The organism is Paraburkholderia sp. A1BS-2L (assembly GCF_051125205.1).
GTDB lineage: Bacteria > Pseudomonadota > Gammaproteobacteria > Burkholderiales > Burkholderiaceae > Paraburkholderia.
In genome coordinates, this window is record NZ_CP120428.1 from 2512156 (window position 1) to 2567962 (window position 55807).

At 65.3% G+C, this 55807-nt stretch carries 54 protein-coding genes, 1 tRNA gene, 1 pseudogene and 1 riboswitch (1 of these 57 cut by a window edge); of the genes and pseudogenes, 30 read left to right on the forward strand and 26 right to left on the reverse strand.

The features are described 5' to 3' along the window. Positions 1-265 precede the first annotated feature (265 nt). Positions 266-538, forward strand: coding sequence for a 30S ribosomal protein S20 (gene rpsT / locus P5W98_RS11410; protein ID WP_035522092.1), 273 nt, complete (start codon positions 266-268; stop codon positions 536-538). Positions 539-700: 162 nt separating this feature from the next. Here the strand turns inward: rpsT and P5W98_RS11415 are convergent, their stop codons facing one another. Further along, complete coding sequence (locus tag P5W98_RS11415; protein ID WP_421024623.1) at positions 701-1048, reverse strand: DUF3579 domain-containing protein; 348 nt, start codon at positions 1046-1048, stop codon at positions 701-703. Between the two features lie 535 nt (positions 1049-1583). Here P5W98_RS11415 and argF point away from each other — a divergent pair. Continuing rightward, entirely contained in the window at positions 1584-2513 is a 930-nt protein-coding gene (gene argF / locus P5W98_RS11420) for an ornithine carbamoyltransferase (protein ID WP_421024624.1), read from the forward strand. A gap of 68 nt (positions 2514-2581) precedes the next feature. On the opposite strand, the gene P5W98_RS11425 is transcribed toward argF, so the two are convergent. After that, on the reverse strand, positions 2582-3397 hold the full coding sequence (locus P5W98_RS11425) for an IclR family transcriptional regulator (RefSeq protein ID WP_421024625.1): 816 nt from the start codon (positions 3395-3397) through the stop codon (positions 2582-2584). A gap of 104 nt (positions 3398-3501) precedes the next feature. On the opposite strand from P5W98_RS11425, the gene P5W98_RS11430 reads away from it, so the two are divergent. Further along, positions 3502-4692 carry an acyl-CoA dehydrogenase gene (locus tag P5W98_RS11430; protein WP_421024626.1) on the forward strand — a complete coding sequence of 397 codons (1191 nt, stop codon included), beginning with the start codon at positions 3502-3504 and terminating at the stop codon, positions 4690-4692. A gap of 116 nt (positions 4693-4808) precedes the next feature. Here the strand turns inward: P5W98_RS11430 and P5W98_RS11435 are convergent, their stop codons facing one another. Continuing rightward, positions 4809-5447 (reverse strand): peroxiredoxin, encoded by a 639-nt coding sequence (locus tag P5W98_RS11435; RefSeq protein WP_421024627.1) that lies wholly within the window; start codon positions 5445-5447, stop codon positions 4809-4811. Positions 5448-5795: 348 nt separating this feature from the next. On the opposite strand from P5W98_RS11435, the gene P5W98_RS11440 reads away from it, so the two are divergent. The 3 genes from P5W98_RS11440 to P5W98_RS11450 all read left to right on the forward strand — a co-directional run bounded on the left by P5W98_RS11440 (position 5796) and on the right by P5W98_RS11450 (position 7150). Beyond that, positions 5796-6098 carry a DUF883 family protein gene (locus P5W98_RS11440; RefSeq protein ID WP_028220165.1) on the forward strand — a complete coding sequence of 101 codons (303 nt, stop codon included), beginning with the start codon at positions 5796-5798 and terminating at the stop codon, positions 6096-6098. A gap of 158 nt (positions 6099-6256) precedes the next feature. Beyond that, positions 6257-6643, forward strand: coding sequence for a phage holin family protein (locus P5W98_RS11445; protein ID WP_421024628.1), 387 nt, complete (start codon positions 6257-6259; stop codon positions 6641-6643). Between the two features lie 36 nt (positions 6644-6679). Then, positions 6680-7150 (forward strand): DUF3318 domain-containing protein, encoded by a 471-nt coding sequence (locus P5W98_RS11450; protein ID WP_421024629.1) that lies wholly within the window; start codon positions 6680-6682, stop codon positions 7148-7150. A gap of 8 nt (positions 7151-7158) precedes the next feature. Here the strand turns inward: P5W98_RS11450 and P5W98_RS11455 are convergent, their stop codons facing one another. From P5W98_RS11455 to glyA, 7 genes are all read right to left on the reverse strand, one after another. Beyond that, on the reverse strand, positions 7159-7599 hold the full coding sequence (locus P5W98_RS11455; RefSeq protein WP_421024630.1) for a type IV pilin protein: 441 nt from the start codon (positions 7597-7599) through the stop codon (positions 7159-7161). Between the two features lie 20 nt (positions 7600-7619). After that, a complete protein-coding gene (locus tag P5W98_RS11460) occupies positions 7620-8087 on the reverse strand; it encodes a pilus assembly PilX family protein (RefSeq protein ID WP_421024631.1) in 468 nt (155 codons plus the stop codon). 53 nt (positions 8088-8140) lie between these two features. After that, the gene (locus tag P5W98_RS11465; RefSeq protein ID WP_421024632.1) at positions 8141-8938 is read right to left on the reverse strand and encodes a PilW family protein; all 798 of its coding nucleotides are present in this window, start codon (positions 8936-8938) and stop codon (positions 8141-8143) included. After that, on the reverse strand, positions 8935-9333 hold the full coding sequence (locus tag P5W98_RS11470; protein WP_421024633.1) for a hypothetical protein: 399 nt from the start codon (positions 9331-9333) through the stop codon (positions 8935-8937). The genes P5W98_RS11465 and P5W98_RS11470 overlap by 4 nt, the downstream gene beginning before the upstream one ends. Before the next feature lie 47 nt (positions 9334-9380). Then, entirely contained in the window at positions 9381-9917 is a 537-nt protein-coding gene (locus tag P5W98_RS11475; RefSeq protein ID WP_421024634.1) for a GspH/FimT family pseudopilin, read from the reverse strand. Positions 9918-10127: 210 nt separating this feature from the next. After that, the gene (nrdR, locus tag P5W98_RS11480) at positions 10128-10610 is read right to left on the reverse strand and encodes a transcriptional regulator NrdR (RefSeq protein WP_035522065.1); all 483 of its coding nucleotides are present in this window, start codon (positions 10608-10610) and stop codon (positions 10128-10130) included. Between the two features lie 18 nt (positions 10611-10628). After that, positions 10629-11876 carry a serine hydroxymethyltransferase gene (gene glyA / locus P5W98_RS11485; protein WP_421024635.1) on the reverse strand — a complete coding sequence of 416 codons (1248 nt, stop codon included), beginning with the start codon at positions 11874-11876 and terminating at the stop codon, positions 10629-10631. A gap of 175 nt (positions 11877-12051) precedes the next feature. Continuing rightward, positions 12052-12228, reverse strand: a riboswitch (ZMP/ZTP riboswitch). A gap of 209 nt (positions 12229-12437) precedes the next feature. Here glyA and ydfG point away from each other — a divergent pair. From ydfG to P5W98_RS11535, 10 genes are all read left to right on the forward strand, one after another. Next, positions 12438-13184 carry a bifunctional NADP-dependent 3-hydroxy acid dehydrogenase/3-hydroxypropionate dehydrogenase YdfG gene (gene ydfG / locus P5W98_RS11490; protein ID WP_421024636.1) on the forward strand — a complete coding sequence of 249 codons (747 nt, stop codon included), beginning with the start codon at positions 12438-12440 and terminating at the stop codon, positions 13182-13184. 63 nt (positions 13185-13247) lie between these two features. Then, complete coding sequence (gene ybgC / locus P5W98_RS11495) at positions 13248-13742, forward strand: tol-pal system-associated acyl-CoA thioesterase (RefSeq protein WP_421024637.1); 495 nt, start codon at positions 13248-13250, stop codon at positions 13740-13742. Between the two features lie 154 nt (positions 13743-13896). Next, on the forward strand, positions 13897-14574 hold the full coding sequence (gene tolQ, locus P5W98_RS11500; protein ID WP_213299831.1) for a protein TolQ: 678 nt from the start codon (positions 13897-13899) through the stop codon (positions 14572-14574). 28 nt (positions 14575-14602) lie between these two features. Then, positions 14603-15049: a protein TolR gene (gene tolR, locus P5W98_RS11505; protein WP_421024638.1), complete on the forward strand. Its 447-nt coding sequence runs from the start codon at positions 14603-14605 to the stop codon at positions 15047-15049. Continuing rightward, positions 15046-16032 (forward strand): cell envelope integrity protein TolA, encoded by a 987-nt coding sequence (gene tolA / locus P5W98_RS11510; RefSeq protein WP_421024639.1) that lies wholly within the window; start codon positions 15046-15048, stop codon positions 16030-16032. The genes tolR and tolA overlap by 4 nt, the downstream gene beginning before the upstream one ends. A 125-nt stretch (positions 16033-16157) precedes the next feature. Beyond that, a complete protein-coding gene (gene tolB / locus P5W98_RS11515; protein WP_421024640.1) occupies positions 16158-17450 on the forward strand; it encodes a Tol-Pal system beta propeller repeat protein TolB in 1293 nt (430 codons plus the stop codon). An 18-nt stretch (positions 17451-17468) separates the two neighbouring features. Further along, on the forward strand, positions 17469-17975 hold the full coding sequence (gene pal, locus P5W98_RS11520; RefSeq protein ID WP_421024641.1) for a peptidoglycan-associated lipoprotein Pal: 507 nt from the start codon (positions 17469-17471) through the stop codon (positions 17973-17975). Between the two features lie 23 nt (positions 17976-17998). Then, a complete protein-coding gene (gene ybgF / locus P5W98_RS11525; RefSeq protein WP_421024642.1) occupies positions 17999-18748 on the forward strand; it encodes a tol-pal system protein YbgF in 750 nt (249 codons plus the stop codon). A 64-nt stretch (positions 18749-18812) separates the two neighbouring features. Next, a tRNA-Lys gene (locus P5W98_RS11530) sits at positions 18813-18888 on the forward strand. 93 nt (positions 18889-18981) lie between these two features. Beyond that, the gene (locus tag P5W98_RS11535) at positions 18982-19425 is read left to right on the forward strand and encodes a BspC domain-containing protein (RefSeq protein WP_421024643.1); all 444 of its coding nucleotides are present in this window, start codon (positions 18982-18984) and stop codon (positions 19423-19425) included. 92 nt (positions 19426-19517) lie between these two features. Here P5W98_RS11535 and P5W98_RS11540 read toward each other — a convergent pair whose 3' ends face one another. From P5W98_RS11540 to P5W98_RS11550, 3 genes are all read right to left on the reverse strand, one after another. Next, a complete protein-coding gene (locus tag P5W98_RS11540) occupies positions 19518-20099 on the reverse strand; it encodes a YceI family protein (protein WP_421024644.1) in 582 nt (193 codons plus the stop codon). An 87-nt stretch (positions 20100-20186) separates the two neighbouring features. Further along, entirely contained in the window at positions 20187-20774 is a 588-nt protein-coding gene (locus P5W98_RS11545; protein ID WP_421024645.1) for a YceI family protein, read from the reverse strand. Positions 20775-20840: 66 nt separating this feature from the next. Beyond that, positions 20841-21425 carry a cytochrome b gene (locus P5W98_RS11550; RefSeq protein WP_421025260.1) on the reverse strand — a complete coding sequence of 195 codons (585 nt, stop codon included), beginning with the start codon at positions 21423-21425 and terminating at the stop codon, positions 20841-20843. 117 nt (positions 21426-21542) lie between these two features. Between P5W98_RS11550 and P5W98_RS11555 the strand changes: the two genes are divergently transcribed. From P5W98_RS11555 to P5W98_RS11565, 3 genes are all read left to right on the forward strand, one after another. Then, positions 21543-22460, forward strand: a complete 918-nt coding sequence (locus P5W98_RS11555) for a LysR family transcriptional regulator (protein ID WP_421024646.1) — start codon at positions 21543-21545, stop codon at positions 22458-22460. A 178-nt stretch (positions 22461-22638) separates the two neighbouring features. Beyond that, positions 22639-23013, forward strand: coding sequence for a hypothetical protein (locus P5W98_RS11560; protein WP_421024647.1), 375 nt, complete (start codon positions 22639-22641; stop codon positions 23011-23013). Positions 23014-23278: 265 nt separating this feature from the next. Further along, positions 23279-24091: a mechanosensitive ion channel family protein gene (locus P5W98_RS11565; protein WP_421024648.1), complete on the forward strand. Its 813-nt coding sequence runs from the start codon at positions 23279-23281 to the stop codon at positions 24089-24091. Between the two features lie 126 nt (positions 24092-24217). Here P5W98_RS11565 and P5W98_RS11570 read toward each other — a convergent pair whose 3' ends face one another. Further along, the gene (locus P5W98_RS11570) at positions 24218-24910 is read right to left on the reverse strand and encodes a DedA family protein (protein ID WP_421024649.1); all 693 of its coding nucleotides are present in this window, start codon (positions 24908-24910) and stop codon (positions 24218-24220) included. Positions 24911-25154: 244 nt separating this feature from the next. On the opposite strand from P5W98_RS11570, the gene mutL reads away from it, so the two are divergent. The 6 genes from mutL to P5W98_RS11600 all read left to right on the forward strand — a co-directional run bounded on the left by mutL (position 25155) and on the right by P5W98_RS11600 (position 33225). Next, positions 25155-27425, forward strand: coding sequence for a DNA mismatch repair endonuclease MutL (mutL, locus tag P5W98_RS11575; protein WP_421024650.1), 2271 nt, complete (start codon positions 25155-25157; stop codon positions 27423-27425). 10 nt (positions 27426-27435) lie between these two features. Next, positions 27436-28437 carry a tRNA (adenosine(37)-N6)-dimethylallyltransferase MiaA gene (gene miaA, locus P5W98_RS11580; RefSeq protein ID WP_421024651.1) on the forward strand — a complete coding sequence of 334 codons (1002 nt, stop codon included), beginning with the start codon at positions 27436-27438 and terminating at the stop codon, positions 28435-28437. Between the two features lie 281 nt (positions 28438-28718). Next, complete coding sequence (gene dalD / locus P5W98_RS11585; RefSeq protein WP_421042808.1) at positions 28719-30137, forward strand: D-arabinitol 4-dehydrogenase; 1419 nt, start codon at positions 28719-28721, stop codon at positions 30135-30137. 93 nt (positions 30138-30230) lie between these two features. Further along, positions 30231-31712 (forward strand): xylulokinase, encoded by a 1482-nt coding sequence (gene xylB / locus P5W98_RS11590; RefSeq protein ID WP_421024653.1) that lies wholly within the window; start codon positions 30231-30233, stop codon positions 31710-31712. Between the two features lie 85 nt (positions 31713-31797). After that, a complete protein-coding gene (locus P5W98_RS11595) occupies positions 31798-32751 on the forward strand; it encodes a sugar-binding transcriptional regulator (protein WP_421024654.1) in 954 nt (317 codons plus the stop codon). 18 nt (positions 32752-32769) lie between these two features. Further along, a complete protein-coding gene (locus tag P5W98_RS11600; protein WP_421024655.1) occupies positions 32770-33225 on the forward strand; it encodes a DUF6402 family protein in 456 nt (151 codons plus the stop codon). Between the two features lie 338 nt (positions 33226-33563). Here P5W98_RS11600 and P5W98_RS11605 read toward each other — a convergent pair whose 3' ends face one another. From P5W98_RS11605 to P5W98_RS11630, 6 genes and pseudogenes are all read right to left on the reverse strand, one after another. After that, the gene (locus P5W98_RS11605) at positions 33564-34682 is read right to left on the reverse strand and encodes an ABC transporter ATP-binding protein (RefSeq protein WP_421024656.1); all 1119 of its coding nucleotides are present in this window, start codon (positions 34680-34682) and stop codon (positions 33564-33566) included. Between the two features lie 60 nt (positions 34683-34742). Beyond that, positions 34743-35429: an HAD family hydrolase gene (locus P5W98_RS11610; RefSeq protein ID WP_421024657.1), complete on the reverse strand. Its 687-nt coding sequence runs from the start codon at positions 35427-35429 to the stop codon at positions 34743-34745. A gap of 58 nt (positions 35430-35487) precedes the next feature. Beyond that, positions 35488-36366: a carbohydrate ABC transporter permease gene (locus P5W98_RS11615; RefSeq protein ID WP_421024658.1), complete on the reverse strand. Its 879-nt coding sequence runs from the start codon at positions 36364-36366 to the stop codon at positions 35488-35490. Then, positions 36363-37220, reverse strand: a pseudogene (locus P5W98_RS11620) (carbohydrate ABC transporter permease); the annotation flags it as partial. The pseudogene P5W98_RS11620 and the gene P5W98_RS11615, both read right to left, overlap by 4 nt. A 233-nt stretch (positions 37221-37453) precedes the next feature. Beyond that, positions 37454-38788, reverse strand: a complete 1335-nt coding sequence (locus P5W98_RS11625) for an ABC transporter substrate-binding protein (protein WP_421024659.1) — start codon at positions 38786-38788, stop codon at positions 37454-37456. A gap of 90 nt (positions 38789-38878) precedes the next feature. Then, a complete protein-coding gene (locus tag P5W98_RS11630; RefSeq protein WP_421024660.1) occupies positions 38879-39682 on the reverse strand; it encodes an L-iditol 2-dehydrogenase in 804 nt (267 codons plus the stop codon). Between the two features lie 463 nt (positions 39683-40145). Here P5W98_RS11630 and P5W98_RS11635 point away from each other — a divergent pair, with 463 nt between their 5' ends. From P5W98_RS11635 to P5W98_RS11645, 3 genes are all read left to right on the forward strand, one after another. Continuing rightward, on the forward strand, positions 40146-41036 hold the full coding sequence (locus P5W98_RS11635) for a metal ABC transporter solute-binding protein (protein WP_421025261.1): 891 nt from the start codon (positions 40146-40148) through the stop codon (positions 41034-41036). Positions 41037-41143: 107 nt separating this feature from the next. After that, positions 41144-42133, forward strand: a complete 990-nt coding sequence (locus P5W98_RS11640) for an ABC transporter ATP-binding protein (protein WP_421024661.1) — start codon at positions 41144-41146, stop codon at positions 42131-42133. Continuing rightward, positions 42126-42908, forward strand: a complete 783-nt coding sequence (locus P5W98_RS11645) for a metal ABC transporter permease (RefSeq protein ID WP_421025262.1) — start codon at positions 42126-42128, stop codon at positions 42906-42908. The genes P5W98_RS11640 and P5W98_RS11645 overlap by 8 nt, the downstream gene beginning before the upstream one ends. 148 nt (positions 42909-43056) lie before the next feature. Here P5W98_RS11645 and fghA read toward each other — a convergent pair whose 3' ends face one another. After that, a complete protein-coding gene (gene fghA / locus P5W98_RS11650) occupies positions 43057-43902 on the reverse strand; it encodes an S-formylglutathione hydrolase (RefSeq protein WP_421024662.1) in 846 nt (281 codons plus the stop codon). A 118-nt stretch (positions 43903-44020) separates the two neighbouring features. After that, the gene (locus P5W98_RS11655) at positions 44021-45550 is read right to left on the reverse strand and encodes an FGGY family carbohydrate kinase (protein WP_421024663.1); all 1530 of its coding nucleotides are present in this window, start codon (positions 45548-45550) and stop codon (positions 44021-44023) included. A 661-nt stretch (positions 45551-46211) separates the two neighbouring features. On the opposite strand from P5W98_RS11655, the gene P5W98_RS11660 reads away from it, so the two are divergent. Further along, positions 46212-47660 (forward strand): nucleobase:cation symporter-2 family protein, encoded by a 1449-nt coding sequence (locus tag P5W98_RS11660; RefSeq protein WP_421024664.1) that lies wholly within the window; start codon positions 46212-46214, stop codon positions 47658-47660. A 307-nt stretch (positions 47661-47967) separates the two neighbouring features. Here P5W98_RS11660 and P5W98_RS11665 read toward each other — a convergent pair whose 3' ends face one another. The 3 genes from P5W98_RS11665 to P5W98_RS11675 are packed head-to-tail and all read right to left on the reverse strand — an operon-like array spanning position 47968 to position 54076. Next, positions 47968-49509 (reverse strand): efflux transporter outer membrane subunit, encoded by a 1542-nt coding sequence (locus P5W98_RS11665; protein ID WP_421024665.1) that lies wholly within the window; start codon positions 49507-49509, stop codon positions 47968-47970. A gap of 1 nt (position 49510) precedes the next feature. Beyond that, positions 49511-52780 (reverse strand): efflux RND transporter permease subunit, encoded by a 3270-nt coding sequence (locus P5W98_RS11670; protein WP_421024666.1) that lies wholly within the window; start codon positions 52778-52780, stop codon positions 49511-49513. 15 nt (positions 52781-52795) lie between these two features. Continuing rightward, positions 52796-54076 (reverse strand): efflux RND transporter periplasmic adaptor subunit, encoded by a 1281-nt coding sequence (locus P5W98_RS11675; RefSeq protein WP_421024667.1) that lies wholly within the window; start codon positions 54074-54076, stop codon positions 52796-52798. Positions 54077-54514: 438 nt separating this feature from the next. Between P5W98_RS11675 and P5W98_RS11680 the strand changes: the two genes are divergently transcribed. Then, entirely contained in the window at positions 54515-55165 is a 651-nt protein-coding gene (locus P5W98_RS11680; RefSeq protein ID WP_421024668.1) for a TetR family transcriptional regulator, read from the forward strand. An 87-nt stretch (positions 55166-55252) separates the two neighbouring features. Here P5W98_RS11680 and P5W98_RS11685 read toward each other — a convergent pair whose 3' ends face one another. Then, positions 55253-55807: the 3' portion of a cysteine hydrolase family protein gene (locus tag P5W98_RS11685; protein ID WP_421024669.1), read on the reverse strand. The gene runs 81 nt beyond the window's last position; 555 of the gene's 636 nt are visible here — the last part of the coding sequence; the start codon falls outside the window, past its right edge; the stop codon is at positions 55253-55255.

Here is a 55807-nt window from a genome sequence, read left to right on the forward strand (position 1 = left end):
CCATGATTTCATTGCTATAATTCGCGGTTTCGAGTTTCACTGGCACTCGAGAATCGCGTCTTGGAAAGGGAGCGTTGAGCGGTCTGCGTTTCAGGCCCTCTTTGCGCTTTGGCACAAAAGACGCGGCTGGCAAGCTGGATCAATGCCGGCAAATACCGTTTTGTGCTTTCGGGCAATCACCCGGAAGTTCAAATCCAGGCAAGGAGCGTCGCTCTGCCCGACCCGGAGTCGGCGAGCTGAAGCTCTCGAAACATAAGGAACCAACATGGCAAATTCCGCACAAGCACGCAAGCGCGCCCGTCAGGCCGCTAAGGCAAACTCGCACAACTCGGCGCTGCGCTCGAAGTTCCGCACCGCTATCAAGGCTGTCCGCAAGGCGATCGACGCTGGCGACAAGGCAAAGGCTGCAGAAGTCCTGAAGGCCTCGGCAAAGACGCTCGACATCATCTCGGACAAGAAGATCGTTCACAAGAACAAGGCTGCTCGCCATAAGAGCCGCCTCGCAGCTGCCGTCAAGGCAATGCAAGCTGCGCAATAAAGCGCAGACAAGAGTCGGACCGTCCGCCACGGCGGGCGCTTTCTGATTCCGCTGCACAAAAAAACCCGCTTCGGCGGGTTTTTTATTGCTGCAATTCCGGCGACGCCTGCGCCACTGCGCGGCGCAGGCGCAAAAAAACCCGCCGCAGCGGGTGGGTGCGATTCAGCGGCTGCCGCCCTGCTGTGTCGCGTGATCCTGCGGCAACTCGCAGGCCTCGGTCACCACCAGATCGTTGTCCTTGGCGAAATTCATCACGAAGTTGAAAGCCATCGGCTCGACGTCCTTCAAGCGCGAATCCAGCACCACGACCTTGAGGTCGCCGATCATGGTCGGCCGCACGTACAGCGAATAGCGCAGATAAGCGTTCGGCCCGCGCGCATTGGCGGGCGCCTTCGGGCCAAAACTCGACATCACCCCCGCCAGGCGCTCGGACCAGTCGCTCGGGCGAAACTTTTTCCCCGTACTGGTGATGCCTTGAATAAAGTATTCGGTTGGAGCGTCGTCGGCCATGTAGGGTACCTGTATGACTGCGCGGAGCCGCGGTAACGCGGTGCGCTTATGCGGCTGAAACGAGAGCACGAGCACGCCGCTCCGCGCTTGTCCCGCAGAGCGCCAGCCGCGGGCGGTTCGCCCGATAGCCGCGTGCAAATACAGTCCGATGGAGAGGGGAGAAGCCGGTCGCGCACCCCGACCGGCGCGGCGCCGCATCGCATGTGCAGCGCGCTTTCCGGCCAGCGCACAGGCCGCTCCCGCGAGCCCCGCGTCTTGCGCGTCGAGCCCGCTGTCGTGCCTGAAAAATCTTTGAGATTATAGCGCAGCAGCACTTTTGACGCACTGCACATAGGACAGCGGGCCGGGGGCCGCGTTGCGCATTGCCCTGGCTTTCTTCCATGGCGCCGAAGTCCACCTGGCCCCGCCCCCGCCTTCCGGCCGACTCGTCAAAGTCCGCAAAATCCTTTATGCTGCATTGACTTACCACCAACCGCAGCGGCGTCGCCGGCTCCAACCTGCAGTTCGAGGCCGGATCAGGCGCCGTTTTCGTTTCATGACCTCCCGGACCATTCGCCATTACCTGCAGTTCAAGGATTTCTCCCTTGACGATTATGAATATGTGCTGGAGCGCGCGCGCATCCTGAAGCGCAAGTTCAAGAACTACGAGACCTATCATCCGCTGCACGACCGCACGCTCGCGATGATCTTCGAGAAGAGCTCCACGCGCACGCGTCTGTCTTTCGAAGCCGGCATCTTCCAGCTTGGCGGTCACGCCGTGTTCATGAACACGCGCGACACGCAGCTCGGCCGCGGCGAGCCCATCGAGGATTCGGCGCAGGTGATCTCGCGCATGGTGGACATCATCATGATCCGCACGTTCGGCCAGGACATCATCCGTCGCTTTGCCGAAAGTTCGCGCGTGCCGGTCATCAACGGTCTCACGAACGAGTACCACCCCTGCCAGGTGCTGGCCGACATCTTTACGTACTACGAGCATCGTGGCCCGATCCGCGGTAAGACCGTGGCGTGGGTGGGCGACGCCAACAACATGCTCTACACGTGGATCGAAGCCGCGCAGATCCTCGACTTCAAGCTGCGCATCTCCACGCCGCCGGGCTACCCGCTCGATCCTGCTCTGGTCGCGCCGGAAAGCGCGCCGTACTACGCGGTCTTCGACGACCCGAACGAGGCCTGCGCGGGCGCCGACCTCGTCACCACGGACGTCTGGACCAGCATGGGCTTCGAAGCGGAAAACGAGGCGCGCATGAAGGCCTTCGCCGACTGGTGCGTGGATGCAGAAATGATGGCGCGCGCCAACCCCGACGCCCTGTTCATGCACTGCCTGCCCGCACACCGCGGCGAGGAAGTGAGCGCCGAGGTGATCGACGGCCCGCAAAGCGTGGTCTGGGACGAGGCGGAAAACCGCCTGCACGTCCAGAAGGCGCTGATGGAGTTCTTGCTGCTCGGCCGCCTGAATCACTAAGCCGGCCCTCCGCATCATGTAAAAAGCCGACCCTCGGGTCGGCTTTTTTTCGTCCATGGCGGCGCGCGTCAGACCGTCTCGCCGAGCCTGCGCGCCAGCAACTTCAGCAGCGGCGCCACGCGCTCGCGAAACACTTCCGGCCCCATCGACGAAGCGGGCCCGCTGCAACTGAGCACCAGCCAGCGCCGCTCGCGCGGCTCGCGAAACGGCACTGCTACGGCGTTGACATCGTCGTGCCAGTCGCGAAACGAATAGCAGACGCCCTCCTTCGCGAAAACCTCGATCTCCCGCTTCGCCGCCGCAACCTGCGCGGGGCCGTCAGCACCCGCGGCCTTTTCCAGTTCGGCGAACAGCGCCTTACGCACCTCGGGCGGCTGCACCGCCAGATATGCGCGCCCCATGGAGCTCGTCAGCATCGACAGGCGCGAGCCCGATGCAAGACCCAGCGTAAGCGCCGTCTCGCTGCGGATCGTGTCCAGATAGATCACGTCGAGGCCGTCGCGACATCCTAGCGACACCGCCGCCCCCACCTCGCGCGCGAACACGCGCATATGCGGGCGCGCGAGTTCGAGCGTGTCCGTGCCGGAAAGCAACGCAAACCCCAGCGACAGCACGCCGGCGTCGAGCGCATATTTGCCGAGTAATTCGTCGAAGCGCAAATAGCCGAGCACCGTAAGCGTATAGGCGAGCCGGTTGACGGTTGCCTTCGGCAAGCCAGTGCGCTCGACGAAATCGCGGTTGCCGAGCAGCGTTTCACCGGGCCGGAAAGCACGCAGCAGTTCGAGCCCGCGCGCGAGCGCCACGACGAATTTGCGCTCGTCGATCGGGCCCTCCGCCAGCGCGGAAGAAAGCGATGAAGACGTGTTCATTTCAGATGCAGACATGAGCGAGCTGGTGATACACTAAGGTGAATTTGCAAAACATTGTTCCGCATAGCGGAACTTCAGTCAAGCGCAAATTGTCCATTTCGAGATTTTGGAGAGACACCATGGCCGCACATGCCCAGTTTCATTGGGAAGATCCTCTGCTGCTCGACCAGCAGCTCACCGAAGACGAGCGCATGGTGCGCGACGCCGCCGCCGCCTACGCGCAGGACAAGCTCGCGCCGCGCGTGCTGGAAGCGTTCCGCCACGAAAAGACCGACGCTTCGATCTTCCGCGAAATGGGCGAAGTCGGCCTGCTCGGTCCGACCATCCCCGAGCAATATGGCGGCCCGGGCTTGAACTATGTGGCTTACGGCCTGATCGCACGCGAAGTGGAGCGTGTCGACTCGGGCTATCGCTCGATGATGTCAGTGCAGTCGTCGCTCGTGATGGTGCCGATCCACGAATTCGGCTCGGAAGCGCAAAAGCAGAAGTACCTGCCGAAGCTCGCGAGCGGCGAGTGGATCGGCTGCTTCGGCTTGACCGAACCGAATCACGGCTCCGATCCGGGCAGCATGGTCACGCGCGCGAAGAAGGTGAACGGCGGCTACTCGCTCTCGGGCGCCAAGATGTGGATCACGAATTCGCCCATCGCCGATGTGTTTGTCGTCTGGGCAAAGCTCGAAGAAGACGGCAAGGACGAGATCCGCGGCTTCATCCTCGAGAAAGGCTGGAAGGGCCTCTCGGCGCCGGCGATCCACGGCAAGGTGGGCCTGCGCGCGTCGATCACCGGTGAAATCGTGCTCGACGAGGTGTTCGTGCCGGAAGAGAACATCATGCCCGGCGTGAAGGGCCTGCGTGGACCGTTCACGTGCCTGAATTCGGCCCGTTACGGCATCGCCTGGGGCGCGCTCGGCGCGGCTGAGGCCTGCTGGCACACGGCGCGCCAGTACGTGCTCGACCGCAAGCAGTTCGGCCGCCCGCTCGCGGCCAACCAGCTGATCCAGAAAAAGCTCGCCGACATGCAGACCGAAATCACGCTCGGCCTGCAAGGCTGCCTGCGCCTCGGCCGCATGAAGGACGAGGGCACGGCGGCGGTCGAGATCACCTCGATCATGAAGCGCAACTCGTGCGGCAAGTCGCTCGACATCGCGCGCCTCGCGCGCGACATGCTGGGCGGCAACGGCATCTCCGACGAGTTCGGAGTGGCGCGCCATCTCGTGAACCTCGAGGTGGTGAACACCTACGAAGGCACGCACGACATCCACGCCCTGATCCTGGGCCGCGCGCAAACGGGCATTCAGGCGTTCTTCTAAAACGCCCCTCCCCGCAGCCGTTGGCGTATGAAAAAAGCGCCGCGCGAATCGACTCGCGCGGCGCTCTTTCATTTTGGTGCCGCGCGTTCGGTGATCGGCACGGCCAGGCCTGTACGTTACTTGTTCGGTTGCGGCGTCAGGCGCAGATAAGGACGCAGCGCCTTGTAGCCCTTCGGAAACTTCTGCTTGAGCACCTCTTCGTCCTTCAGCGACGGGACGATCACGACATCGTCGCCGTGCTTCCAGTTGCCGGGCGTCGCGACCTGATAGTTGTCGGTGAGCTGAAGCGAATCGATCACGCGCAGCACTTCGTCGAAATTGCGGCCCGTGCTCGCCGGATACGTGATGATGAGGCGCACTTTCTTGTTCGGATCGATCACGAAGAGCGAGCGCACCGTGAGCGTCTCGTTCGCGTTCGGATGGATCATGTCGTACAGCGTGGACACCTTGCGGTCGCCGTCCGCGAGAATCGGAAAACCGACGCTCACCGCCTGCGTCTCGTTGATGTCCTTGATCCACTCGTTGTGCGATTCCGCGCTATCGACCGAAAGCGCGATCGTCTTGACGTTGCGCTTCTCGAACTCGTCCTTGAGCTTCGCGGTCAGGCCCAGCTCGGTTGTGCAGACCGGCGTGAAATCGGCCGGATGCGAGAACAGCACGCCCCAGCTGTTGCCGAGCCAGTCATGAAACTTGATGCGGCCAACGCTCGAATCCTGCTCGAAGTCGGGTGCAATATCGCCAAGACGCAGACTCATGGTGCGGTTTCCTTTGAACGAGGTGGGCGGTCCGTTACCTGCATCGGCGCATCGCCCGTTGATCCAGTGAACATTTACAAGATAGAAGCATACAGGGCACGCTCATGCCCGGCGAACGAACATCGGGTCAGACCGATATGAGTTTTGGTAATTTTGGCCATGATCGTGGCAACTCGCGGAAACTTTACGTTCCAGATCAACTCCATATTTGTCTTATCGTGGCGGCTGTTACGCTCCTCCCTCAGGAATAAATCGTGCGGGAGCTAGCGGGCGGCGGCCGGCCACGCTTGCCAGCGCGCGTATCTTTGTTACGATTCACGCGTGGTATGACACGATGGGAGTTAGTCAATGTCAGAGGTCAATAAGGAGAGGCTGATGTCGGATATCAAAACCGTCCTCGCGGATGCGGAGGACTTGCTCAAGCAAGCGGCGAGCGCCACCGGCGAACGCGCTTCCGAGCTTCGCGAAACGGCCCTCACGCGCCTGAAGCAAGCCAAGGAAAAGGCGGCCGACGTTCAGGTCGTTGTGGTGGAGAAAGGCAAGAAAGCGGCGCGCGCCACTGACGATTACGTGCACGAACACCCGTGGACGTCGATCGGCATCGCCGCCGGCGTGGGCGTGCTCGTGGGCCTGCTGATCAACCGCAAGTAAGACGCGGCGCATAGCCGCAGCGGGCGGCCCACGCAAGGCCGCACCCCACGCCAAACCACAAGCTGGCAGGCCGGTGCGCTGCACCGGCCTGTCTTTTCTGGGCGCTTTTTTTCGCGCATTCGCCTCGCGCACGCGCGTGGGCGCCAACCGCATTCGCCATGACGACAGACACCCAATCGCAGCGACACGAACATGGAGCGGCGCGCCGCCTTCTCAGCTCCGCGTTCGCGATGCTTCATACGCGGCTCGAGCTGATCGGCATCGAACTGGCAGAGGAGAAGGAACGCCTGCTCGGCATGCTCCTCCTCGGACTCGCGGCGATGCTGCTGGGGACCATGGCGCTGATCGCGCTGACCGCGCTCGTCGCGATCGCTTTCTGGGACACCTGGCGCTGGCAGGCGCTCGCCGGGATCACGGCCTTCTATGCGCTCGGTGCGCTCTTCTGCGGGCTGAAGGCGCGCAATGTCCTGCGCAACGCGCCGCCGGTATTCCAGGCGACGCTCGAAGAATTCGAAAAGGATCGTGAAATCCTTCGCAAGCCCTAGCCCCCGCCCGCCACCCGCCTGCCGCGAATCGAAACCATGAGCCAACCCCGATCGGACAATGCCTTTCGCCCTTCTCGCACGCGTAGCCGCGAGCTTTCGACACCGCAGCTGCGAGCCTTGCGCAAGGAGCTGCTGATCGTGCGCGCGAGCGTCGAGCGCGCCGAAATGGCTGCTTCGGTTGTCGAATTGCGCGAAACCATCACGCACTTTAGCTGGCTGCGCTTTCTCGTGCCGGGTTTCGGCAACGTTGGCGCGAGTCGCGCGGGCGCCGGATTCGGCAATCTGCTCAAGCAGTATCCGCTCTTGAGCTCTCTCGCCTCGCTCGTGCTGGCCAAGCCGCTGCGCGATAGCGTCGCCTCGGCCGCCAGGCCGGTCGTTAAATGGGGCGGCCTGGCGCTCACGGCGTGGGAGGCCTGGCGTATTTGGCAACAGGTGCGTCGCCAGCGCGGCGCGCCCGCCGGCAGCGCACGACGCTACGCGTCCGAAGAAGACGACATCACCGGCTGAGGCGCCGCTCAACGCCCGCTCCAGCAATCGCGCGCTCCGGGAGCCGCCGCAAGCGCGGCCGCATCCGCACCCGGCATCTGATTGCCGCGCGAGCCATTTGCATCGAGCACGAACGCCCCACACGGGTCATCGCGCATCGGGCCGCCCGGCACAGGCGCGGCCACAATGGTGTAACCGCCGTTCATTTCGTCCGCCGCCGAAAGTTTCAGCCGATAAACCGCCGCTCCCGCTGGCGGCGCCTGATCCATGCCCGCGGGCAATGAAGCCGGCAATGGGCTTAGCGCTTCGATGTATTGCGCGGCGCGATAGAGCGCCGCGACGGCGTCAATCCGATGCCCGCGCGCGAGCTGACTGCGCCAGCCTGGCAACGCGAAAGCCGCCACGATGGCCACTGCGGCCAGCGCAATGACCAGTTCCAGCAAGGTAAAAGCACGCTCACGGCGCGACATCTTTCTCCCCTTTATCGCCCTCAAAACGGCTGGGCAACGACACGCCGCCAATGGCGCTCGATGCGCATGCCCTCCACGACAAGCTGCATTTGCAACCAGCTTTGCGCATCGTCTGTAGCGCCGAACCCGCGCGCCGTGACAAGAAACGCTCGCACCGCCGGCCGCGCCTCGATACGCCACGCTTCAACGAGGCACTGCGGTGGCCTCGCGGAACCGGGCCACGACCCCACGGGTGTCGTGGCCCGCGCTTCGAACGCCTGCTGGCGTCGCCAGTCCTGCGGCTCGCCCGACTGCGCCGGAGTGGGGAGCGCTATCGTCGCGCCGTCGACCAGTGCGCGTGAACACAGAACAAGCGCTGCGTCGGCGGCGCGGAACGACTGCATCTGGTCGATGACGGCGCTGGTGTTGCGAACCGCGAATAGCACTCCCTCGAACCACGCTGCGGACGTGGCGAGCATCATCGAAACGATCAGCAAAACGACCGGCAACGCGGTGCCCCGCTGCCCCTGACGCCCACCCTGCGAACGCCGCGCCGCGCAGATCATGAGCCGGCCGCGAGCACATTGCGCAGCACAACGTGACGCCAGAACGCCTGCCGCGCGCGACCGTCGACGGCGCCGGCCGATACGCCTTCGCAATCGACGTAGCGCACGCGCTGCGCGAACGGCGCCCCGCGCACGAGCACGCATAGATCGACGGCGACGACCGAGGCCCACTGATCGTGCGAAATGGCAGCAGCATCCACGGCTTGCGCGGCGCCGGCCAGCCAGTAGCGCACACGCATGCGCTCGACGCCTTCCACGAGCGGCTGCGCCGTGCCGGCTTTACCTGAGCCCTCGCAGTAGAGCTCAGGCTCGCCGGTCGAGCCACTCGTTTTTGCATGAAAGCGGTTGAGCACCTCGGTCGGGGGCGGTCCGACCGCCTGCCCCAGGCAGTCGGTGACCTGACCATTCGCGGCAGGCCAGGTGGACTCGCCGTCGCCTCGATAGCGCACTTCGAAGCCATCCGAGCGATTCGGGAGCGCCTCGCACGTCAAACTCGCATGTGTGCCGGCAGGACGCCCAGCAGTGCAGCCAAAGATCGGTGGGCCAGCGAGCCCCTCTCGACCGTCGGCGCCCACGAACCCGGCCATCTGGATCTGCTCGCCCATGAGGATCAGCGCGTTCACGCCTGCGTCATGGATGCGGGCAGCGTCGATTGCGGCCGCGAACGCCTGGCGCTGCGAACGATATGCGGCCAGCGCGCCCGCGATCACAACGAGGCCGAGCGCCACGGCGATCGTGAATTCGAGCAGGGTGTGCCCGGCACCGGCGCGCAAGCGCAAGGAAACGCGCCTCATTGGACGAACGCGAGCGCGATGCAGGCTCGCCCCTGTGCCAGCCCGGCGCCGCCGGATTGGGCGTTTTCGCACCCATCAGCGGATGGCTGCGCGCGTGGCGCGGCCTCATCGCGCAAGGCGGCCCATGTCAGCACCACGAGCGAGGCCGTGTCCGCCGCGCTGGCCACGGTTGCGCGCCCCTCGGGCACGACGATAGCAGCACGCGCCTTCCATTGATCGCGAGGCGCGGTGCCTGTTTCCAGCGCAGCCTCGGCGATCGCGTCGGCGGCGAATGCGGCCCGCGCCCGCGCCGCAGCGACTAGCGCATGCCGCGCAAGACCGAGCTGCGCGCCCAGAAGGCCGAGTCCGCACATCGACATGAGCGCCATCGCCAGCGCGACTTCGAGCAAAGCCACACCGCGCCCGATACGCGGACCACGCCTAAAACCCTTGCTCCGCGCGCTCATGACGCCGCCCCGCATGCCCCGTCGCTCACGCGCGCACGCCCGCCCGCCGCCACGCGGATGCAGCGCCGCCATCCGGTGCCACGCATGGAAGGCGCGGCGGCGCGCGGCGCGATCTCGAAATTGCGCAAACTGCCGATCGTCTGCCCCGCGGGAGGCGTGAATGTGAGCGCCGTCAGGCCCGACGCCACAGCGATCTCATCGAGTGCCGGCTGCGCACGCAGCAACAACGACATACTCGCGCGCTCGGCCATCACGGCCCAGCCGCACGACCAATCGGCACGCCCGGACGGGCAGTTCTTCCCGGCTGCAAGACAGTGCCGGGCGGCGTCGATCCGGCACACGCTCACGCGCACCTTGCGCCGGATCGCCTCGCTGCGCGCATAAGAAAGCGTGCCGAGCAGTGCGTTCGCACGCGCGTCGACCTGGTCGCGCACGCGCCACGCTACGAACACGGGCGCGCTTGCGGTGGCGCACACGGCGAGCAGGACGATCACGACCATTGTCTCCATCAGCGTGAAGCCGGCGTATTTCATCTGCAATCCTTATCGTTGAGGAATTGCAGTCACTCTACGGAAGCACAGGAAACGGAACAATTAGCCGAACGGCCAGCTTATGTGCGCACGGCCTTCACGCGACACTACAACGGTCACGGGCAACGGCAGGGAGAGGAGGAAATGCGAGGAAGGAAAACGCGCAAGCGCTCGAAGGTAACGCGCAAGCGTTCAGAGGAATCGTGCGGGCGCTCAGCGCTTTTTGGGGGGCGTGGCAGCGCCGCTTGCGCGACGAAACTCTTCGATGACGTCCTCGAACTCGGAAACATCCTCGAAGCGCCGGTACACAGAGGCAAAACGCACGAACGCAACCGTGTCGAGCTCGCGCAGCTCCGCCATGACGAGCTCGCCAAGGCGCTCGCTGCGCACCTCGCGCTCGCCGCTGCCGAGCAGCTGATACTCGATGCGGGCGACCGCCGCGTCGATCGCGTCGGCAGCAACGGGCCGCTTGCGCAGCGCCAATTGCATGCTCGCCATGATCTTGCGGCGGTCGAATTCCGTGCGGCTGCCATCCTTCTTGACGACGGCTGGCATCGCCAGCTCGACCCGCTCGTACGTCGTGAAACGCTTGTCGCAGGCCGGGCAGCGGCGGCGGCGCCGGATTGCGGCACCGTCCTCGGACACGCGCGAATCAACGACTTGCGTGTCTTCGTGCCGGCAAAAAGGGCAGCGCATGATGCGTGGGTGTCCGGATCAGCGATAGACCGGGAAGCGCTTCGTCAGCTCGGCCACCTGCGCCTTCACGCGTTCGATGGTTGCGGCGTCTTCCGGGTTGTCCAGCACGTCGGCAATCAGGTTGCCCACCTGCTCGGCTTCCTTCACGCCGAAGCCGCGCGTGGTCATGGCCGGCGAGCCCAGGCGGATGCCGCTCGTCACGAACGGCTTTTCCGGGTCGTTCGGGATCGCGTTTTTGTTCACCGTGATGTGCGCGGCGCCCAGCGCGGCTTCAGCAGCCTTGCCGGTGATCTTCTTCGCGCGCAGGTCCACCAGCATCACGTGGCTTTCCGTGCGGCCCGAGACGATGCGCAGGCCGCGCTTGACCAGCGTTTCGGCCAGCACGCGCGCATTCTCGACCACCTGCTGCTGGTATTCCTTGAACGCCGGCGAGAGCGCTTCCTTGAACGCCACCGCCTTGCCCGCGATCACGTGCATGAGCGGGCCGCCCTGGATGCCCGGGAAGATCGCCGAGTTGATCTGCTTCTCGAATTCGGCCTTCATCAGGATCACGCCGCCGCGCGGGCCGCGCAGGCTCTTGTGCGTGGTCGTGGTGACGAAGTCGGCGAACGGCACCGGGTTCGGGTAGACGCCCGCAGCGATCAGGCCCGCGTAGTGAGCCATGTCGACCATCAGGTATGCGCCAACCGACTTGGCGATCTTTGCCAGACGCTCGAAGTCGATGCGCAGTGCGAATGCCGATGCACCCGCCACGATCAGCTTCGGCTTGTGCTCTTGCGCGAGCTTTTCGGCGGCGTCGTAATCGATGTCTTCGGCTTCGTTCAGGCCGTAGCTCACGACGTTGAACCACTTGCCCGACATGTTCACGGGCGAGCCGTGCGTGAGGTGGCCGCCGTGCGCGAGGCTCATGCCCATGATGGTGTCGCCGGGCTTGAGCATGGCGAAGAACACGCCCTGGTTGGCCTGCGAGCCCGAGTTCGGCTGGACGTTGGCGGCTTCGGCGCCAAACAGTTCCTTCACGCGGTCGATCGCGAGTTGCTCGACCACATCCACGTACTCGCAGCCACCGTAGTAGCGCTTGCCGGGATAGCCTTCGGCATACTTGTTGGTGAGCTGCGAACCCTGCGCGGCCATGACCGCGGGCGACGTGTAGTTCTCCGACGCGATGAGCTCGATGTGCTCTTCCTGGCGGCGGTTCTCGAGTTCGATCGCCTTGAAGAGTTCGGGATCGACGTTGGCGATGGTGCTTTCGGCTCTGTCAAACATACGGGTTCCGTTAAGTGTGTTCAGGTTGACCGGGTCTCGCGCGGAACGCGTAGCGGGTACGCGGCGCTGCTGGCGAAAAGGCCAGCCTTGACGTGGCGGAAGAAGGTGCCGCACACGCGAGGCAGGACAGCCACGGCCGGTAAAGGCCCAGCAGCGCTTGAAGAAGCGCACGATTTCTGGCTGCCCAGGCGAACGGCAAAACGGCACCCTGCGCTTCACGGTGGGTCGTTCCACCTTGAGCCCCCGTTCGAGCCGCGCCGCGCCAGACGCCGTGTCCAACACAAGCAGCTTAAAGGGCAATTATTACAGCGATTGCCATTCGGGGACCCTATCGCCAGTCACGCAGGGATTGAGCGCGTTAGTGTATTGGATGCGCCCGGAATAGGCAACCTGGCGGGCCGCTGCGGCGCGCGCCGCCTGTCGCGCCCGACGGGCCTGCGCGCGTCCTCCCCAAAGCCCGCCGCCGCCCGGCTCGCCGGTGTTCTGACGCTTCCTTGCCGCAGCACCGCATTACAAGTAGGCTCTCCCCTTTCTTCGCGTTCCACCGACCAGGGAGCAATCATGATCGTCTTCGTCACCGGCGCATCCGCAGGATTCGGCGCCGCCATCGCCCGAGCCTTTGTCAAGGGCGGGCACCGCGTCGTCGCCACGGCGCGCCGCAAGGACCGACTCGACGACCTCGCCACGGAGCTGGGAGACGCCCTCCTGCCGGTCGAGCTCGACGTGCGCGACCGCGCGGCCGTCGAGGCCGCGCCCGCCGCGCTGCCGCCCGAATTCGCCGACGTCGATGTGCTCGTCAACAACGCCGGCCTCGCGTTGGGTGTCGAACCCGCGCACAAAGCCGACCTCGACGACTGGGAGACCATGATCGATACCAACTGCACCGGTCTGGTGCGGGTGACGCGCGCGTTCCTGCCTGGCATGGTGGCGCGCAACCGAGGCCACATCGTCAATCTGGGCTCGACTGCAGGCAACTGGCCGTATGCGGGCGGCAACGTGTACGGCGCGAGCAAGGCCTTCGTGCACCAATTCAGCCTCAATCTGCGTGCGGACCTCGCCGGCACCGCGCTGCGCGTGACCGATATAGAGCCGGGCCTGTGCGGCGGCACGGAGTTCTCCAACGTGCGCTTTCGTGGGGACGAGACAAAAGCCGCCAATATGTATAAGGACGTGCAACCGCTCACCCCCGAGGACATCGCCGATTCCATCTACTGGGTCGCCACGCGCCCCGCGCACGTAAACATCAACAGGATCGAGCTGATGCCGGTCGCGCAGTCCTTTGCCGGCCTCAGCGTCCACCGCGGCTGAACCCTGCGTTTGCGCTTCGCCATCAGTCGTACGAACGGCGTGAGCGCAGCGCGTTCCGGTAGAATGCGCGGCATGGAAAGATCTACCCGCACTCCGGATGCGACCCCATCACAGGCCGCAGCCGGTTTTACCTGGCCGGTACGCGTCTATTACGAAGACACCGACGCAGGCGGCATCGTGTTTTATGCGAACTACCTGAAGTTCTTCGAACGCGCGCGCACCGAATGGCTGCGCGCGTGCGGCGTCGACCAGCGCAAGCTCGCGGAGGAGTCGGGCGAACTGTTCGTCGTGTGCAACACCACGCTCGACTACAAGTCGCCTGCCCGCCTCGACGACGTCGTGACGATCGTGACCCGGGTTGCCAAGCTGGGCCGCGTGTCGGTCGATTTCATGCAGAGCGCGTGGCGCGGCGACACGTTGTTAGTCAGCGGAAAGATTCGCGTTGCCTGCGTGAATGGTGCAGAAATGCGCCCTGCAGCCATTCCTGACCACGTTTTCGAAGCTTTGGAGCGTGGTATGAAGAAAGTCTTGCCGGCTGTGTCAACGGCGCCGCAGTAATTGTCGTTGATACGACGCCAGTGAACTCGCGTCGGTCGATTCAAGACCTGACTGGGTTTGGCTGCGGGGCGCGGCGTCTTTCCACTGACCTTTCGGAAAGATTTGCGTTGCCTTGCAGCCGCTCGCCCCTTCCGGGACGTAATCAAAAACCTCTATGAACACTACACAAGATCTGTCGATCCTTTCTCTCGTTCTTAATGCGAGCGTACTGGCACAGGCGGTGATGGGACTGCTCCTGTTGCTGTCCCTGATTTCCTGGACCTTCATCTTCCGCAAGTGGTTTGCCATCCGTCGCGCGCGCACGCAGACCGAGCTGTTCGAGCGCGAATTCTGGTCGGGCGGCGACCTGCAGGCGCTCTACCAGAGCGCGGCCAACAACCGTCACACGATCGGCGCACTCGAGCGTATCTTCGAGTCCGGCATGCGTGAATTCCTCAAGGCCAAGGAGAAGCGCCTGAACGATCCGAGCCTCGTGCTCGACGGCGCGCGTCGTGCCATGCGCGCAGCCTTCCAGCGCGAAATGGACGCGCTCGAGGCCAACCTCTCGTTTCTCGCGTCGGTGGGCTCGGTGAGCCCGTACATTGGTCTGTTCGGCACGGTCTGGGGGATCATGAACGCATTTCGCGGCCTCGCGAACGTGCAGCAGGCCACGCTCGCGAACGTCGCGCCCGGCATTGCCGAAGCGCTGACGGCCACCGCGATCGGTCTGTTCGCCGCCATCCCGGCAGTGGTCGCGTACAACAGCTACGCGCACGACATCGACCGCCTCGCGATCCGCTTCGAAACGTTCATCGAAGAATTTTCGAACATCCTGCAACGTCAGGCCCACTAATCTTCACCAGCTAGCCAAGGAGTCGAAGATGGGAGGCTCAATTCGTTCGAGCATGCGAGGCAGCCGCTCGCGCCGCGCGATGGCCGACATCAACGTCGTGCCGTATATCGACGTGATGCTGGTGCTGCTCGTGATTTTCATGGTGACGGCGCCGCTGGTCGCGCCGTCCATCGTCAATCTGCCCACTGTTGGCGGCGCAAGCCAGCAGCAGCAGACGCCGCCCGTCGTGGTCAATATTCGCCCCGACGGCAATCTGAGCGTACGCTACAAGGATGACTCCGGCGCCACGCAGCAGCAAAACATGTCGCGCGCCGACCTCAACGGCTTCGTCATGGAGCGCGAGCAAAGCCATCCGGACCAGCCCGTCGTGATCGCAGCCGACAAGTCCGTCAAGTATGAGACGGTGATGAACGTGATGTCCGACCTGAAGTCGCGCGGCGTCAAACGTGTCGGACTGCTCGTCAAATCGCAATGATCCGGAACAAAGATACGTATCCGCTGCAGCCTCCGCGCGAGCGAGGCACGGGACGTGCGCTCGCGCTCGCCGTGGTCATGCACGTGCTGCTCGGCTTGTTCCTCTACCACGGCATCCGCTGGCAGAACAGCACGCCGGCGGGTGAAGAGGCGGAACTCTGGACCGAGGTGCCCGACCTGTCGACGCCGCGGCCTCTGCCGCCGCCCGCACCGGTCGCCCCTGCCCCGCCTCCGCCGCAAACGGAAGAGGCCGACATCGCGCTGCAACAGTTAAAGCGCAAGCAGCAGCAAGAAGCGGCGCGCGAAGCTCAACTGGCCGAGCAGAAGCGCCTGAAGGCGCAGCAGGAAGCAGAGGCAAAGCGCCAGCAGCTCGCGGCCCAGCAGGCCGCACAGCTCGCCCTGCAGCAGAAGCAAGCGAAGCAACAGCAACAGCAGCAGCAGCAGCAAGCCGCCGCCGAAAAGCTCAAGCAACAGGAAGCGCTGAAGAAGCAGGCGCAGGAAGAGGCGCAAAAGCAGGCGAAGCTCGACGCGCAGAAGAAGGCCGACGCCGAAAAGGCCGCCAAGGCCAAGGCGCAAGCCGATGCACAGGCGAAAAAGCTCGACGCCGAGCGGCGCGCGCGCATCGCGCAGATGCAAGGCTCGATGGGCGGCGGCGCGGGCACGAGCGGCAACGGTCTCGCGAAAAGCGGCACCGGCAGCGGCTCGGGCGGCAACGCGGCTTCGCCGGGTTATGCGGACAAGGTGCGGCGTCGTGTGCGTCCGAACATCATCTGGGCCGGCGAGACAGCAGGCCTGGAAACCGAAATTTCGGTGCATTGCTCGCCAAGCGGCACGCTGCTTTCGGCCACCATCTCGCGCAGCAGTGGCAATTCGCAGTGGGACGACGCGGCGTTGCGCGCCGTGCAGCGCTCGGATCCCATGCCGGTCGACACGGATGGCAAAACGCCGTCGAACTTTAAAATTACCTTGCGCCCGGCAAGCTAAGGGCGCCCATCGGGGCACAAGGAAGCCGTCGCACGGCAGCGGATCAAGGAACGATTCGAACGTTTCCCGGTCTGTCTGCTGTTGCACGGTGTGACAGAAATCGCTTTTTCAGGAAACAGCACAGCATGAGTTTGATGACGAAGCTTGGCCTGCGAACTCTCGTCGCGTCTTGCCTGATTGCAGTCGGCGGCGCAGCGAACGCACAACTCAACGTCCTCGTCACCGGCGTGGGCTCCACCCAGTTCCCCATCGCCACGGCAAATTTCGCCGGCGAAGCGAACTCCCCGCAGCAAGTCGCCGCCATCGTGCGCGCCGACCTCGCTCGCAGCGGCAAATTCACCAACATCGACGCAGGCAGCGCCCCGGTCTCGGAAAGCGACTCGGTCGACCTCGGCAGTTGGAAGGCCAAGGGCGCTAACGCGTTCGTGGCGGGCAGCGTCAACAAGCTCGCCAACGGCCAGTACGAAGTGCGCTTCAAGCTGTATGACACGGTGAAAGGCGACAGCCTCGGCGGCCTCGTGCTGCAAAGCCCACCCAGCGGCCTGCGCATGAGCGCGCACAAGGTTGCGGACTATATCTATCAGAAGCTGTTCGGCGACCGCGGCGTGTTCGCCACGCGCCTGTCCTATGTGATCAAGACGGGTAACCGCTACCAGCTGCAGATTTCGGACTCCGACGGACAAGATGCGCACATCGCGCTCTCGAGCCCCGAGCCCATCATTTCTCCGGCCTGGTCGCCTGACGGCACCCGGGTCGCCTACGTTTCATTCGAAAAGAAAAAGCCCATCGTCTACGTACATGACCTGCCCACGGGGCGGCGCGTCATGATCTCCGACCAGAAGGGCAACAACTCGGCGCCGGCCTGGTCGCCGGACGGCCGCACGCTCGCCGTCGCACTGTCGCGCACGGGCAACACGCAGATCTTCGCCGTCAACGCCGACGGTTCCGGCCTGCGCCGCCTCACGCAAGGCACGACGATCGATACCGAACCCACCTTCTCTCCTGACGGACGCTGGATTTACTTCACGAGCGACCGCGGTGGCCAGCCGCAGATTTACAAGATGCCGGCCCAGGGCGAAAGCGCGGGCGCGGCACAACGCGTGACGTTCACCGGCAACTACAACACGAGCCCGAAGGTCAGCCCGGACGGCAAGGAGCTGGCATACATCTCGCGCACGGGCGGCGGGTTTAAGCTGTACATTCAAGATCTGCAGTCGGGCGTCTCCACGGCGCTCACTGACACGACACATGACGAATCGCCAAGCTTCGCGGCGAACGGTCAGTACATTCTTTACGCCACTCAGGTGAACGGCCGTGGCGTGCTGGCTGCTGTATCGACCGATGGTCGGACGCGGCAAGTTCTGTCCGTTCAGGGCGGCGTCGTACGCGAGCCGTCCTGGGGTCCTTTTATGCAATAACACTTCAGGAGAGAAAAAATGAAGTCGAATAAAGTCCGCCTGGCCCTGGCCGTCATGATGGTCGGTGCGCTGGCCGCATGTAAGTCGGGCGTCAAGACCGACAACGAAAACGCTGGCGCAATGAACACCCAGCCGAACCCGAACGCCGTTGCCCAGGTGAACGTCGACGAGCTGAACAACCCGAACAGCCCGCTCGCCAAGCGCAGCGTGTACTTCGACTTCGACAGCTACAGCGTCAAGGACGACTACCAGTCGCTGCTGCAAGCGCACGCTCAGTACCTGAAGACGCATCCGCAGCGTCACGTCCTGATCCAGGGCAACACCGACGAGCGCGGCTCGAGCGAGTACAACCTGGCGCTGGGCCAAAAGCGTGCTGAAGCTGTCCGCAAGGTCCTCGCGCTCGACGGCGTGGGCGATTCGCAAATGGAAGCTGTGAGCCTCGGCAAGGAAAAGCCGGTCGCGGCAGGCCACGACGAAGCATCGTGGTCGCAGAACCGCCGTGCTGACCTCGTGTACCAACAGTAATTGAGCATTGGATGAAGGGGCGTATGTCGCACCGTTTCTCCCTGCTGCGGGTAGCCGCAGCCGCCTGCGTAGCCGGAAGCGCGTTCGCGTCGCTGCCGGCTCACGCGGGTCTCTTCGATGACGATCAGGCGCGCCAGGCGATTCTCGACCTGCGCGCGAAAACGGACAATCTGTCTAGCCAGCTGTCCGCTGCCCAGCGCACGATCCTCGATCAGTCCAACCACCTCGACCAGCTCAACCAGCAGGTCGCGACGTTGCGCGGACAGAACGAGGACATGGCGAACCAGCTTGCCACCCTGCAGAAGCAACAGAAGGACTACTACACGGACCTGGATACGCGTCTCAAGAAGTTCGAGCCGCAGCAGCAAACCGTGGATGGCATGCAGGGCACCGTGCAACCCGGTGAGACGGAAGCGTTCAACGCCGCTTCGCAGCAGTTTCGCAACGGCGACTTCAAGCAGGCTGCATCGGCGTTCCGCAGCTTCATCTCGAAGTATCCGCAAAGCCCCTATCAGCCGACCGCGCAATATTGGCTCGGCAATGCGCTCTACGCGTTGAAGGACTACAAGGGGTCGACCGCGACGTGGCAGAACGTGGTCAAGAATTATCCGCAACATCCGCGCGCACCGGATGCGCTGCTGGCGATTGCGAACAATCAGATCGAGCAGGGGCAAAAGGCTGCTGCCAGGCGCACGCTCGAGCAGATCGTTTCGCAGTACAGCGGCTCGGAGGTGGCGCAGACGGCACAGAACAAGCTGTCACAGCTCAAGTAAGTGCCACTGCGCGAGCGCTGGTTGACACAAGCGGAAAGGCTCGCTATACTCCCGCTTCTCTTTTGGGTCGTTAGCTCAGCTGGTAGAGCAGCGGACTTTTAATCCGTTGGTCACTGGTTCGAATCCAGTACGGCCTACCAAAGAATAAAAAAGCCCAGTCCTCGTGACTGGGCTTTTTGCTTTGATGTGCCGCTTTTCGCAGTTCCCTTCCCCGTCGCACAGGCCATGTGATCATGAAGTTCTCGACTCTCGCCTGCGCCCTGCTCGCGCTGTTTCTGATCAGTCTGCGCGTCCAGGCGCAAATGCAAGCCCAGCCCGAAGACTACGAATACCTGCGCCGCCTTAGCGTGCCCGATGTCGTCATCAACTGCGTCGCCGCCCTCGACGAGTGGGTGCGCCAGGGCCAGCGCTACGATTCGCTGCTCGTGCCGGACCGCCGTGCGCTCACCGCGCATATCGAAACGCCCACACCCGATGGCGCCATCACACGCGTATCGTCTTCGGCCATGGCGCAAGCCTCGCCCATCGACACGCTCGTTCATCTGCGCGGCTTCGCCAAGGTGCGCGGCAAGTACGCCTGGGTGCCCGTGAAGGCAACCTGCGGCGTGTGGCATTCGCACATCGTCGATGTCGTGTTGAAGCCGCGACCAGCACACGCCGGCTCAGCCATCCAGTAAGTCCGATTGCACCTGCATTGCACGCGCGCATGAAAAAAGCCCGTGCGCATGACACGCACGGGCTTTCGCTTTAGCGCACCTTTGCGGCGCGCTTATTCCGCCTTGATGCCTTCAACCTGGATCTGCAGCGTCGTGGCCATCTTGAAGCCGTAGGCCTTGCCGTAGCTCACGCCGTAGTCGGCGCGATCGAATTCCGCGCTGGCGTCGGCGCCGCACACTTCACGCTTGAGCATCGGGTTCTGGAAGCATTTGAACGAATCGATCTTGAGGTTCAGCGGCTTCGTGACGCCGTGCAGCGTGAACGTGCCGATCACTTCGACCGGCTTGTCGCCGTCGAACTTGACCGACGTGCCCTTGTAGACGGCGGTGGGGTACTTGGCCGCGTCGAGCATTTCCGCCGAACTCACGTGCTTGTCGAGCGCCGGGTTGCCGGTCTCGATGGACGAAGCGTCGATGGTCACATCGACCGTGCCGGTCTTCGCCGCGCGGTCGAGCACGACGGTGCCCGAGCTCTTCGTGAACTTGCCGCGCCAGACCGAGACGCCGCCGAAGTGGTCGGCTTCGAAGCTCGGGAACGTGTGCAACGGGTCGAGGTTGTACGTCGTGGGCGTTGCGAACGCGGGCGTGGCGATGGCGGCGGCCAGCGCAGCGGCGGCAAAAAGAGTGGTTTTCATGAAAGCGTGGTCCTGATACGAATGAGTCGGCGAATACGGTACTAATAGACGCCGGATGAAATGGTTGAAACGAACAACCGGCGCGCGTCAGTGCGCGGCGGTCACGATGTGAAACTTGATCTGTACGTCGTCGGCGACGATCGACGTGTCCTTCCACTCGCCCGTGCCGACGCCGTAGGCGAGACGCTTGATGGGCAGTGCGCCGTCGAACACCTGGTTCGCGCCGTCCTTGTGGTACGTCACCGGCACGACAACGTCGGTCGTCTTGCCCCGGATCGTGAGCTTGCCCGCGGCCGTGAAGGCGCCGTTCGCGCCCGCCTTGATCTGCGTTGAAACGAACGTGGCGCGCGGGAAATGCGCGGCATCGAACCATTCGTCGCCGGCGACTTCCTTGTTGTAGTCGGGCGAGCCGAGGTCGAAGCTCGCCACCTCGACGTCGAGCTTCGCGCTCGATGCCGCGGCGTTGGCCGGGTCGAAATGCACGTCGGCGTTAAAGCGGCTGAAACGCCCTTCCACCGGCACGTTCATCTGCTTGAACACGGCCGAGACGGAGCTTTTCGCGGCTTCTGCAGCGGCATCCGCGCTGGTGGCGAACGAAGCGGTGAAAGCCGCGCCGGCGGCAAGCGCCACGCCGAGCGCGACGATGGAAACTTTGGAGGCGAGACGTTGGATCATGGGCAGAGTCGGTTCGCTGTGAGCGGTGAAAAGTCGATAAAGCGACGATGAAGCTGCACGCCGCGCTTAGCCGCGCGGCGTGCCGGGTTTGTCGGGTTTGCCGAACGAAGGCAGCATGCGCGCGAGGATATTCTGGCGATCGAGCCATTGATGCTTCATGACCGCCAGCACGTGCAGCACGACCACCGCGAGCAACGTGTAGTTGAGCGCGACGTGAACGATCCGCAGCGTGCCCTTGAGCGCCGTATCGGGGCCGATGATCGTGGGCAGCGGCCAGATGCCCAGGTACACGACCTGGATGCCCGCCGCCGAGCTATAGAGATAGCCGGTCACGGGAATCGCGATCATCAGCACGTAAAGCGCGAAGTGGCCCGCGTGCGCCGCGCCGCGCTCCCAGCCGTGCATGGAGCCGGGCAACGCGGGCGCGCGATGCGTCGCGCGCCACAGGAGGCGCACCAGCACGAGCGCGAGCACGGTCACGCCAATCCACTTGTGCCACGAGAAGTACCGCAACTTGGTGGGCGTGATGCCGGGGATATCGGTCATGATCCAGCCGAGTGCGAAGCCCCAGACGATCAGCGCGGCGACCAGCCAGTGCAGCAGCATGGCAACGCCGCTGTAGCGGCCAGTGGACTTGACGGAGCGATTCATCGGCATGGACATACTCAACAAGGAAGGGCGCACTTTAACTGGCGTAAGCTATTCAAACAATCGTCTAAAATGGATCGTTACCATCCATTTTCTTGATAGGTCGATCCTGGAGCGCCCATGGACCGTTCGCCGAGTCTCGAACAACTGCGCGCGCTGATTGCCGTGGCGGAAACCGGCAGCTTTTCGGCGGCGGCGCGTCAGCTCAACCGCGCGCAGTCGGTGGTGAGCTACACGATCGCCAATCTGGAGGCGCTGCTGGGCGTCGCCCTGTTCGTGCGCGGCAAGCGCAAGCCCGAACTCACGGCCGCGGGGCGGGCGATTCTCGCCGATGCGCGCCGTCTCGATCTGCTGATGGGTCAGCTTAACGCCAAGGCGGCCGGCCTGCAGCGCGGGCTCGAAGGCGAGGTTTCGGTGGCCGTGGACGTGATGTTTCCATCGCCTCGGCTCGTGGAGGCCTTGCAGGCGTTCGCGCTGGCCTTTCCGACCGTGGCGCTGAACCTCACCATGGAGGCGCTCGGCGGCGTGCTCAAGCTCGTGCTCGACGGCGATTGTGCCATCGGCATCAGCGGGCCGAACCAGAACTGGCCTCACGTGATCGAGGCGCGCGCAATAGGCTCCGTCGAGCTCGTGCTGGTGGCGGCACCGATTCATCCACTCGCGCAGGCCACACAGCCCGTGCGGATCTCCGACGCGCGCGAGCACACCCAGCTCGTGCTGACCGACCGCAGCCGGCTCACGCTCGGCCAGACTTTCGGCGTCTACAGCAACCGCGCGTGGAAGCTAGGCGACCTGGGCGCGAAGCACCGCCTGTTGCTCGCGGGGCTGGGCTGGGGGTCGATGCCGCGCCATCTCGTCGAGGCCGATCTCGAAGCGGGGCGTCTCGTGCGCATCACGCTCGCGGATCGCGGCTCGGTGAACTACAACATCTCGCTGATCCACCGCACGGACGCCGCCACCGGACCCGCCTGCCAGTGGCTCAGCCACTATCTCGCGAGCGGCACGCCGCCCGGCACGCTGGTCGCCGACGCGTACTGAACGCGCTTCGGCCGCTTGAGCCCCTGTGCCACGGCCCCTGAGTTTCGCACCCCGTTGCGCCGATACAACCCTCGCGCGGCGCCCATTTTTCGAGAAACATCGTCGTGCCATGATCGCGCCGCTTGCGAGCCGTCGACCAGGACTTCGGCCGCTTTTTGTGCGTTGTCCGGTACGTCTCATGTACATCTTCGTCTGCTGCCTGCTCTCCAATCTCGCCCTGCTCGCCGCCGTGCAACTGGCATGCGCGATCGCCCGCGCCGTGCGCCCTGAACTGCACCTGCGCGGCACGCGCGTGTTCATCGGCATCATCGCCATTGCGTTCGTGTTCGACGCCGCGCTCACGTTTCTCGTGTTCGCCGATGCGGGCGGCCCGTGGCGCGCCCAAAAGCCGGCCGAAACGTTCGTTGCGCGCGCAGCCGCCTATCTGCTCGCGATCGTGCTGGCGTTCGTCCTTGCGCGCGTCTGGCGCCGGCGCAGCGCACGGCGCAAAGCGCCGCCTGGCGCGCTCGTGATCGAAACGTCGCCGTACAGCAAGTCAACGCTGCCGATGTAAGCACGCCGTCACGCCCAGACTTTCTACTTCTTGCCGGGCGATCATGCATTGCGCATGAACCGGAACTAGCGCAGCATCACGCCCCTCCCCCGCTGCCTGGTGTCAACCCTCAGCGCCCCGGGCACGTTCGGTGCACGCTCTCGCCGCTTGGCCTATAAATGCACCTGCGCAAGTGCGACAAAGCGCCGCAACTCAGCGCGGGGCCATTAGCGCCTCTTTTTCCTGGCTCAATAACCATATCAACAACGTCTCAAGCGAGGACATCTTGGATCTCGAAACCATTCGCACATTCGTCATGACCCGCGGCATCGACTTCGGGACCAAGGTCGTCGCGGCGATCGTTCTGTGGATCATCGGGCGCTGGGTCATCCACCTGATCACCGGCTTGCTGCGCCGCGTGCTCTCGCGCAACCAGCGCGTCGATCCCACGCTCGCGCATTACCTCGGCTCCATCCTCGGCGGCTTGCTGAACCTGCTTCTGGTCCTCGCGATTCTCCAGGTGTTCGGAGTGCAGACTACTTCGTTCGCGGCGCTGCTCGCGGGCCTCGGCCTCGCCATCGGCACGGCCTGGGGCGGCCTGCTTGCGCACTTCGCGGCGGGCGTCTTCATGCAGGTGCTGCGCCCGTTCAAGGTCGGCGACTTCGTGACGGCCGGCGGCGTGACGGGCACCGTAAAGGAACTCGGCATCTTCGGCACGACCATCATCTCGCCGGACAACGTCGTGAACATCGTCGGCAACAACAAGATCTTTTCGGACACCATCTCGAACTTCAGCGCCACGCCGGTGCGCCGTGTCGAGCTCACCGCGAAGATCGCCAACGGCGTCGACCCCGTCGATGCCGCCAACCGGCTGCGCACCGTGATCGCGGCAATTCCCAACGTCGCGCAGGATCCGGCGCCTGACGTCGAGGTGCTGTCGTTCACGCCCGAAGGTCCGCTCCTGTGCGTGCGGCCTTATACGAACAACGACCACTACTGGCAGGTGTACTTCGACACCAACCGCGCGATTGTCGAGGCCTTCCGGGGCGCGGGCTATCCGACGCCGGAAACGCCGTCGATCATTCGCCACGTGGGTTAAGCGCACCGCGCCACGGCGCGCAAGAACAAACGGCATCGTCCTCGCGGGCGATGCCGTTTTTTGTTGGAGGGGCGGCCGCCGGGCCACCGTCACGCTCGACCGCGCTGCGCCGACGCGCCGCCGCGGTTAGTTGCGGTTGCCGTTCGGCCCGCGCATGGCGCTGTCGCGCCCGCTCTTGCGCATCATCTTCCACAGCCCGCCGATAAGAACCGGCACGATGGCCGCGCCAATGCCCACGAGCACGATCACGTTCAGATACTGGCGAATGAACGGAATGTTGCCGAAGAAGAAGCCGAGCAGCACGAGCAGCAGCACCCAGAACAGCGCCCCCGCAATGTTGAAGAACTGGAAGCGTCGCATGCTCATCTGCGAGACGCCCGCGACGAACGGCGCGAAGGTGCGCACGACCGGAATGAAGCGAGCGAGCACGATGGTCTTGCCGCCGTGGCGTTCGTAGAAGTCGTGGGTCTTTTGCAGTGCCGCGCGATCGAGAAAACGTTCGAGCACGGGAATGCGCGTATTGAACACCTTCGGACCGATGGCATGGCCGATCAGATAGTTGACCGTGTTGCCGGAGACCGCCGCCACGACCAGCAAGACAATCAGCAGGCCGAGGTTCATCTCGTGCGAGGCCGCGAACGCGCCGCCGATGAACAGCAGCGAATCGCCGGGCAGGAATGGCAGCACCACAAGCCCGGTTTCGCAAAACACGATCAGGAACAGAACCGCATAAACCCAGGCGCCATACTGGTGGATGAAGTCCCCTAGAAACTGGTCAATGTGCAGGACCAAAGTGGCGAAATGCAGCAGCGTATCCAAATGTATCCCTTATTGGTCGAGGCCCGGTGCCCTTCGAGGCGCGCGAAGCCGGTGTTGCGCGAGAAGCAAAATTGACCGCGCCATGATACCGAAAGTGCCCCTCGTCACGAAAAATTCCCGCGAAAATCCGCAAAAATCCATCGAAAGTGCCCCGAAAGCGTCTCGAACGTCGCCAAAACCGGGCCCGTAGGCGCACGCTGGGGCAGCCCGGGGAGGCCCGCGCCGAATCGCTATAATTGCGCGCATGTCTTCGAATTCCGATCTTGCCGGCGCTGGCGCAATTCCCGGCAGTGCACCAGACGGTGCATCCGTCAATGCGCCCGACTCCGCCGATGGCGCAGCCGCGCATGCGACCGCAGCCGCCACCGCAACTGCTGCAGCGGCGGACCCCGCACACACCTCGCGCGCCGCGCAGCCCGCACGCGCGATCCAGGCGCTACCCGACCAGCTGATCAGCCAGATCGCGGCGGGCGAAGTGGTCGAGCGCCCGGCCTCGGTCGTGAAGGAACTACTCGAGAACGCGCTCGACGCGGGTGCGTCCACGCTGCGCATTCTGCTCGACGAAGGCGGCGTGAAGCGCATCTCGATCGCCGACGACGGCTGCGGCATCCCCGAAGCCGAGTTGCCGCTCGCACTGATGCGCCACGCGACCAGCAAGATCCGCTCGCTCACCGAACTCGAAAGCGTCGCGACGCTCGGGTTTCGCGGCGAAGCGCTGGCCTCGATCGCCTCGGTGGCCGAGATGTCGATCACGAGCCGCCCCGCCAGCGCCGCGCACGCGGTGAAGATCGATGCGCACACCGGCGCGCTCTCGCCCGCCGCGGGCGGCCAGGGCACCACCATCGAAGTGCGCGAGCTGTACTTCAACACGCCCGCGCGCCGCAAGTTTCTGAAGAGTGAGCAGACCGAGCTCGGCCACTGTCTCGAGATGATCCGCCGCAGCGCGCTCGCGCGGCCCGACGTGGCGATCTCGGTGCTGCACAACGGCCGCGCCGTGGAGCACTGGAACGCCAGTGATCCGGCCACGCGCGTCTCGAAGATCCTCGGCGAGACCTTCGCCACCGCGCATCTGCCGCTCGACGAGCGCGCCGGGCCGCTCGCCGTCTACGGCTGCGCGGGCCTGCCTACCGCGAGCCGCAATCGCGCCGACCAGCAATACTTCTTCGTGAACGGCCGTTTCGTGCGCGACAAGCTGCTCACGCATGCCGTGCGCGCCGCCTATGAAGATGTTCTTCACGGCGACCGCTATCCGTCGTATGTGCTGTTTCTCGACTTGCCGCCCGAAGCGGTCGACGTGAACGTGCATCCGTCGAAGATCGAGGTGCGCTTTCGCGACTCGCGCTCGATTCACCAGTTCGTGTTCCACGCGGTCCAGCGCGCGCTCGCGCGCCATGCGGGCGCATCGCCCGAAACCACGGCGGGCGGCCACGCCGCGCTAATCGAGCCGCGGCCCGCGCCGGGCGCCGGCGTGCTGGGCGGGTCAGCCGGGCTGGCTGCGGGTGGGCCGGGCAACGCCGGCGGCATTGGCGCGACCGGCGCTGCCGGCGCGCCGCCCGCGGGCTTCGGCGCGCCTCGCAAGTTCGGCACGGCCAGCGTCGCGAGCAGCTTCGGCGGCGCTGGAAGCGGCTTCTCCGGTGGCGCCGGAGGCCGCGCTTCGGGGTTCGGTTCTGGCGGCTCCAGCGGTTCAAGCGGTTCAAGCGGCAGCTCGGGCGGTGGCCCCGGCGCCAGCGCCAACACCTGGCTGCGCCAGTCGCGCATGACGCAAGGCAGCCTGCCCGTCGCGCAGCCGCTCGCGCTCTACGACGCCCTGTTCGGCCGCAAGGACGTCGGCGCCGGCACGGCACAAGGCGCGACCTTGCCGCAGACTGGCCAGGCGGCGGACGCGTCCTTCGCCACCCAAGGCTCCCAGCCCGCCTTCGACGCCCGCGACGACCATCCGCTCGGCTTCGCCCTCGGTCAGGTGCACGGCATCTACGTGCTCGCGCAAAACGCGCGCGGCCTCGTGATCGTCGACATGCACGCCGCGCATGAACGCATTCTCTACGAGCAGTTCAAGCAGGCGCTCGCCGAGCGCTCGCTCGCGGTCCAGCCGCTGCTGATCCCTGTCTCCATGACAGCCGACCCGGTGGAAACCGGCACCGTCGAGGAAGAAAAAGCCACGCTCGAAGCGCTCGGCTTCGATCTCGCCGTGCTCTCGCCCACGTCGATCGCCATTCGTGCGGTGCCCGCGCTCCTGAAGGACGCGGACCTGCAAGCCCTCGCGCGCGCGGTGCTCGCCGATCTGCACGCCTATGGCGGCTCGCGCGTGCTGACCGAGCGCCAGCACGAGATGCTCGGCACGCTCGCCTGCCACCACGCGGTGCGCGCGAACCGGCGCCTCACGCTCGACGAGATGAACGCGCTCCTGCGCCAGATGGAAGCCACCGAGCGCGCCGACCAGTGCAATCACGGCCGGCCCACGTGGTATCAGCTCACGCTCGCCGATCTCGACCGGCTCTTCATGCGCGGCCAGTGAAGCGACACTCATGAAGCCATCCAGCGAAGCACTGCCCATCGCGTGTCTGCTCGGGCCCACGGCCTCGGGCAAGACGGCGGCCGCGCTCACGTATGCCTCGCAGCAGGCAAAGGCAGCCAACGCGACCCAAGCTCGCACGGTCGAGATCGTCAGCGTCGATTCGGCGCTCGTGTATCGCGGCATGGACATCGGCACGGCCAAGCCCAGCGCTGAGGAGCGCGCGGCGGCCGCGCATCACCTGATCGACATCGTCGATCCCGCCGAGGCGTACTCCGCCGCCAACTTTCGCGCCGATGCGCTGCGCGTGACCGGCGAAATCGTCGCGCGCGGCAACATTCCCTTGCTCGTGGGCGGCACGATGCTCTACTACAAGGCGCTCACGCAAGGACTCAACGATCTGCCCGGCGCGGACCCCGCCGTGCGCGCGCAACTCGACGCCGAAGCCGCGCGCGATGGCTGGCCCGCGCTTCACGCGCGTCTGGCACAAGTCGATCCGGCCACGGCCGCGCGCCTCGCGCCCAACGACTCGCAGCGCATCCAGCGCGCGCTCGAAATCTTCATGCTCGCGGGCCAGCCGATGTCGGCGCTGCTCGCCGCGCCGTGCACGAACGCCACGCGCGAGGATGAAGCGGCGCGCTACCGTTTCGTGCCGATTGCGCTCGAGCCGTCGGATCGCGGCGTGCTGCACCGGCGCATCGAGCAGCGCTTCGACGCCATGCTCGCCGCCGGCTTTATCGACGAGGTGAAGGCGCTGCGCGCGCGTGGCGATCTCGATCCGAACCTGCCTTCGATGCGCTGCGTGGGCTATCGCCAGGCCTGGGAATACCTCGACGGCACGATCGACTACGTCACGATGCGCGACAAGGGCGTGTTCGCCACGCGCCAGCTCTGCAAGCGCCAGCTCACGTGGTTGCGCGCGATGCCCGAGCGCATCGTCGTCGACTGCTGCGCCGCCAATGCGACCGCTCAGGCCGTCGCCGCCATCTCGGCGGTGACGCACGCGCAGGACTGAGCCCACGAACGCGGGCGCCGCGCCTGCCCGCGCTCTTCAGGGGCCGCGCCGCGTTTGTGCATCACAACATTGTCGCCGCACATTTTCTCCCGCTACCCCTGTGCACGCGCCTGTGCGCCAAAAGCACCCGCAGCACGCCGATAAAAACCCGCAGAAGCCGTCTTGACTTTCGCACGACCGGATACGATCATTCGTTCATCAATAGATCAATTGCTCGATATCACCGGGCAGCGCATGGACGCGCACAGGGCGCGCATGACGCTATCTGAGGAGACACACAGATGGACAGCGAACGCAGCAACGCGAACGTGATCCTGCACATTGGCGCCGGGTCGTTTCATCGCGCGCATCAGGCGTGGTATCTGCATCGCGCGAATCTCGCGCGCAAGCCGGACGAGCCGGTCTGGTCCCTAGCCGTCGGCAACATCCGCGCTGACATGAACGCCGTCATGGATGCGCTCGCCGCGCAGCACGGCGTCTACACGCTCGAAACGGTCACGCCACAGGGCGAGCGCGCCTATGAGACGATCCGCTCGATCACGCGCGTGCTGCCATGGTCTGCCGACCTGGTGGCGTTGATCGAGGCGGGCGCGGATCCCGCGTGCAGGATCATCGCCTTCACGGTGACCGAGGGCGGCTATTACCTCGACGAGCACGACCGCCTCGACACCGCGAATCCCGATCTCGCCGCCGATCTCAACGGCGCGCGCAGCACGATCTACGGCGCGCTGGCTGCGATTCTCGAAGCGCGCATGACGCGCGGCGGGGCGCATGGCAACAGCGCGGTCACGCTCCAGACCTGCGATAACCTGCGCAGCAACGGCAAGCGCTTTCACGCGGGCATGCGCGAATTCCTCGCGCTGCGCGGCGCAATGGCGCTGCGCGACTGGTTCGATGGCCACACCGCCAGCCCCGATTCGATGGTCGACCGCATCACGCCGCGCCCCACGCCCGACGTGCGCGAACGCGTGAAGGCCGCGACCGGCATCGACGACGCCTGCCCCGTGATGGGCGAGGCCTTCATCCAATGGGTGATCGAGGATCACTTTTGTGCGGGGCGCCCCGCGTGGGAGCGCGCGGGCGCGGAGCTGGTCGAATCGGTGATGCCGTACGAAGAGGCCAAGATCCGCATCCTCAACGCGACGCATAGCTGCATCGCGTGGGCGGGCACGCTCGTCGGGCTCGACTACATACACGAAGGCACGAACGACGCGGACATCCGCACTTTCGCGCGCGAGTACGTGAGCGAGGACGTGATCCCCTGCCTCACGCCCAGCCCGCTCGATCTCGCGAAGTACCGCGACGTCGTGCTCGAGCGCTTCAGCAATCCGTACATCCAGGACACGAATCAGCGCGTGGCCGCCGATGGATTTTCGAAGATTCCTGGCTTCATCGCGCCAACCATCGCGCAGCGCGTCGCGGCTGGCGCCGTGCCGGCCGCCACGGCCATCCTGCCCGCGCTGTTCCTGCGCTTCCTGCAGCGCTGGAGCAAAGGCACGCTGCCGTACGCGTACCAGGACGGCGTGATGGACGGCCAGGCCGTGACGAAAATGTTCGAAGCAAGCGACCCGCTCGCCATGTTCTGCGCCGACAAGCTGCTCTGGGGCAGCCTCGCAGGCAGCGCGCCGCTCGAAAGCGCCCTGCGCGACGCGCTCGCGCGCGTGGATGCATGGCTCGCAAAGCGCGGATGCAGCGTCTGAGCATGCACCGCGCCCCTGGGTCGGCGCGCATGGCGCAGCCCGGCGCGCGCGGCTAAAGTAGCTCCTCCACTCTCACGACTTTCGCGCGCGCCCATGTATCTCGGCATCGACCTCGGCACCTCCGAAGTAAAAGTCCTGCTGCTCGCCCCCGACAGCCGCGTGATCGGCACCGCGGGCTCGCCGTTCACGATATCGCGCCCACAACCGCGCTGGGCCGAACAGGACCCCGCCGACTGGTGGGACGGCACGCGCCGCGCGCTCGCCGCGCTGCGCGAGAAGCATCCGCGCGAATTCGCCGAGGTGCGCGGCATCGGCCTCTCGGGGCAGATGCACGGCGCGGTGCTGCTCGATGAAGACGACACCGTGCTGCGTCCCGCGATCCTCTGGAACGACATGCGTGCCGTCGACGAATGCGCCGAGCTCACCGCGCGCGCACCGCAACTGCATCGCGTGGCCGGCAATCTGGCGATGCCGGGCTTCACCGCGCCCAAGCTGCTGTGGGTCGCGCGCCACGAGCCCGAACACTTTCGCAGGATGGCCTGCGTGCTGCTGCCCAAGGACTGGCTGCGCCTGAAGCTCACGGGCGGCAAGGTCTCCGATCCTTCCGATGCGGCGGGCACGTTATGGCTCGATGTCGCGAAACGCGACTGGTCCGACGCGCTCCTCGACGCCTGCAACATGACACGTGCGCAGATGCCCGCGCTCGCCGAAGGCAGCGCGCCTTCGGGCACGCTGCTGCCGGCGGTCGCGCGCGAGTTCGGCCTGCGCGAGGACGTGGTGGTCGCGGCCGGTGGCGGCGACAACGCCACGAGCGCGATCGGCATCGGCGCCGTGCAGCCCGGCGACGGCTTCGTCTCGCTCGGCACCTCGGGCGTGCTGTGCGTGATCGGCGATCGTTTCCGGCCGAATCCGGCCTCGGCCGTGCATGCGTTCTGCCACGCGATTCCCGAGCGCTGGCATCAGATGAGCGTCGTGCTCTCGGCAGCCAGCTGCCTGCGCTGGGTCTGCAAGCTCACCAGCACCGACGAGCCCACGCTGCTCGCCGAAGTCGAGCGTCTCGCGCCGTCAACGCTTGCGCAAGCGCCGCTCTTTTTGCCCTATCTCTCGGGAGAGCGCACGCCGCACAACGACCCCTATGCACAGGGCGTGTTCTTCGGGATGACGCACGCGACCGACCGCGCGCTGCTCGGCTATGCCGTGCTCGAAGGCGTGACGCTCGCGCTCACCGACGGCCTCGACGCCCTGCGCGCGGCGGGCACCGAAGTCGGCGCGCTCTCGATGCTCGGCGGCGGCGCACGCAGCGCCTGGTGGGCACAACTTGCGGCCGACGCATTCGACACCCCCACGCGCCAGCACGGCGGTGGCGAAACGGGCGCGGCGCTGGGCGCGGCGCGCCTCGGCTGGCTGGCGGCGGGCGGCGCATTCGACGAGGTGCTGGCGAAGGCACCCGTGGCCGCCGAATACACGCCCGACGCGGCGCGCCACGCGGCGCTGCGCGAGCGGCTCGAAGCGTATCGCTCGCTGTATCGGCACGTGCGGCCTCTGTTCGATCCCGCGCGAGAAAGGCTCGCCTGAGCGCACCGAAGGTTTCCAGTACACTCCGCCTCGCACCAGACAACCCGCTCACGCATTCGCCGCGAAGCCCACTCCGATCAACACCGTGCCCAAGTCCACAGAAAAACTCGATCTCGCCACTCGCGCCGCCTGGCTCTACTACGTGGCCGGCAACACCCAGAACGAGATCGCCGAAAAGCTCCAGGTGTCGCGCCCGGTTGCACAGCGCCTCGTCGCGTTCGCGGTCGAGAAGAATCTGATTCGCGTGCGCGTCGATCATCGGCTGGCCGACTGCCTCGCGCTCGCGGACCGGCTCATGAAGCGCTACGGCCTCGCAATGTGCGAAGTCGTGCCCGTGGACGGCGACACCCAGGAAGCCATCGACCGCAAGCTCGCGGTAGCCGGCGCGCAGGTCATGGAGCGCTATCTGGGCGAGGAGCGGCCGATGGTCGTGGCGGTGAGCAGCGGGCGAACGCTCAAGGCCGCCGTCGATCAGATCGCGCAGCTCGAGCGGCCGCAGCACCGCCTCGTCTCGATGGTGGGCGCGATCGCGCAGGACGGTTCGTCGAACCGCTACGACGTGGCGCTGCATATCTCCGAGAAAACCGGCGGCAAGCATTTTCTGCTGCCAGCGCCGCTCATCGCCGACAACGAGGCGGAGCGCGCGCAATGGTGCAATCACCGGCTCTACCGCATCGTCGAGTCGCTATCGGGCGAGGCCGATGTGGCGTTCGTCGGCATCGGCAATATCGGCGAGCATTGCCCGCTGCATGAGGATGGCTTCCTCACCACCGACGAAGTGCACGAATTGATGCGCCTGGGGGCGATTGCGGAAATGCTCGGCCTGCCGATCGATGCGCGCGGCAAGCGCGTGGATTCGCCCACCGGACGGCGCGTGACGAGCCTGCATCTGGATGCGCCGCCCAAGCGCCCCACCATCGGCTTCGCAGGCGGCGCGCGCAAGCGCGAGGCGGTGATCGCGGTGCTCAAGGGCGGCTGGCTCTCGGGGCTCGTGACCGATGAGGAATGCGCGCGGGCAGCGTTGGCGGATGGGGACTGAGCGTATCGAAGCCTTTCCATGCGCCATGGCGCGATGGTACTTGCACCGATGATCACAGCGGACTTCTTTTATGAGATGAACTCGTTCTTGCTCCTTATAGCATCGAAAGATAGCTACGACTTTACCGACAAGCCCGGCGACGTTTCGCAGTATCTCGGTCACTGGAGTAGCAAGGGCGTCATCGTCGTTCCCTATGATGGCCTCGTGGGCCAGCTCAATGCCCCGTCCCTGTATCTACCCTATCCAGTCGCGCGCGGCGACATGAGGGTAAAGGGGAATGTCTATTACCCGGTGCACAATAAGGATTTGCGGCAGTGGGCCATGAAGCACCAAAGGGGGGGGGCGATTTCATCATTTTCTCCGACCGCAAACGTGTTCGACTACGTGAACCGATCCGGATCAAGCTATGAAAAAGATCGCCATCGCGTCAGCCTGCTTCTACTCTACGCATCGTTCAGACTCCAGCGCGTATGACTGCGTTCGCCGCGCGTCCCCTGATGGAATGGTGGCAACCCGAAATATGTCGGCCGTGTCTACGATACCTCTGGAAAGCTGATCCTTCGAAGATCGTTCCATACACCCTCCCCAGAGATAACCTGGGCAGGCAGCCACCTTCTGTTTTCGAGCGGCGGAGGTGACGACGATTTTGTAGTCTTCCCGCTCTCACTCTATGACCGCATCAATGCTGCCTACTGGCGGTTGGCCCTGGCACAAAAAAACCCGCTCGAAAGCGGGCATACAAGGCCTTGATTCAGGCCCCCTCTGCGACAATCATCACGGCGCCGCCTCGCTCCCGAAACGGCGCCTGTCTCTCAAGCCGCCATCTGCTGCGCGAAGCGGCGCTCGAACGCCATGCCGTCGGCATCGAACAGGTGGCAATGATCGGGCGACGCACCCAGCTTCATCACCTCGCCGCGCTCGTGTTGCTCCAGCGGCGGAATGCGCGCAATCAGGCCATCCGGGGCAACGGGCGACTCCGCATAGAGATACGCCGCATCGCCGAGCGACTCCACCGTATTGGCCTTCGCACTCACGCCGTATTCGCCCGTGGCGACATGCATATGCTCGGGGCGGATGCCCACCGTCACCTTGTCGCCTTCGCGCGCGCCTGATGCCGTATTCGGCTCCGCCGCCACCTTCTGCGTCTCGCCCGTTTCGTAGCGCACGACGACCCCGTCGCTCGCGACCTGCTGCACGACGCCATCGAGAAAATTCATCTTCGGCGAGCCGATGAAGCCCGCCACGAAGCGGTTCGCCGGCGCATGATAGAGACGGTTCGGACTCCCCACTTGCTCCACGTTGCCCGCCGAAAGTACGACGATCTTGTCCGCGAGCGTCATCGCCTCGACCTGGTCGTGCGTCACGTAGATCATCGTCGTTTTCAGCTCGTCGTGCAGGCGCGCGAACTCGAGGCGCATCTTCACGCGCAGCGCGGCGTCGAGATTCGAGAGCGGCTCGTCGAACAGGAACACCTTGGGCTTGCGCGTGATCGCGCGCCCGATCGCCACGCGCTGGCGCTGGCCGCCGGATAGCTGCTTGGGCTTGCGGTCGAGCAGATGGTCGATATGGAGGATCTTCGCGGCGTTCCTCACCGCCGCATCGATCTCGGCCTTCTTCGTGCCCGCGAGCTTGAGCCCGAACGCCATGTTGTCGTAGAGCGTCATGTGCGGATAGAGCGCGTACGACTGGAATACCATCGCGATGCCGCGCTTGGCCGGCGGCACGTCGTTCATGCGCGCGCCGTCGATCATCAGGTCGCCGCCGCTGATGTCTTCGAGTCCCGCGATCATCCGCATGAGCGTGGTCTTGCCGCAGCCGCTCGGGCCCACGAACACGACGAACTCACCGTCTGCGATATCGAGGTTCACGTCACGCAGCACTTCCGTTTCGTCGTAGCGCTTGAGTACGTCTCTCAGTGTCACGCTTGCCATGATGTCTGTCTCCGTTCGATCATGAATCGTCTCGCTGCGAAATTTGCCCGCAAGCTGCGCTCAGTGCGCGCGAGCATCCGCCCTCTGTATCCAGTCCGCCACGAGCGCGGGCAACGCGCGCATGTCGTCGAAAATCTCCTGCGCGCCCACTTCGCGCAATTCGAGCGCGTGCGCGTCGCCGCCCACATGCGCGCCGCCCACGAAGCCGAGCACCGTCATGCCCGCCGCGCGCGCCGCGCTCACGCCCGCCACGCTGTCCTCCACCACGAGGCATCCATCGGGCGCCAGGCCCAACCCCTGCGCCGCCGCGAGATAAACGTCCGGCGCGGGCTTCGGCCTTGCCACCATGTCGGCGCAATAGATGCGCTCGCCAAAAAAACACGCGAGGCCGTTGCGCTCCAGCACGCGGCGCACCACCGCCGCGTAACTGTTGCTCGCGCAGGCCTTGGCAAGCGCAACGGCCTCCAGTGCCGCGCTCACGCCGGGAAAGAGCGGCGCTTCGGCGGCCTCGGCTTCAGCCGCGGCGCGGATCGCGTCGACGTCCGCGGGCGTCAGCCGCCGGCCAAGCGCCTCGCTCGCGCCGCCGAGCACACGCTCGATGCGCTGCCCGAGCAGCGGCATCAGCACGGGCGCCACCGCAGCGCCTGGCCAGCGCGTTTCGAGCTCGCGCACGAGCACGCGCGCGGCCACGGCTTCGCTGTCGATCAGCACGCCGTCGCAGTCGCAGATCAGAGCCTGAATGGGCATGAGTCGAGTCCTTGTTTTGCCTGTTTGCTTCGATTGTTTGCGTCGCTTACCTGCGTCACTACTTGACCGCGCCGAACGTAAGGCCGCGCACGAGCTGCTTCTGCGAAAGCCAGCCGACGATCAGCACGGGCGCCACCGCCAGCAGCGAAGCCGCCGAGAGCTTCGCCCAGAACAAGCCCTCCGGACTCGAATACGAGGCGATGAACACGGTAAGCGGCGCCGCGTTCGAACTCGACAGATTGATGCTCCAGAATGCTTCGTTCCACGAAAGAATGATCAAAAGAAGCGCGGTGGACGCAAGCCCCGGCACCGACATCGGCATGAGCAGATAAACGATCTCCTGCCAGGTGGCCGCGCCGTCCATGCGCCCGGCCTCGAGAATGTCCTTGGGAATCTCGTTGAAGTACGTATAGGCCATCCACACCGCGATCGGCAAATTGATGAGCGTGTAGACGATCACGAGCCCGCTCACGGTGTCGAGCAGCCCGGAGTTTTTCCACAGCAGGTAGATCGGCACGAGCACACCCACCGAGGGCATCATCTTGGTGGACAGCATCCACAGCAGAATCCCCTGGGTGCGCCGGTTCGGGAAGAACGCCATCGCGTAGGCGGCCGGCACGGCAAGAATCAGGCAGACGATCGTGACGCCCGCCGAGATCAACACCGAATTCCAGGCAAACGCGAAGTAGTTGCTGCGCGCGAAGACCTCGCGGAAGCTGTCGAACGTCGGCGTGAAGAACAGCGAGGGGATATACGCTTGCTGCTCGGTCTTGAACGCCGTGATCGTCATCCAGAAGATCGGGAAGAACAGCGCGAGCGCGATGATCCACGCGAGCAACCCGGGCACCACGCGGCCGATGAACTGGAGCGGGGATGAGCGCTTGACGGCATGCGGCGACTCGGGCGCATGAACGGGCGAGGCAGTGACTTGGCTCATTTTTCGTACTCCCCTTTGAGGTTGCGCGCGAGCATGCGCACGAGGAAGAACGACACGATGTTTGCGAGCACGACGGCAAGAATGCCGCCTGCGGACGCAATGCCCACGTCGAACTGCTGCAGGCCCATCGAGTAGATCAGGTAAGTGAGGTTGGTGGTTGCGTTGCCGGGACCGCCGCTCGTGGTCGTGTAGATCTCCGCGAAAATCGAGAGCAGGAAGATGCTTTCCATCATCACCACCACGGCTATTGCGCGGCGCAGGTGCGGCAGCGTGATGTAGAAGAACATCGCGATGGCGCCCGCGCCGTCGATGCGCGCGGCCTCCTTCTGCTCCTGGTCGAGCGACTGGATCGCGGTGAAGAGAATGAGGAACGCAAACGGCAGCCATTGCCACGCCACGATCATGATGACCGCGGTGAGCGGATAGTCGGCAAACCAGTCGATCGGTGTCATGCCGAGCGCGCGCATCGCGATGGCCACGAGACCATACACGGGATGCAGGATCATGTTCTTCCAGATCAGCGCGGAAACCGTCGGCATCACGAAGAACGGCGCGATGGCAAAGAGGCGCGCCACGCCTTGCCCCAGGAACTTGCGGTCGAACAGCACCGCCATCAGCACGCCGCCGACCACGGTGATCACGAGCACTGACACGATCAATTCGACCGTGTGCAGGATCGACGGCCAGAACGACGGGTCGGTGACGAGAAACGTGTAGTTGTCGACGCCGGCGAAGCCCTTGAGATCGGGATTGAGCAGGTTGTAGCGCGTGAACGAATACCAGATCGTCATCGCGAGCGGAATCGTCATCCACAACAGCAGTGCAGCGACGGAAGGCGAAACCAGCCAGCGTGACGCCGAACGGCGCGTCTGCGCATGTTGCGGCTGGGGTACGCGCGCTCGATTGAACATGGGCATGGGAAGATGGAGATGACGCATGAGGACCACCCTTCTTTCGTTGCGCGGCGGCTCAGGGCACGACGCCGCATGGGCTTCGCGAAGGACGCTTCGTGCCGCGTGGCTCGACGCGCCCTTCGCTTCTACCGCGCTGCTGATAGCGGCGCTGACTTCTACGCCGACTTCTGCGCTTACTTCTGGTAACCGGCCTGCTTCACTGCGCGGTCGGCTGCGGCGTTGCCGGCGGCAAGCGCCTGATCGACGCTCATCTGGCCCGCCACGGCGCCCGCGATGCTCTGACCCACGACCGTTCCGAACGACTGGAACTCAGGAATCCCAACGAACTGGACTCCCGTGTACGGCACTGGTTTGGCGCTCGGGTGAGTCGGGTCGGCGCTCTGGATCGCCTTCAGCACGAAGTCCGAGAACGGCGCTGCCTGCTTGTACTGGGCGCGCTGATAAGTCGATATGCGTGTGCCCGACGGCACCGAGGCCCAGCCCTCGTCCTTCGCGACCAGCTCGATATATTGCTTCGAGGTGGACCACTCGATGAACTTCTTCGCGGCGTCCTGCGACTTCGACGATTTCGGCACCGCCAGCGCCCACGACCACAGCCAGTGCGAGCCGTTCGGCGTGACCTGGGTCGGCGCCGCCGCGAAGCCGATCTTGTCGGCCACCTGCGACTGCTGCTTGTTATAGAGGATCCCGGCTGCGACCGTGGCGTCGATCCACATGGCGCACTTGCCCGACGACATCAGCGTGAGGTTCTCGTTGAAGCCGTTCGAGCTCGCTCCCGGCGGGCCGTCCTTCTTCAGCAGATCGACGTAGAAGCCGACTGCCTTCTTCCACTCTGGCGAGGTCAGCTGCGCGTGCCATTTTTCGTCGAACCAGCGGCCACCGAAGGTGTTCGCCACCGTGGTCACGTAAGCCATGTTCTCGCCCCAGCCCGCCTTGCCGCGCAGACAGATGCCGTAGGTGCCCTTGGACGGGTCGTTCAGCTTGTCGGCGAAAGTCTTGATCTGATCGTAGGTCGGCTGCTCGGGCATCGTCAGGCCCTTCGCCGCGAACAAGTCTTTGCGGTAGTACGTCATCGAGCTTTCGACGTAGAAGGGCAGCGCGTACAGCGTGCCGTTATACGAGAGACCGTCGCGCGCCGTCTTCACCACATCGTTCAGGTCATAGTCGGCGGGCAGGTTCGTCATGGGCGCGAGCCAGCCCCGCTTGCCCCACTGCGGCGCCTCGTAGGTGCCGATCATCATCACGTCGAACTGGCCGCTATTGGTCGTGATGTCGGTCGTGGCGCGCTGGCGCAACACGTTTTCTTCGAGGATCACCCAGTTCAGCTTGATGCCCGGATTGGCCTTCTCGAAGGCCGGCGAGAGCTTCTTCAGCTCGAGCATGTCCGGGTTGTTCAACATCGCGATCGTGACGGTCTGCGCGTGCGCAGCGCCCGCCGCGGCGACGAGGGCGAGCGCGCTCGTGGCGCGCGCGAGGCGCCAGGCGGCGTGCCGTATAGCTGGTTTCATGACGTTGTCTCCTTCCTTGTTGGCTGCGTTATGTTCGAAACCGCAGGTCGTGCTGCATGAATTGAAGCCGCCGGAACACACCGGAGCCGCTCAGCTCATCCAGTTTCCGCCGTCCACATTGAGCGTCTGGGCGGTGATGTAATCGGCGTCGGCCGAAGCGAGAAAGAGCGCGGCGCCCGTGAGATCGCCGGGCACGCCCATGCGGCCGAGCGGCACTTCCTCGCCCACCAGCCGCTTCTTCTCGCCCAGTGGCCGGTTCTCGTAGCGAGCGAAGAGCGCGTCCACCTGATCCCACATCGGCGTGTCGACCACGCCCGGCGCAATGCCGTTCACGTTGATCTTGTGTGGCGCAAGCGCGAGCGCCGCCGACTGCGTGTAGCTCAGCACCGCCGCCTTGGTTGCGCAGTAGTGCGAAACGAGTGCCTCACCGCGCCGGCCCGCTTGCGACGACATGTTGATGATCTTGCCGCCCTGCCCCTGCTCGACCATGCGGCGCGCCACTGCCTGCATCAGAAAGAACATGCCCTTCACGTTCACGGCGAAGAGCCGATCGTAGATGTCCCAGGATTCGTCGAGCAGCGGGCGCATGTCGAACAGCGCCGCATTGTTGAAGAGGATGTCGATGCGGCCGAAGCGCCCGAGCGCGCCCGCGACGATGCGCTCGATGTCCTCGCGGCGCGTGACGTCAGCGGTGAGGGCGAGCACGCGTTCGGCAAACCCGGCGGCCAGCGCGGGCGCGATGGCGTCGACGGGCTTCACGTCGACCAGCACGCAACGCGCGCCCTCGTCCAGATAGCGCCGCGCGACCGCCTCGCCAATGCCGCTCGCCGCGCCGGTAAGCACAGCCACTTTGTCCTGCAAACGTCCTGCCGCCGGGTGCGCGGAATGTGCCACAGGGTTGTCTCCATTTGCGTCCGTCGAGCCGACGTGCGAACTATCGCCCGACACATGAGCATTTGCTCTGCCTGTGATCGAATGATCGGCGACGGACGCGTGCATGTCAAGGCAGACATACGCGATTCACGACAGATTTCGATGGTGCGGCGCGCAACGGGCGGCTCAGTGCGAGCGCATTTGGCGCGCCTGTCCGGTGGGACAAGGAATGGGTGCGTGGCTGGGTAGCCGTCTCGCCAACCAGTGTGATACGTTATATCATCGCGTCTTAATGAAAACTTGCATCTTCCGGTCGCGCCGCGATTCCGCCAGAACACCGCTCTAGCCACGTTCTCACGCCTCGTTCAAGGATAGGACCATGTCCTCTGTCACCTCCGCAGCCCGCATAAGCAAGCGCATCGGGCTCGCCGTGCGCCTGCCCGGCCGGCTCGCCCAGGCCGCTGCCGCGCTCAGGCGCGCCGCCATGCCGGCCGTGGCGGCATGCCTCGCGCTCGGTGCGCTGCCTGGTCCGTGCGCCGCCGCCCAAGCGGCGGACGCTCCGGGCGCGGCGCTGCCCGTCGTGACGGCGGAGAACTTCTACGGCGATGTCGTCAAGCAGATCGGCGGCGCATACGTGAGCGTGACGAGCATCCTGAGCAACCCGGACCAGGATCCCCACCTCTTCGAGGCAAGCCCGAAAACCGCGCGCGCGCTGCAGCGCGCGCGCCTCGTGGTCTACAACGGCGCCGACTACGATCCGTGGATGACCAAACTGCTCTCCGCCGCCTCCAGCAGCGGGAGCGGCCAGCGCGCGATCATCGTGGCGGCGGATCTGGTCGGCAAGAAGGCCGGCGACAATCCGCATCTCTGGTACGACCCGCGCACGATGCCCGCCGTCGCGCGCGTCGTGAGCGCCGCACTCGGCGCGGCGGATCCCGCGCACAAGAGGATGTACGATGCCAATCTTGCGGCTTTTCTCGGCTCGCTCAAGCCGATCGACGACAAGGTCGCGACGCTGCGCGCGCAGTTCAAAGGCCAGCCGGTGACGGCGACCGAGCCAGTGTTCGGCTACATGTCGGACGCCATCGGCCTCGACATGCGCAACCTGCGCTTCCAGATGGCGGCGATGAACGATACCGAGGCCAGCGCATCGGATATCGCGGCCTTCGAGCGCGACCTGCGCGAGCGCCGCGTGCGCGTGCTGGTCTACAACAGCCAGGCGACGGAAGCGCTCACGCGGCGCATGCTGGACATCGCGCAGCAAGCGAAAGTGCCGGCGCTGAGCGTGACCGAGACTCAACCCGCGGGCGTGAACTTCCAGCAATGGATGCTCGGGCAACTCGACGCGCTGGCGAAGGCCCTTGCGCAAAAGTAAGACTGTCGCCGTGACCGTGACGCTTCTGCCGTAACACGGCAGCGGCGAAGCACAGGCCATACTGGCAACGATCCCCATAACGCAATCGACAGCAGGGAACAGAAGCGATGACCGAGGCCGCGCCCTCCTCTCACGTACACGCGTCGGCGCACCCAGCGCCCGCCGCCGGGCATCACGCGCACCACGGACACCGTGCGGCGCAGCCGGTGCTCACGCTCGCGGGCGTGACGCTCACGCTCGGCGAGCGCACGATCCTGCGCGGCGCCAACTTCGCGGTGAGCCAGGGCGAATTCATCGGCGTGCTCGGGCCGAACGGCGCCGGCAAGACCACGATGATGCGGGCGATCCTCGGCCTCGTGCCCGCCGCGCACGGCGCGATTCGCGTGCTAGGCGAACCCGTGGCGCGCGGTAATCCGAAGATCGGCTACATGCCGCAAACGCGCACCGCGCTGGCCAGCCGCCGCGTGCGCGGACGCGATTTCGTGGCGATGGCCGCCGATGGCCATCGCTGGGGCCTGCCGCGCGCCGACGCCGCCACGCGCGCCGACGTCGCGCGCGTGCTCGAACTGGTGGGCGCCGAAAAACTCGCCGACCGGCCGCTCTCGGAGCTGTCCGGCGGCGAGCGCCAGCGCCTGATGCTCGCGCAATGCCTGCTCGGCGACCCGAAGCTGCTGCTGCTCGACGAGCCGCTCATCAGTCTCGACCCGCACCACCAGCGCGGCGTGGTCGAACTCGTGCGCCGCGTGCAGCGCGAACTCGGCATCGCGGTGCTGTTCTCGGCCCACGAACTCAATCCGCTGCTGAACTCGCTCGACCGCGTGCTCTATCTCGGCAACGGCGTGGCGGCGCTCGGCAGCGTGGACGAAGTGATCACCGCGCCGGTGCTCTCGCGGCTCTATGGCTCGCCTATCGAAGTGATGCGCATGAGGGGCCGCATCTTCGTGATGTCGGGCGACGTCGAGGTCGAGAAGCACGACCACGAGCATGAGCACGACCACGACCACGCGCATGGCCATGGCCACGCACACGGCCATCACGCTCACCCCGATCACGACAACGACGACAACAACGCCCACGGCCATACCCACGATGCTTGAATACGATTTCATGGTGAACGCCTTCGCGGCGTCGGGCATTGTCGCGGTGCTCGCGGGCATCGTCGGCTACTTTCTGGTGATGCGCGGGCAGACCTTTGCGGGCCATGCGCTCTCGCACGTCGGCTTCACGGGCGCCACGGGCGCCGTGCTGCTCGGCATCTCGCCGATCTGGGGGATGGTGGGCTTCACGCTCGCCGCGGGCGTGTCGATGGGCGCGCTCGGCGAAAAACTCGCGGGCCGCGATGTGGCTATCGGCGTGGTCCTGTCGCTCGCGCTCGGCTTCGGCCTGCTGTTCCTGCATTACTTCACGTCGTTTGCCACCCAGGTCACGGCGCTCTTGTTCGGCAACGTGCTCGGCGTGGGCCGCGATACGCTCGGCGTGCTCGCCGCGCTGGCCGTGGCGAGTCTCGCCGCGCTCGCGGCCATCATGCGGCCGCTGCTGTTCGCCTCGCTGCAGCCGGAGCTGGCCGAGGCCAAGGGCGTATCGCTGCGTCTCGTCTCGGTGCTGTTCCTCGCCATCGCGGCGCTGGCCGTGGCCGCGTGCACGCAGATCGTGGGCGTGCTGCTCGTCTTCACGCTGATGGTGGGGCCCGCCGCCGCCGCGCAGAATCTCACCACGCGCCTTTCGGCGGGCCTCGCGCTCGCCGCGCTGCTCGCGCTCGCGCAGGCGTGGATCGGCGTGACGCTCGCCTACTACACCGACTGGCCGACGAGCTTCTGGATCACCGCGCTCGCGGCGCTCGTCTACGGCGCGAGCCTGATGGGCCGGCGCTGAGCGCAGGCTCAGATCTCGCCGTCACCCCGATGAAGCGCAAGCGGCGCGTCGCGTCGGGCCGCGCGCCGCCCGCCTCGCTGGCGCGCATGACATGCAAAGAAAACGGGCCTCGACGCGCAGCGTGGAGGCCCTTGTCACACGGGGTGAGTTACTTCGCGAGCACCCGCGCGTGATACGCCAGATGGTCCTCGATAAAGCTCTGGATGAAGAAGTAGCCGTGATCGTAGCCTTCGTGACGGCGCAGCGTGAGCGGCTGCCCCGCCGCCTTGCACGCGGCTTCGAACACATCCGGGTTCAACTGGTTCGGCAAGAACGAGTCGGCCATGCCCTGATCGACGAGGATGCCGGCTTCGAACTTGCGCGCGGCCTTGCCCACCAGTTCGCTTGCGTCGTATTGCTTCCACGCTTCGCGGTCGTCGCCCAGATAGCCGGAGAACGCTTTCTCGCCCCACGGGCAGCGCGTGGGCGCTGCGATCGGTGCGAATGCCGACACCGAGCGATAGATATCGGGGTTGCGCAGCGCGAGCATCAACGCGCCATGCCCGCCCATCGAATGACCGAAGATGCCGAGCCGCGCGCCGTCCACGGGCAGGTTCTCCGTCACGGCCTCGCGCAGTTCGTCGCGCACGTACGAGTACATGCGCCAATGCTTCGACCACGGCTCGCGCGTGGCGTCGACGTAGAAGCCCGCGCCCACGCCGAAGTCCCAGGCCTCGGCTTCGCCGGGCACGTTCGCGCCGCGCGGGCTCGTGTCGGGCGCGATCAGCGCGATGCCGTGCTGCGCGGCGAAGCGCTGCGCGCCCGCCTTGATCGGGAAAGTCTCTTCGGTGCAGGTCAGACCCGCCAGATAAAACAGTCCCGGCACCTTGCGCTCGCGCGCCTGGGGCGGCAGGAACACCGAAAAGCGCATCGGCAGGCCGATCGTTTTCGAGTCGTGTTTGTAGATGCGCTGCACGCCGCCATAACAAGCGTGTTCTTCAATCTGGTCCAGCATCTCTAGCCCTCGCTATTGGGATTGGACAACCGGGCGAATCGATTCGCCCTTCTTCAACAGGTCGATGCCGATCTTACCTTTCCCGTGAGATCCGGCACGAAGGGAACCGCGCGGCCCGTTACGGCATCGGCGCGAACCATGTGCGCACGCGGACATACAGATCGATGAAGCGCGCGTAGCGCTGCGCGAGCGCGGCGTCGGCGTGCGGCTGCGCCACACAGGTCGCGGCGGGCGCGAGCGCCGCGAGTTCGTCCATGCGCCAATGGCCGCAGGCGACGCCGCCCAGCAGCGCCGCACCACGCGCAGCCGCATTCGGGCAATCGATCGCATCGAGCCGCGCGCCCAGCACGTCGGCGAGCAATTGACGCCAGCGCGCATCGACGGAACCGCCGCCCGCGAGCTTGAGCACGGTGATCGGCGCTGGCGGCGAACCCGCGCCATCGACATGGCTCGCACGGCTCGCGTCAGCCCCGTCCTGCGGCGCGCCACGCAACGCGTCGAGCCCCGCGCGCAACGCAAACGCCACGCCTTCGAACGCGGCGCGCATGAGCACGCCGCGCGTGTCACCGAGGCCCGCGCCGAGCCAGCCGCCGCGCGCTTCGGGATCGAGCCACGGCGAGCGCTCGCCGCTCAGGTACGGCAAAAAGGCGAGCGTCTGCGACGGTGGCGCGGCAAAGGCCTCTGCATAAGCCTCGGCCCAATCGCAGGACAGCCAGCCGCGCGCTGCTTCGAGCGCCACACCCACGTTCTGCATCGCGGCCATTGCATACCAGCCGCCGCTCGCCGACCGATAGCGATGCAGGCCGCGCCGGGCAGGCGGCTCAACGCTCGATGTGACGACGATCTGGCCACCCGTGCCGGTGGTCAGCAGCGCATCGCCGTCTTCGCGCAGGCCACTGCCGAGCGCCGCGCACGGCGTGTCGCCGGCGCCTGTGGCAAGCACGATGCCCGCAGGCAGGCCGAGGGCGCGCGCGGCGTCTGCGCACAGCGTGCCGCTAGCCGCCGCCGATGGCGCGAGCGGCGCGAACCAGCGCGCCGGCAAGCCGAGCCGCTCGATCAGCGCCAAGTCCCACGCACCGCCTGGCGCGGCAAGCGCAGTCGCGCAGGCATCGGACGGATCGGCCACGAAGGCCTCCCGCGCCGAACCCGCAAGCCGCACGCGCAGCCAGTCCTTCGGCTGCAACGCCCAGCGCGTGGCGTCGGCTATCGCGCGCTCGTGCAGCGTCAGCCAATAGAGCAATGGCCCCGCCATGCCGGGCGCGACCGGATTCGGCTGCGGATGCTCCACGTTATCGTGCGAAGAGCCGGGCCACGCCTCGAGCAACGCGCGCGCCCGCGTGTCGGGCCACAGCATGGCGCGACGCAGGGCATGGCCCGCTGTATCGACCGGCACGACGCCATGCATCTGGCCGGAGAAGCCGATTGCGCGCACCCTCGCGCGCTCGGCCCCGGGCAGACGCCCGCACGCCAGCACGAGCGCGTCCCACCAGCGCTCGACGTCGATCTCGGCCCAGCCGGGCTGCGGCGTCTCCAGCGCATACGCGGCGCTGGCCGCGGCACGCTCGGCCCCCGCTTCATCGACAATGGCGACTTTGAGCGAACCGGTGCCGAGGTCGATACCGAGAAAGCGGGACGGCATTGCATTCATACGAAATAGCCCGGAAACATAATCAAGATTGGCGCGCGCCGCTCATCGAACACGACAAGCCGCGGCAGCAGTAAAAGACGATAAAAAAGCGCATGATGACAGCGCGAAATTCATGGTCGGAGACGGGGTCTAGAACGGCGCTGGAGAGGATAACCGGTGGTCTCGCGGAGGGTCCCGCGGGCGCCTCGAAATGATCCCGTTTACAGGTATTCGCGGGTTAACCCGAGGGACTTTTGCGACAAGCAAAATGTGGCACATGCGGAAAGCGAAATATAGATCATAATGAATCGCCCATATATTTCCGGGGCGACTGACATCTGGTGTCCCCCGACATCGCTCCCTTCATGTGCGACTACCTGAGCCCCGTACTCATCACAGCCGAAGCGACGCAATAGCGACTAACGCCTGAAACCACCTGAAAACCGGCCCCAACGCTGCGTCAGAACGTCGCATGTGTACTCATACGATGCGCCGCAGCATCGTCATACGGGCTAGCACCGTCCTCCACATAGTCTGATCGTACCCTGATAGGGGGATCCGCGCGCCCCACGCGCATATCGCCCCCGGAAAGCACGGAATAGTCCCCAGTGGTCTTGCTGCTTCTTTTCGTCGCGAATACCTTGGAGGCCATATTTTGAAACCAAAGACGGAGAGAGACGACATGCAATCCCAGGGTACCCAAACCCAGGCTCGGAGCCAGGTTCACCCGGTAGACGAGCGCCTGCCGTTCGGCCAACTTCTCACGCTCGGAATCCAGCACGTTCTCGTGATGTATGCGGGTGCGGTGGCCGTGCCGCTCATCGTCGGGGGCGCCGTGGGACTGCCGAAGGATCAAGTGGCGTTCCTCATCAGCGCCGACCTGTTCGCCTGCGGCATTGCAACACTGATCCAGACGCTCGGCCTCTGGATCTTCGGTATCCGCCTGCCCGTCATCATGGGTTGTACGTTTGCCTCGGTCGGCCCGATGATCGCCATCGGCACGAACCCCTCGCTGGGCATTCTCGACATCTTCGGCTCGACCATCGCCGCCGGTGCGATAGGCATCGTGATCTCACCGATGATCGGCAAGCTGCTGCGCTTCTTCCCGCCTGTCGTGGTGGGCACGGTGATCGCGGTGATCGGCCTCTCGCTCATGGAAGTGGGCATCAACTGGGCAGCTGGCGGCGTAGGCAATCCGAGCTACGGTGATCCGGTCTATCTCGGCCTGTCGCTCGTCGTGCTGATGCTGATTCTCCTGATCAACAAGTTCGGCCGCGGCTTCATCGCCAACATCTCGGTGCTGCTCGGCATCGTGGCAGGCTTCGCGATCGCGATGGCGCTTGGCCGCGTGAACCTCGATGGCGTGTCGCACGCACAGTGGATGGGCTTCGTGATGCCGTTCCACTTCGGCCTGCCGAAATTCCACATCCTGCCGATCGCAACGATGGTGATCGTGATGTTCGTGACCTTCATCGAGTCGACGGGCATGTTCCTCGCCGTAGGCGACATGGTGGATCGTCCGGTCGACCAGGCAACGCTGGTGCGCGGTCTGCGCGTCGACGGTCTGGGCACGATGATCGGCGGCATCTTCAACTCGTTCCCGCATACCTCGTTCTCGCAGAACGTCGGCCTCATCGGCGTGACGGGCGTGAAGAGCCGCTTTGTGTGCGCAACGGGCGGCGTGATTCTGGTGGCGCTCGGCCTGTTCCCGAAGATGGCTCAGGTTGTTGCTTCGGTGCCCCCGTTCGTGCTGGGCGGCGCGGGCCTCGTGATGTTCGGCATGGTGGCTGCGAACGGCATCAAGGTTCTCTCGAAGGTCGACTTCGTGAAGAACCATCACAACCTGTTCATCGTCGCCGTGAGCGTGGGCTTCGGTCTCGTGCCGGTGGTCTCGCCGAAGTTCTTCTCGCAACTGCCGCCGGCGCTCTCGCCGCTGCTGCATAGCGGCATTCTGCTGGCCTCGGTTTCGGCCGTGGTCCTGAACCTGATTTTCAACGGCGCAAAGAGCGAAGCAGCCGCAGAACACGACATCCACCAGGTCGGCCACGACTTCGACGGCACCCAGTCGAACGAAAGCGAGCATGGCTCGACGGAAGCAGGACAAGGCATGCCGCGCACGGCAGCACACTGAGTCGACGCGAGAGGCGCCCCGGCCGGATGATAGACATGCGCGCCGGGGCCTTTTGCTGGTTTGGCGTCACGGGAAACCGTGACGCCTTTTTTGTTTTTGGGCGGCGTTATCGCCCGATGCGCGGAGCAGCGGCCAGGCGGCATCGAAGACGCCCCGCCCTGCCGCATGCAATTCACTGTCCAATGCCCGCTGCCGAGTGCTCGGAGTTGCCTGCCCGGGCTTCCCGAATGCACTCGAAAAAAAAGCCACGGTCTCCCGTGGCTTTTATCGTTCGTACCACGTAAAACGCGGTCCGTGCTCACATGGCTCAACCCGCCGGCGCCGAAGCCGCCGCCGGTGCGCTGGCTGCGCCGTAATCGACCGGCGCATCGGCCGGACGCGGCGCCTCGCCCGCGTGCTCGATCCAGCCGCCGCCCAGCGCGCGATACAGATCGACGAGGTTGGTCAGCCGCGCGAGCCGCGCCGTGACGAGTGCCTGCTGCGACTGGTACAGGCTGGTCTGCGCGGCCAGCACCGGCAAATAGCTGTCCACGCCGTTCTTGTAGCGCAGTTCCGAGAGATCGAGCGTGCGCTGGTTTGCGAAGGTGCTGCGCTGGAGCGCCCCGATCTGCTGATCGTAGGTGCCGCGCGCCGCGAGCCCATCGGCCACTTCGCGGAACGCCGACTGGATTGCCTTCTCGTAGTTGGCGATTTCGATGCGCTTCTCGACGTGCGCGAGATCGAGATTCGCGATGTTCGCGCCGCCTTCGAAGATCGGCATCGTGATCTGCGGCGCGAAGCTCCACGCCGCCGTGCCCGCCTTGAAGAGCCCCCCGAGCGAGAGGCTTTCGGTGCCGAACGCCGCCGTGAGCGAGACCTTCGGGAAGAACGCTGCGCGCGCCGCGCCAATATTGGCGTTCGCCGCGAGCAGGTTCTGCTCGGCCTCCATGATGTCCGGACGCCGCGTAAGCAGGTCCGAAGGCAACCCCGCCGGGATATCGGTCAGCAGGTTCTGGCTGCCGAGCGGCAGGCCCGGCGCGAGATCGGCCGGCAGCGGCTCGCCAATCAGCAGCACGAGCGCGTTCTCGGCCTGCGCGCGGGCGCGCAGTTGCGCCTGCAGGTTGGCCTGCGCGTTTTCCACGACGGTCTGCGCCTGGCGCAGATCGAGTTCGGTGCCGGTGCCGGTGTCGAACTGCGCCTTCGCGATGTTGTACGAATCCTGCGCCGTCTTGAGGGTGTCCTGCGTGACCTTCAGCAAGTCGTCGTCGGCGAGCATCGCCAGGTACTGGTCGGCGACCTGAGAAACGAGCGAGATCTCCGCCGCCTTGCGCGCCTGCGCCGTTGACAGGTATTGCGCGAGCGCCTGGTCCTTCAGGCTGCGGATGCGCCCCCAGAAGTCGATTTCCCAGGATGCCTGCAAGCCCACGTTGTAGACGCTGGACGGATTCGGTTGCAGCGGCGAGGACAGCAGATCGTTCGGCACGCGCGAGCGCTTCTCGGTGGCCACGCCGTCGATGGCCGGGAACAGCGCGGAGCGCGTGATCTGATACTGCGCGCGCGCCGCCTCGACGTTGAGCACCGAGACGCGCAGGTCGCGGTTGTTCTTCAGCGCGATCTCGACCAGCTGCTGCAGGCGCGGATCGACGAAGAAGTCGCGCCAGCCGATGTCGGCGGCCGCGACGCCGTTGGCGCTGCGCCCGGGCTGGCCGCTGTCGCCAGTCACGCCGGGCTGCGTCGCGTAGACGCCGCCCTGCGGGAAGTCCTGCGACACCGGCGCGTCCGGCCGCTGATAGTGCGGCTCCATCGTGCAACCCGCGAGAACAGCGGTGGCCACTGCGGCGGCCACTGCAATTACGGATAGTTTATGCATCTCAATGTCCTTCCTTGCCCTGGCCGTTGCCGCCGCCGCTGTTGCCGCCGCCGCCATTGCCACCACTATTCGCGCCGCCCTTGCCATCATTGCCGCCGTTCTCGTCGTCATGGTCGTGCGCGTGGTGCTCTTCGTAATGCGCAAGCGCCGTGTCGGCGTCTTCCTTCTCGCCGGCGAACTTCGCGCGGATCACCACGAAGAACATCGGGATCATGAAGATCGCGAGGAACGTCGCGGTGATCATCCCGCCGATCACGCCCGTGCCGATCGCGTGCTGCGATGCCGAGCCCGCGCCGTTACTGATCGCGAGCGGCAGCACGCCGAGAATGAACGCCATCGAGGTCATCAGAATCGGCCGCAGACGCAGTCGAGAAGCTTCGAGCGCCGCTTCGATCGGTCCGATCTTCCCGTCGGCCTGCAAATCTCGCGCGAACTCCACAATCAGAATCGCGTTCTTCGCCGAGAGACCGACGGTGGTTAAGAGCCCCACCTGGAAGAACACATCGTTTTCGAGGCCGCGCAGCGTCACCGCGAGCAGCGCGCCGAGCACGCCGAGCGGCACCACCATGATGACCGCGAACGGAATCGACCAGCTCTCATAGAGCGCCGCGAGACACAGGAACACGACGAGGATCGAGATGCCGTAGAGAATCGGCGCCTGCGAACCCGACTGAATTTCCTGGAACGACAGGCCCGTCCACTCGTAGCCGATGCCCGCGGGCAGCTTCGCCGCGATCTGCTCCATGGCCGTCATGGCCTGGCCCGTCGACTTGCCCGGGGCCGCCTGACCCTGGATTTCCATCGCCGAGATGCCGTTATAGCGCTCGAGCTTGGGCGAGCCATACGTCCAGTGGCCGCTCGCGAACGCGCTGAACGGCACCATCCCGCCCGAGCCGTTGCGCACGTACCAGATGTTCATATCGTCTGGCGTCATGCGGAACGGTGCGTCGGACTGCACGTACACCTTCTTGATACGACCGTCCGTATCGAGGAAGTTGTTCACGTACTGCGACGCCCACGCGATCGAGAAGGTCTGGTCGATCGCAGCCGACGTCACGCCGAGCGCATTCGCCTTCTCGCGGTCGATGTCCACCTTGTACTGCGGCGTGTCGTTCAGGCCGTTCGGGCGCACGACCGCGAGCGACGGATCCTTCGCCGCCATGCCGAGCAGCATGTTGCGCGCTTCCATCAGCTTCTCGTGGCCGAGACCGCCGCGGTCCTGCAACTCGAAGTCGAAGCCCGAGGCCGTGCCCAGTTCAGGAATCGAAGGCGGATTCACCGGGAACACCATCGCGTCCTTGTAGCCCGCGTAGTGCGCGAACATGCGGTGCACCAGCGCCTGCACCTTCTGGTCCGCGTGCTGGCGCTCCTTGTAGTCCTTGAGCCTCACGAACGCGAGGCCCGAGTTCTGGCCGCGGCCCGCGAAGCTGAAGCCGTTCACCGTGAACACCGACTCGACGATGCTGCCTTCGTCCTTGAGCAGGTAATCCGTGATGTTGGCGAGCGTGCGCGCCGTGGTTTCCTGGGTCGAGCCCGAGGGCGTCTGCACGATCACGAACATCGTGCCCTGGTCTTCATCGGGCAGGAACGACTTCGGCAGGCGCACGAACAGCAGCCCGACCGCGACGATCAGCGCGAGATAGATGATGAGCCAGCGGCCCGAGCGCTTGATGACGTGATACACGCCGCTGTGATACTTGTCGCGACTCGTCTCGAAGGTGCGGTTGAACCAGCCGAAGAAGCCCTTCTTCTCTTCGTGGTGGCCCTTCGGGATCGGCTTGAGAATGGTCGCGCACAGCGCCGGCGTGAGAATCAGCGCGACGAGCACGGACAGCACCATCGCCGCCACGATCGTGAGCGAGAACTGCCGGTAGATGGCGCCCACCGAGCCGCCCGAAAACGCCACCGGCACGAACACCGCGGAGAGCACGAGCGCCACGCCCACGAGTGCGCCGGTGATCTGGCCCATCGCCTTCCTGGTCGCTTCCTTCGGCCCCAGGCCCTCTTCCACCATCACCCGCTCGACGTTCTCCACCACCACGATGGCATCGTCCACGAGCAGGCCGATGGCGAGCACGAGGCCGAACATCGAGAGCGTATTGATGGAGAAGCCCACCATCCCCATGATCGCGAACGTGCCCAGCAGCACCACCGGCACCGCGATGGTCGGAATCAGCGTGGCGCGCAGGTTCTGCAGGAACAGGTACATCACGAGGAACACCAGCACGATGCCTTCGAGCAGCGTCTTGATCACTTCCTCGATCGACAGGCGCACGAACGGCGTGGTGTCGTACGGGTACTGCACGACGAGACCGTGCGGGAAGTACTTCGAGAGGCTGTCGATCTTCTGGCGCACGAGCTTCGCGGTCTGCAGCGCGTTGGCGCCCGTCGCGAGCTGAATGCCGAGGCCCGCAGTAGGCGCGCCGCTGTACTTCGTATCGAAGTTATACGTTTCGCCGCCGAGCGCAATTCGCGCCACGTCCTTCAAGCGCACCTGCGAGCCGTCCTGGTTCACCTTCAGCAGGATGTTGCCGAACTGCTCGGGCGTGCGCAGCAGCGTCGATTCGGTGATGGTCGCCTGGAACGCCTGCCCCGCCACCGACGGCGTGCCGCCCAGCTGGCCGCCCGCGATCTGCACGTTCTGCGCGCTGATCGCGGCCGAGACGTCCGATGGCGTGAGGTTGTAGTTCGTGAGCTTGTTCGGATCGATCCAGATGCGCATCGCGTACTGCGAGCCGAACAGCGTCACCGTACCCACGCCGTCGATACGGCTGATCGGGTCCTTCACGTTCGACGCCACGTAGTTCGCGAGGTCGTACTTGCTCATGCTGCCGTCTTGCGACACGAACGCGAGCACGAGCAGGAAGCTGCTGCTCGACTTCGTGACGCTGATGCCCAGCTGCTGCACCACCTGCGGCAGGACCGGCGTGGCGAGCTGCAGCTTGTTCTGCACCTGCACCTGCGCGATGTCCGGATTGGTGCCGGCGGCGAAGGTCAGCGTGATAGTGGCCGTGCCCGAGTCATCGGAAGTGGACGAAAGATACAGCAAGTGGTCGAGACCGCTCATCTGCTGCTCGATCACCTGCGTGACCGTGTCTTCCACCGTCTTGGCCGATGCGCCCGGATAATTCGCGCTGATCTGAATGGAGGGCGGCGCGATGGTCGGATACTGCGCGACCGGCAGCGTGAACACCGACGCCACGCCCGCCAGCATCAGGATGATGGCGATCACCCATGCAAAAATCGGGCGATCGATAAAGAACTTTGCCATGAAGCAGGCTCCCTGTTATTGCGCAGCGGAAGCAGCGGGTACGGAGGCAGCGTGAGCCGCCGATGCGCCGGCTCCGGATGCCCCCGAAGCGCCGCTCGCGCCCGCGAGACCCGCAGCCGTCGCCTGGTCCGCCGAAGGCGCGCCTGGCGGCGGCGGCGGCGGCAGATGCGCATCGACCGCCTTCACCGTTGCGCCCGGGCGAACCTTCTCGGTGCCCTGCACGATCACGCGGTCGCCCGCGTTCAGGCCGCTTTCTACGATCCAGTCCTGGCCCTGCGTACCCGACGTGACAATGACGTGCGGCACGACCTTGTTGTCCTTGTCGACGAGCAGCACCGTGGCCTGGCCCTTCTGGTCGTGCTGCACGCCCACCTGCGGCACGAGGAACGCGTGCTCGTTGGTGCCTTCGTCGATGCGCGCGCGCACGAACATGCCGGGCAGCAGCACGCGGTCGGGGTTCGGGAACAGCGCGCGGATCGTGACCGAGCCGGTGGTCTGGTCGACCGTGACGTCGGTGAACTGGAGCTTGCCCTGCTGCGAGTAGGTGCGGCCGTCTTCGAGCACGAGTGAGACCTTGGCCGCGTCGGGCCCATTGGTCTTCAGGCGCCCCGCTTCGACGGCGCGGCGCAGCTTCAGGCCGTCGAGGCTCGACTGCGTGAGGTCCACGTATACCGGGTCCATTTGCTGCACGGTGGACATCAGCGTCGCCTGGCTCGCCTGCACGTAGGCGCCCGGCGTGACCTGCGAAATACCGACCTTGCCGGTGATCGGCGAGACCACGTCGGTGTAGCCAAGGTTGATCTGCGCGGTGTCGACCGCGGCCTTGCCCGCATCGACATCGGCCTGTGCCTGGCCTTGCGCGGCCACGGCGTTGTCGTAGTCCTGCTTGCTGACCGCGTTGGCCGCGACGAGCACCTTGTAGCGCGCGACGAGCGCGTTCTGCGTGACGAGATTCGCCTTCGCCTTCGCGAGCGAGGCCTTGGCGTTATTGAGGATGGCGATGTACGGCGCCGGGTCGATCTTGTACAGGCGCTGGCCCGCCTTCACGACTGAACCCTCGGTGAATTCGCGGCGCAGCACGATGCCGTCGACCCGCGCGCGCACCTGCGCGACGAGGAAGGCATTGGTGCGGCCCGGCAGTTCGGTCACGACAGGCACGGACGTGGGCTGGACGGCGATCACGCCGACTTCGGGGGTTTGCGGCGGCGGAGCGGTGTTTTTTTGCCCGCACGCTGCGAGCACTACGGCAGCCGTCGCGAAGGTGATTAGGCGGAATGGAACCCGTTCGACGCGCATGGAGCAACCTCTGTCTATAACTGACAATAAAAGCGTGCGGCGTTCTTCCTTCGTGAGGAAGAACGGCGGCACACGCCAGCATCTGCAATAACTGACGGATAACCCGGTGCTTCAGGAATGGCGCGATACCGGTTTGCACAACATCCGTCCGGGCGACTTCGTTTTGGCGCACAACGTAAGCAAACGGCGCGCACTGGGGTTTCTACGACTAGTGGCCAGTGACGGATATTAACCGGACATCAATTCTTGAGGCATCCAGGTGGTGGGGTGGTATTATAGATACATTCGCGAATGAATGTATAAGAACAAATCGTTCCGATTCCGAGGCTGCATAAGAGCGTTCGGCACACGACGTGTGTATTACAAATTAATACATTGCTGATCCGGCTCTTATATGCTTTCTTTCCCCGATAACCCACATATTGAGCAGTAACCTCCATGGTCCGACGCACGAAAGAGGAAGCGCTGGAGACGCGCAACCGCATTCTCGATGCCGCAGAGCACGTCTTTTTCGAAAAAGGCGTATCGCGCAGCTCGCTCGCCGACATCGCCCAGGCCGCCGGCGTCACGCGCGGGGCGATCTACTGGCATTTCGAGAACAAGGGCGACCTCTTTACCGCCATGTTCGACCGCGTGGTGCTGCCGCTCGACGAGATGAAGGCGGCCACGGTCGACCCGGACGAGCCCGACCCGCTCGGGCGCATCAAGGACCTGTGCGTGCTGTGCCTGCGCGACACCGCCACCGACGCGAAGCGCCGGCGCGTGTTCGAGATCCTGTTTCTGAAGTGCGAGTTCGTGGAGGAAATGGGCCCGGTCATGGCGCGCCATCAGGGCAATATGCGCGAGGGCCTCGTGCGCATCGAGGAAGGCTTGCGCAACGCGATGTCCAAGGGGCAGTTGCCCGCCGATCTCGACGCCCCGCGCGCGACGCGCGTGCTGCACTCGTTCATCACCGGCGCGCTGCGCGACATGGCGATCCTGCCCGATATGTTCGACGTGGCGCACAACGCGGAGCGGCACGTCGAGGCCATGCTCGACGCGCTGCGCTACAGCCCGGCGCTGCGCGTCGCTCCGGCGGCGACGGAATAGCGGCCCGCCCGGGTGCGGCGGCCCGCGAGGACGCTCTGCCTCCGCCTGCCGGGATCAGTCCGGCATCAATCCGGCATCACTGCCATATCAAGCCGCCACCTGGCTGGCCCGCGCGCGCTGATTCGAGGCGTAAATGTTGTCGCGCTCCAGCGGCACGCCCGTTTCGAGCGCGGCAATCCAGGCATCGGTGCTCGCGACCGCCGCGAAGCGCGAGTGCATCACGACCTTGAACACGCGATGGATCTCCTCGGCACTCGCCGCGCCCGCCGCGTTTTCGTAGGGCACCGAGCCCGAGGCGTCCTCGAGGAACTCGACCGCGAGGCCCGCGTGCGTCGCATCGAACACCGTGGACGCGTCGCAGTTGTGCGTCATGTAGCCGGCAACGGCCAGCGTGTCAATGTGGTGCGCGGCGAGCCATGCGGAGAGATCGGTGCCCGCGAAGGCGCTCGGCAACGCCTTTTCCACGTAATGATCGCGCTGGCGCGAAGCCACCACGGGGTGCAGCTCGGCGCCGACGCTGCCGCGCGCGAACAGCGGCGACCCGACGGGCGCGAAGTTCTGCACCACCACGACCGGCACGCCAGCGGCGCGTGCGGCATCGATCGCGCGGCCCACGTTGGCGAGCGACGTCTGCACGTCCGG

What these genes read in the sequence shown, in the direction of transcription:
- xylB (WP_421024653.1), top strand. Translation starts at nt 30,231, where the DNA reads ATGTATCTCGGCATCGACCTCGGCACCTCCGAAGTAAAAGTCCTGCTG.
- P5W98_RS11605 (WP_421024656.1), bottom strand. Translation starts at nt 34,682, where the DNA reads ATGGCAAGCGTGACACTGAGAGACGTACTCAAGCGCTACGACGAAACG.
- P5W98_RS11455 (WP_421024630.1), bottom strand. Translation starts at nt 7,599, where the DNA reads ATGTCGCGCCGTGAGCGTGCTTTTACCTTGCTGGAACTGGTCATTGCG.
- P5W98_RS11545 (WP_421024645.1), bottom strand. Translation starts at nt 20,774, where the DNA reads ATGATCCAACGTCTCGCCTCCAAAGTTTCCATCGTCGCGCTCGGCGTG.
- glyA (WP_421024635.1), bottom strand. Translation starts at nt 11,876, where the DNA reads ATGTTTGACAGAGCCGAAAGCACCATCGCCAACGTCGATCCCGAACTC.
- P5W98_RS11610 (WP_421024657.1), bottom strand. Translation starts at nt 35,429, where the DNA reads ATGCCCATTCAGGCTCTGATCTGCGACTGCGACGGCGTGCTGATCGAC.
- P5W98_RS11670 (WP_421024666.1), bottom strand. Translation starts at nt 52,780, where the DNA reads ATGGCAAAGTTCTTTATCGATCGCCCGATTTTTGCATGGGTGATCGCC.
- pal (WP_421024641.1), top strand. Translation starts at nt 17,469, where the DNA reads ATGAAGTCGAATAAAGTCCGCCTGGCCCTGGCCGTCATGATGGTCGGT.
- P5W98_RS11635 (WP_421025261.1), top strand. Translation starts at nt 40,146, where the DNA reads ATGCCGGCCGTGGCGGCATGCCTCGCGCTCGGTGCGCTGCCTGGTCCG.
- P5W98_RS11680 (WP_421024668.1), top strand. Translation starts at nt 54,515, where the DNA reads ATGGTCCGACGCACGAAAGAGGAAGCGCTGGAGACGCGCAACCGCATT.
- P5W98_RS11535 (WP_421024643.1), top strand. Translation starts at nt 18,982, where the DNA reads ATGAAGTTCTCGACTCTCGCCTGCGCCCTGCTCGCGCTGTTTCTGATC.
- argF (WP_421024624.1), top strand. Translation starts at nt 1,584, where the DNA reads ATGACCTCCCGGACCATTCGCCATTACCTGCAGTTCAAGGATTTCTCC.
- P5W98_RS11475 (WP_421024634.1), bottom strand. Translation starts at nt 9,917, where the DNA reads ATGAAATACGCCGGCTTCACGCTGATGGAGACAATGGTCGTGATCGTC.
- P5W98_RS11600 (WP_421024655.1), top strand. Translation starts at nt 32,770, where the DNA reads ATGCGCCATGGCGCGATGGTACTTGCACCGATGATCACAGCGGACTTC.
- fghA (WP_421024662.1), bottom strand. Translation starts at nt 43,902, where the DNA reads ATGCTGGACCAGATTGAAGAACACGCTTGTTATGGCGGCGTGCAGCGC.
- P5W98_RS11430 (WP_421024626.1), top strand. Translation starts at nt 3,502, where the DNA reads ATGGCCGCACATGCCCAGTTTCATTGGGAAGATCCTCTGCTGCTCGAC.
- ybgC (WP_421024637.1), top strand. Translation starts at nt 13,248, where the DNA reads ATGCGCGGCATGGAAAGATCTACCCGCACTCCGGATGCGACCCCATCA.
- P5W98_RS11660 (WP_421024664.1), top strand. Translation starts at nt 46,212, where the DNA reads ATGCAATCCCAGGGTACCCAAACCCAGGCTCGGAGCCAGGTTCACCCG.
- dalD (WP_421042808.1), top strand. Translation starts at nt 28,719, where the DNA reads ATGGACAGCGAACGCAGCAACGCGAACGTGATCCTGCACATTGGCGCC.
- P5W98_RS11450 (WP_421024629.1), top strand. Translation starts at nt 6,680, where the DNA reads ATGAGCCAACCCCGATCGGACAATGCCTTTCGCCCTTCTCGCACGCGT.
- P5W98_RS11550 (WP_421025260.1), bottom strand. Translation starts at nt 21,425, where the DNA reads ATGAATCGCTCCGTCAAGTCCACTGGCCGCTACAGCGGCGTTGCCATG.
- nrdR (WP_035522065.1), bottom strand. Translation starts at nt 10,610, where the DNA reads ATGCGCTGCCCTTTTTGCCGGCACGAAGACACGCAAGTCGTTGATTCG.
- P5W98_RS11560 (WP_421024647.1), top strand. Translation starts at nt 22,639, where the DNA reads ATGTACATCTTCGTCTGCTGCCTGCTCTCCAATCTCGCCCTGCTCGCC.
- P5W98_RS11625 (WP_421024659.1), bottom strand. Translation starts at nt 38,788, where the DNA reads ATGAAACCAGCTATACGGCACGCCGCCTGGCGCCTCGCGCGCGCCACG.
- ybgF (WP_421024642.1), top strand. Translation starts at nt 17,999, where the DNA reads ATGTCGCACCGTTTCTCCCTGCTGCGGGTAGCCGCAGCCGCCTGCGTA.
- P5W98_RS11640 (WP_421024661.1), top strand. Translation starts at nt 41,144, where the DNA reads ATGACCGAGGCCGCGCCCTCCTCTCACGTACACGCGTCGGCGCACCCA.
- P5W98_RS11540 (WP_421024644.1), bottom strand. Translation starts at nt 20,099, where the DNA reads ATGAAAACCACTCTTTTTGCCGCCGCTGCGCTGGCCGCCGCCATCGCC.
- P5W98_RS11415 (WP_421024623.1), bottom strand. Translation starts at nt 1,048, where the DNA reads ATGGCCGACGACGCTCCAACCGAATACTTTATTCAAGGCATCACCAGT.
- P5W98_RS11675 (WP_421024667.1), bottom strand. Translation starts at nt 54,076, where the DNA reads ATGCGCGTCGAACGGGTTCCATTCCGCCTAATCACCTTCGCGACGGCT.
- P5W98_RS11645 (WP_421025262.1), top strand. Translation starts at nt 42,126, where the DNA reads ATGCTTGAATACGATTTCATGGTGAACGCCTTCGCGGCGTCGGGCATT.
- P5W98_RS11665 (WP_421024665.1), bottom strand. Translation starts at nt 49,509, where the DNA reads ATGCATAAACTATCCGTAATTGCAGTGGCCGCCGCAGTGGCCACCGCT.
- P5W98_RS11425 (WP_421024625.1), bottom strand. Translation starts at nt 3,397, where the DNA reads ATGTCTGCATCTGAAATGAACACGTCTTCATCGCTTTCTTCCGCGCTG.
- tolB (WP_421024640.1), top strand. Translation starts at nt 16,158, where the DNA reads ATGAGTTTGATGACGAAGCTTGGCCTGCGAACTCTCGTCGCGTCTTGC.
- P5W98_RS11615 (WP_421024658.1), bottom strand. Translation starts at nt 36,366, where the DNA reads ATGAGCCAAGTCACTGCCTCGCCCGTTCATGCGCCCGAGTCGCCGCAT.
- P5W98_RS11655 (WP_421024663.1), bottom strand. Translation starts at nt 45,550, where the DNA reads ATGAATGCAATGCCGTCCCGCTTTCTCGGTATCGACCTCGGCACCGGT.
- miaA (WP_421024651.1), top strand. Translation starts at nt 27,436, where the DNA reads ATGAAGCCATCCAGCGAAGCACTGCCCATCGCGTGTCTGCTCGGGCCC.
- P5W98_RS11435 (WP_421024627.1), bottom strand. Translation starts at nt 5,447, where the DNA reads ATGAGTCTGCGTCTTGGCGATATTGCACCCGACTTCGAGCAGGATTCG.
- tolR (WP_421024638.1), top strand. Translation starts at nt 14,603, where the DNA reads ATGGGAGGCTCAATTCGTTCGAGCATGCGAGGCAGCCGCTCGCGCCGC.
- ydfG (WP_421024636.1), top strand. Translation starts at nt 12,438, where the DNA reads ATGATCGTCTTCGTCACCGGCGCATCCGCAGGATTCGGCGCCGCCATC.
- P5W98_RS11445 (WP_421024628.1), top strand. Translation starts at nt 6,257, where the DNA reads ATGACGACAGACACCCAATCGCAGCGACACGAACATGGAGCGGCGCGC.
- tolQ (WP_213299831.1), top strand. Translation starts at nt 13,897, where the DNA reads ATGAACACTACACAAGATCTGTCGATCCTTTCTCTCGTTCTTAATGCG.
- tolA (WP_421024639.1), top strand. Translation starts at nt 15,046, where the DNA reads ATGATCCGGAACAAAGATACGTATCCGCTGCAGCCTCCGCGCGAGCGA.
- P5W98_RS11440 (WP_028220165.1), top strand. Translation starts at nt 5,796, where the DNA reads ATGTCAGAGGTCAATAAGGAGAGGCTGATGTCGGATATCAAAACCGTC.
- P5W98_RS11555 (WP_421024646.1), top strand. Translation starts at nt 21,543, where the DNA reads ATGGACCGTTCGCCGAGTCTCGAACAACTGCGCGCGCTGATTGCCGTG.
- rpsT (WP_035522092.1), top strand. Translation starts at nt 266, where the DNA reads ATGGCAAATTCCGCACAAGCACGCAAGCGCGCCCGTCAGGCCGCTAAG.
- P5W98_RS11465 (WP_421024632.1), bottom strand. Translation starts at nt 8,938, where the DNA reads ATGAGGCGCGTTTCCTTGCGCTTGCGCGCCGGTGCCGGGCACACCCTG.
- mutL (WP_421024650.1), top strand. Translation starts at nt 25,155, where the DNA reads ATGTCTTCGAATTCCGATCTTGCCGGCGCTGGCGCAATTCCCGGCAGT.